Origin of the sequence: Paraburkholderia rhynchosiae (genome assembly GCF_002879865.1) — a bacterium.
Lineage (GTDB): Bacteria > Pseudomonadota > Gammaproteobacteria > Burkholderiales > Burkholderiaceae > Paraburkholderia > Paraburkholderia rhynchosiae.
Genome location: NZ_PNXY01000026.1, coordinates 50,079 through 101,626, shown reverse-complemented (window position 1 = coordinate 101,626; position 51,548 = coordinate 50,079). Strand labels below are relative to the sequence as shown.

Here is a 51,548-nt window from a genome sequence, read left to right as displayed (position 1 = left end):
TCTCGGCGAACTGCACGCGAGCGCCCGCAACAAGCTCAAGAGCGCTCAAAAGCGGCCTTCGATCATTGCCGCTTGCTGGATGCAGGCTACGCTGTGGTGACGTCATGAATTATGGAAGTCTCAATAGAAGAGCACTCGCGGCGGGACAGGATCAGTTCTCCTGCAAATCCGCAACGCCCATTCTGGTCGACATCCGGTAGTTTTCGCGACTGACACTAAGGGCACGCGAACATACCCGCCCATGCGGCATCATCTGGTTCGATGCGGAACGTCGTTGGGGAACGGATAGGGTGCGTGGGGGCCCGGCCATTCCGGTGCGGGCGGTCCGGTGAACGCGTCGCACCCCGCAAAGCCGGCCACGAACATGCAGGTCAGCAAACCGACCCCAAGCCGCCACAACCTCGCTCGAGCGTCCATCTGGCACCTCCTCGCACACCACCCGCTCCACTCATTGGACCGGCAACCAGGCCTCGGGTTGCACTGCGACGGCCCTGTTGCTATCGAATCCAAAGTGTTCGGCGAGCTTTGCTCACGTGGTCGAGACTTCTGACGCCAACCGAACCTGCCTGCGGAGTTCCTCGTCGTGCCGCTGGCGGGGTTCATGCAGCAGGAACACGGCAACCGCATCGTCAAGATGCGTGCGCCTGATTTTTTGCAGCCATCCGACGCCCGATTTCGTTGACGCCGACGCTGGAGATCTGCCCGGTGAGACCGCCAGCGGCGATACGCTCGGAATGCTGGATCGCCGCGCCGCGATCGGCCGCACGTTGGACGCTGTCACCATAAAGCGCGCGAACAGCCGAAGCGCGAGCGCGGCAAATCCGATCGCCCCAAACACCCAGCACAGCAGATGAAAACGCTCCTGCGCCAGATCGAAGCGTGCCTTCTGCTGCATCTGGACATTCTCCAGGGTGAGCTGGGCGCTTTTATAATCGCTGAACACCCCATCAGGCGCCTGACGCTCCGACGTCCGAAACGAATCAACCTGCGGAACTGGCTTCCAGAATCAGAAGCGGGTGCGCACGCCTGTCGTCAGTTCAAGCTGATTGGTCGCGCCAAACGTACTGCCGACCGTATAGCCGCCATGAAGCCTCATGTAGTCGCCGGCCAGATACAGTTCCGTGCGCTTTGAAAGGTGATAGAAGACCGAACCGTACAGCGTTTCCTTGAAGCCGTTGTGAAGGCCGGATGCCGGATCGAAAGCGCCAATGTTCGCGTTCGGAATATCGCCATCAGAGTTGTACGCGGCGTTCTTCACCCGCATCTGCTGATAGCCGAGTTCGTAGTCGAGCGGACCCTTCGGCGACAGCTTGAGCGACACGGTCCACGCGTTGTCCTGACGCTGACCGAGCGAGCCCTGATTGCCGAGGTACCGGAAGTAGCCCGCATTGGCGCGCAGAATACCGAACGTATAGTTGCCGCCCACCGAGAACGACTGATTCGTGATGCCGGCGCGGTTCACGTGGTTGTAGAAGCCCGATACATTGAACGGCCCGCCGTTATAACCCAGCGCTGCCTGATAATTGGAATTGGAGCCAAAGCTCGTCGAGTTGCCAAACGCGTAACCGGCGCTCGCGAAGATACCGTTGCTGAAGAGCTTCTTCCACGCGACACCGTTGTTGTAGCGCGTGCCCGTCGCGCTGCCCGCGTAGAAAATCATCTGCTTGAAGTTGTTCGAGTTCGTCCACCCGCCCTCTTCCGTGGTCAGCCGCGCGCTGCCATACGGGTCGCCGTAGATCGCCGCTGCATCGCGTGCGATGGTGTTCTGGAAGCCCGCCGTGATCTTGCCGAACGTGTCGTTTTCGATGCCGACCCATGCGTCGCGGTCGAATATCTGACCAGGGTCTTCCATCTGACCGTTCGCGACGACGAATTCACTTTCCAGCCGGAAGATGATTTTCGTGCCGCCACCGATGTCTTCCGCCCCCTTCAGGCCCCAACGACTGCCGCTGAACCACGGTTCACCGTCGTTGCCCATGCCGATGACGTGATTGCCGTTCGCATCCGCATGCGTCCGGTAGGTCGGAAAGCTCAGGTCCATCAGTCCGTAAAGCTGGACACTCGACTGCGCGTGCGCGGCCGTCGCTCCAAGCGCACTGGCCGCAATAGCCAGCGTAAGATACTTTTTCTTCAAGATCGTCTCCTCTGATTGCTGCGTTGAATCCGGTTGTTGTGCTCGCGGCTGCTGCAGCCGTCCGTCCGGCTATGTGAAGCTGGTTTGCGATGGACGCCATACTAGTTACCCCAATCCTTCGCGCTCCTTTCACGTGTCATTTGTACAACTAAGTGAATACACTGATATGCATAATGACGCGCCGACTCCGCGGCGCAGCCATTCGTTCGCCTCGTCGTGCGCAGCCGACCGTGAGCGGCGCCACGATACAGCCACGCACGTCGCCTGTGGTCGGCCTCAGCAGCCCGGTGATCATGCTGAGCGTGGTCGATTTACCACAACCGGTCGGCCCCACCACTGCAACGAACTCGCCTTTTGCTACCGACATGCTGAAGTTGCGCAACGCAACTGTCGCCTTGCCATCGGGGCTAATAAAGCGATATCACACCGAGCGAAACTCGATGACCGGCGCGTTCTGGGAAACACCGTGATTCATTCTCCGTTATTGTCGGCCGCGAAGTGCTGCCTGGCTGCATCAATGGCGCGATTATGGGCGGATGAATCCTTCCCAACGCTTTCACCGCAACGTCTTTCATTTAGGGGATTTCCATGAGACGGCCGTTTACGGATGTGAAAGCATGGCCACGTTACCGTCTGCTTCGATCTTTCGCTGCCTGATTCAGGAGAGACTGAGTCGAGGCATGAAAAACCCCGATCAGAACTCATCGCCGGTGAAAGCGTTGACAAATGCTCGCGCGCGGCAAGCGCGTCAGCGAGATTGCCGAAACGTTCGTGGTCAGTGCGAAGAGTATCAGCACGCACAAGTTGCGGCTGATGCCAAAGATCAGTATAGCCAATCATTATGAGTTGATCCGCTATTCGGTCCGGCACGGCGTGAGAGCTGCCTGACCACGCGTGGTGGGATCAGACAGAAGACGCACCGGCCGACACGGCGCCGGGTCGCTGTCGCCAGGGCGGAAACGCCGGCATTATCCAATGAGGTGATTCTGACGTGCGTGCGCTGGTACGTCGCGCATTCATCGTGTCTGCGTCATCTGAAGGAGATGGTCGAAAGCGAAAACGAGGTCGACCATTCAACGATGCGTCGCGGGGCTTCAGGATATTGTCGGTGCTGAAGAAGGCGTCTCGTTGTCACCAGCGCCTGTCGACGGGAGCGGCGGGGGCGACGAAACCGGCATGAAAACCTGGCCGTCGACAGTTATGCGTTGCTCTGGCCTGCCGGGTGGCTCTTCACATGATCGATAAAGGCACGCAGCTTCGGCATGACCTGTCGGCGGCCTGGATAGTAGAGAAACACGCCCGGTATCACCGGCGCGAACGGCTGCAGCACGTCTACCAGCTTTCCAGTTCGCAGTCCTTCAGCGACCATCGGCTCGGGTAGCTGGGCAAGGCCTATACCTTCGACTGCCGCACCCAGCATGGTGGGAAAGTCATGGGCGATGAAAGGGCCGCTTACGGCGACCTCGATCGCGTTGCCGTCATCGTTGAATGACCATAGCGCGAGCGCGCCGCTGGATCTGCGCCATCGCAAGCACGCGTGTTGGCGCAGATCGTCAGTGTGCTCCGGGCGGCCGCGCCCTGCGAAGTAGGCCGGGCTGCCGACGACGATCAAACGAAACGGGGGCGTCAACGGCACCGCGACCATATCGGCGTCGACGAACTGACCGAGTCGGATACCTGCGTCGAACCCTTCAGTTGCAAGATCGACCAGCTCGTTGCTTGCGGCGATCTCCACTTCGACCTCGGGATAAGCCTCGCAGAACGATGCGATCAGGGGTTCCAGCAGGATTGGCACCACCGCGCGCGGCACCGAAAGACGCAACAACCCGGTGGGCCGTTGGCCGAGGCCACGCGCAACCTCGCTGGCGGCGACAAGCTCCTCGAAGGCGGGCTTTGCGCGCAAAAGAAATTGTTCGCCAGCTTCGGTCAGGCCGACGCTACGCGTGGTGCGCATGAAGAGTGCTGCGCCAATGCGCTCTTCCAGTACACGCACCGCCTGGCTGATGGCCGACGGCGTCACGCCGAGTTCCGCGGCTGCCCGACGAAAACTGCGATGCCGGGCAACGCTCAGGAATGCCTCCACGCCATCGAGCGCGCCCTGCCTGACTGTGAAGATCTGCTTCATAGCCCGTCAACATTGTGATGAATAGTCGCTCGCGAGACACGATGGTACACCTATACCTGTGGACCAGGAGTCGCGCCGACGTCGCCTCGCAAACCCTGGACAATCCGCTAGGACCGTGGAGGAACCTTGCAATGAACGATGCATTTGATGGCGTGCGCGATCACTATCGCGCGACCGGCCTGACCGAGCGGCTGAAGATCGCGCTCGCGGTCCTTGGACCGGAGGATCAGCCGCTCACACCCGAGCAATTGGGCGCTCTTGATCAGTTCCACACCCGTGGGCTTGCTGCCACCGCCGAGCTTGCCGGCATGGCCCGGATCACCGCCGACATGTCGGTGCTGGACGTCGGTTCGGGCGTTGGCGGCCCGGCCCGTTTCCTGGCCGCAACCTATGGCTGCCGGGTGACGGGTATCGACCTCAGCGAGCCGTTCGTGGATGCCGCACGCTATCTCACGCGGCGCACAGGGCAGAGCGAACAGGTGTCGTTCCATACCGCCAGCGCGCTGGAACTTCCCTTCGACGACGGCGATTTCGACGCCGTATTCCTGCAGCACGTAGCAATGAACATCGCCGACCGCGCACGGCTTTACCGGGAGATCCAACGCGTGCTGAAGTCAGGCGGCAGGTTCGCGACGTTCGACGTCGTCGCAAACGGCGGCGAACCGCACTACCCCCTTCCCTGGGCGCGAACGCCGGCAACAAGCTTCCTCCTGACGGCCGATGCAACGCGCGAGGCGATCGAACAGGCAGGTTTCCGCACGCTGACATGGCAAGACGACACCGAGACCGCAAAGGCCTGGTTTGCCCAGCTGCGTGCGTCAGGGCCGCCGCCCTCCCCGAATCTCGGCGTCGTAATGGGGCTGGACTTCGCCCAGCTTGCCGGCAACCTGGGGCGAAATCTCATGGAAGGCCGACTCGGCATACTGACAGCGGTGTTCGAGGCCGCATCCGCGAAGACTGAAAATCACCTGGAGAACCGCTGATGACCGCCTTCCCCGTCCCCGTTGATATTGCCCCGCCGGGTCGCGCGTGGCGCAGCCTGCTTTGGCTCATCCCGTTAGTGGCGCTGTGGATCGTGTTGATCTATTGGCAGCCAATTATCCCGACCAGCGGCGTTCCGACCACAGCTCATCAGTTGACGGCCCATGCGCTGATCGCGGTTGGTTTGTGGCTCAGCCTCGAACACACGGACCTGACGCCGGGCCAACGCCGTACGGCCTGGCTGGCGGTCATGATCCCTGACACGCTTTGGTTCGCTGTCGCCTGGAGCGCGGCGATCAATGGCGCCTTTCGCACGGGCGCCTCACCCTTGCCGTTGTTGCCGTTGGCGATCTTCCTGCCGGTGATGATCGGCGCGCCGCTGCTGCTGTTGTCGATGCGGGTGGGACGGGTGCTCGACGCGATGCCGGCGAGTTGGCTTGTCGCTCTTCAGCTTTACCGGGTATTCGGCAGCTGGGCGCTCGCTGCCTGGATGCATGGGTTGCTGCCAGGCGTGTTCGCGTTGCCGGCGGGAATTGGCGATGTGTTGACCGGCCTGTTCGCCGTGCCGGTGGCAATCGCCGTGGCGAGCGGTGCAACGCAAGCGCGGAAGGCGGCGATCGCCTGGAACATCTTCGGCCTCGCCGACTTCGCCGTCGCGATTACGTTGGGGATGATCACCTCACCCGGCCCGTTCCAGCTGATCGTCCCGAGCATGCCGAGTATCGGCGCCGGCGCCTATCCAGATGCGCTGACCCCTGCGTTCGTGGTGCCTGGCTCGATCCTGCTGCACGCACTGTCGCTGCGCCAGTTGATGCGGCGACGCGCCGGCTGATCTCGATCATGGCTTTAATGCGCCAGACAACATCTGTCAGGAGGCAAAATGTCACCGGAACTTCTCTTCCAGTTGCAGCTCGTTCTGGGGTACGTCGCGTGGCTGCTTTTCTTCCGTGTATATGTCTGGCCCAGGCTCAGGTCGATGGACCCATTCGAAGCGCAACGCGCCATCGCCACGTTGCACAGCTTCCGCTTCTTCGGGCTGGTCTTTATTCTGCCGGGCGTCGTTAGTCCGGATCTGCTCACCGGCTTCGCTGTATTCGCCGCATACGGTGACCTGGCAACGGGCGTTCTGGCGATGCTGGCGCTACTCGCAGCACGGGTACGCTCACTCTTCTGGTCGTTCGTCGTAGCCTTCAATCTTGTGGGAGCGACCGACCTCATCCTCGACTACTTCCACGCTATCCAGTCCGATCTTCCTGCGCGCGCGGGAGAACTGGGCGCCATGTACGCGATTCCGATCATCTACGTGCCAGCGCTGATGATTACGCATGTTTCCGCCTTCTTTTTGCTGCTGCGCCCCAGCCCAAGGCGGCTCGGAGCTACTTGTCTTTCCGTAAGTCATGACATCACCAAGGTATAGCCTCCTTCCAGCAGGCGGCGATGACCGAGGGAAGTTTGTGCGCGCTCCTGAGCGCCGCCGCAGCTTTGTAACCGCTTCGCAGCTAGTGGACGACGAGGCTATCATCGGTGCGATCGCCGAACCCGGCGATGAGGTCTACGATTTACGCAGTGCATCATTCGTATATTTTGAGCAACGCCGCCAGCGCTCCTTCGATTATTTTGTTCGACAAGCTTGGGTCATTCACTGCGCGAGCGAGTGCTATTGAACCAACGCAAGTGCTGAAGATCATGACCGCTTTAGCCTGAGCGTCTTCTGTCTCCGGCAAAGACTGTGCGAGCAAAGCGATGATCTCACTGACACTTTCGGTGAACGCCTCGCGAGTTGCGTCGGGCGCGCGCGCCACGTCGTTGACTAACGCTGAAATTGGGCAACCTCTGCCGACGTTGTTCCGATGGCTCCCCGACACATATGTGCTTATCGCGCGCTGAGGCTCCGTCTGGAGCGCGTTCTGAAAATGCTCGATGTCATGCAGCGCCGTGATGAAAGCCTCGGTCACGAGCGTATCGCGTGACTCGAAATGCTTGTAGAAGCCGCCGACGGTTAAGCCTGCTTCTTTCATGATGTCGCCGACACTGATCCCGTCAACGCCGCGCTCGCGGAAACGACATGCGGCGATCTGCACGATCCGCTGATGCGTGGCCAGTTTGTCTGCTTGTGAGTGCCCCATTTTTCAGTCTCAAAGTGCATGGTGCTACCAGTCAATCGGCAAGGCCGTTCGCCCGGTCGTTGCGCCGCAGCGCTTAGCGCGCGTCCCGCGACGACCTCACGATTGCCGTCAGTTGCAAAGTCCTCGCAATCCGAAAGCCGAGCTCCCGATACAGACGAACGGCGGAAAAATTATTGGTGAACACATGAAGGAACGGTACCTTGTTGCGTTCCTGGATCGTTGCCGACAGATGCTCCATCAACAGTCGGCCCAACCCTCGGCCACGCCATTCCGGGTGCGTGCACACAGCGCTGATTTCGACGTACTTTCCGGCAGTCATTCGTTCGCCCGCCATCGCCACCAGCTGGCCGCCCTCTCTGATACCAAAGAAGTGACCTAGTTCGTTGGTCCGGGCGTTGAATGGTCCCGGTTCCGTCAGCTCGGCGAGTCGGAGCATATCAGGTGCGTCGTCGATGCCAAGTCGCACGATCCGCTCGTCGGACGATACGGTGAAGCTGTTGGCAGCAACCATCTGATTCACCACAGCCTCGCGCACGACGTCGAAGCCAGGCGGCAAGTCCAGCTTGCCCGCCGTGAAGAATGATAGGCGCTGTCCCGGCCGGAGCATCGCTGCAACTTGCGAGACGCTTTGCGCGCTGTAATTCTGTGCGGCCCCGAACGGCGCAAATTCCGGACGATACCGGGCACCGCCTTCGCCGCGCTCGACGACGGCTGGAGGCGTTTCATTCAGAGCGATCCAGACGGGATTGGCCAGGTATTCCTCGGTCGCGATCTCACTGGCTGTATCGATGTGGGAGGACTGCATGACAAGCTCCTGTTCTGTTCGTCTTCTCTGCTGTGGAATCGCGCTCAGGCGAACCGTGCCGCGTGCTTCCTGATAAAAGCCTGGACTGTCATCGGCGGAGTGCCGGTCAAATCCTCAATGAAGGAATTGGTGCCGGCGAAAACGCCTTCCTGGTAATCGACGGCAACCGACAGCAGATGCTGCGTGAGCGTATCGCTGAATTTTTCATCCGTGTCCAGGCGCTTTTTGAACAGGTCCAGATCGACCGGTTGATACTTCACCGTTCTACCCAGCGCCTGGCTCATCTCGGCCGCAATCTCGTAGTGATTCATCTCGACCGGCCCGTAGAGCGGATAAACTTTGCCCGCGTGCGGCGCCGGATCGCGAAGGATCGCGGCGATTACGCGCCCCTGATCCTCGGCTGCAATCGGCGCGTGGCGCCCTTCGCCAAAGGGCAGACGCAGCACTCCGTCCTTTTTGATGTTCGCGACTTGACCCGGGTAGGTCAGCCATTGAGCGAAGAACGTGGGGCGCAGATGCGTGACCGGCGTGCCAGCCCAGTCGAACACCTGTTCCGAGATCCAGTGGTCTCGCGCGGCATGGCTTTTCGCTTCCCGGCGGGCCGAAATCTGCGACATGTTCACAATCGATTCGATTCCGGCCTCACGGGCAGCCTGCGCAAACGATGCGCTGGCCGCAATCCCTCCAGCCTCGATCGGATAGACGAAATAGGCCGATGAGATGCCTTGAAGAGCGCGTGCCACATCGTCGATATTTGAGAGGTCGCCAACCACTACGTCGACGCCCTGCGCACGCAACCGCTCCGAGCGGGTGTCCTCGCGCCGCACCAGAGTGCGTACCTGTTCGCCCGCAGCCAGAAGGGCCGTTGTCGCTGCTCCGCCCGTGTCGCCAGTTGCGCCCGCGATAAAGAATGTACGAAAAGCCATTTGAAACCTCCGCTGAATTCATTGGTTGAGAAGGTGACGAATCGTTCGGTCACCGGATCTGAACTGGAGTATAGTCATAATCCTGATCGGCGATAGATGAGAATTCCGCACTAGTCTGTTGCGAAATGCCTTTCTGGACGCAGCCGGCAAGCGCGCTCGGCTGCCTTAGCGAACGCCCGCTGCATTGAAAACCGCGTCCTTCCTTCCCGAACGAACCGCACATCGGCGAATGTTCCTGCCATGCAGTTCCACCGCTTGTCGCAAGTTCGAGTCTGCGACAGGCATTGCATCTGGCACGGTCGGTTTCGTTTTACCAAGTATTCCTACTTATCTCCGGCAACCATCGACCTGTCGTGTTCTCTGACAATCAGTGACCGGCATAGTGACGTGCCATCTCTGAACTTGTCGTGCGCTGCCTTGGAGAAATGAGTTGGTGCAGCTTGCACGGCCTAGCGCTCTATTAGCCGGCCAACGTCATCAATTCCAACGCAGCAACGATGCGTTCAAGCATCCAGCGAGGCGTGAATTTGGTATGGCTGAGCATGACACCGATGCGACCTGGCGCTTCATGGCATGGCTCACGAGGTGTTGACCTTGGTGACGGTGGGGTTGTGGTCCCTCAACCCCTTTGTAGCGCAATTGACGAGCTCCCGTCCGCCGCTTGTCCCTCAATCGACGGCGATGGGCCGGCACTCGTCATTTTTCGTATAGGAAAAATACCAATACGTAACGAAAACGTTTTGAGGTACATTCTCGCTCACGTTCCAACCCAGCTCTTTCGCGGACCGATGTGATGCAAGACCAGAAGACCGTAGTGGTAATCGGAAGCGGCATCGTTGGCCTCAGTTGCGCTTTCTTCGCGCGCCGCGCGGGGTATCGGGTGCGCGTGATCGATCCGAACATCAATGACCGGCGCGCCAGCTTTGGCAACGCCGGCATTTTGGCCGTATGCGAAACGCTCCCGCTCGCTAATCCCGCGCTGCTGCGCCAGTTGCCCTCCCTGCTCCTGTCGCGCGACAGTCCCCTGCATGTCCGCTGGCGTTATCTTCCTGCGCTTGCTCCCTGGCTCGTTCAGTTCGCGCGATCCAGTGCACGCGGTCCGTCGCTTCGCTCTGCGCTCGCCCTTAATTCGATCCTGCAAACCGCGCTCGACGCACATGCCGAACTCGCCACGGCCTGCTCGGCCGTGGAATTTCTGGCGCCGACGGGCTGGATCAAGGCCTATCAGTCCGAAGAGGCCTTTGGAAGCCAGTCGGCGGAACGGGCTGCGCTCGCTGACTGGGGTGTCGCCATGCAGTCTCTGTCACGCGCGGACGTCAACGAGCTCGCCCCGGGTTTCGAAGGCGTGTTCGCAAAGGCCACACTGTTCCCCGACTGTCAGCAGGTCAAGAATCCTGGACGATACATCGCCCGCATCCAGGGTGCATGCGTGGAACACGGCGTCGAGTTCATAGAGGACACGGTTCGGCACTTTCATTTCGCGGACGACCGGGTCACAAGGGTGCAGGCGACGGAGCGCGTGATCGAGGGTGACATCTTCGTGATCGCCTGCGGCGCCTGGTCCAAACGACTCGCCGCCGACATTGGCGAAAGAGTTCCCCTCGACACCGAGCGCGGTTATCACGTCATGCTCGATACGCGAAATCGTATGTTGCTCCGGTCCCCGCTTTTCTGGCATGAGAAATCCGTGGTCTTCTCCCAGCTCGATTACGGACTTCGGATGACGAGCAGTGTGGAATTCGCAGGACTGAATGCCCCGCCCCGGTACCAGAATATCGATCGTACCCTGAGCGTCATCAAAGGTATCGCGCCGGCGCTCGCTGAACTGCCGGTTGAATCCCGATGGCTCGGATTCCGGCCGTCGATGCCCGACTCCGTCCCGGTGATCGGGCGCTCTGCCCACCAACCGAACTGTTTCCTTGCGTTTGGGCACGGCCATCTTGGCCTGACGCTCGGTCCGCAGACCGGACGCCTCATCGCCCAGGCCATTCGAGGCGCCAGGACCGACATCGATCTCGCACCGTTTTCATCCTCAAGATTTGCGTCACGGTCGTCGAGCGACGCCACCGTAGTCTGAGGCCCAAGTTTTCGCCGGAGCTTTCTCCATGCTCATTCTCGACTCATCTGAGACCGCACAGCGGCTGCCGTTTGACCGCCTTATCGACGCAATCGGCGCGATGTTTGTCAACGGCTGCTCAGTGCCTCTTCGTCACAGTCATTCGATTGAGGGCGCTGGTGACGACCTGCCGGGAACACTGCTGCTTATGCCGGCGTGGGAAAAAGGCGGACGCATCGGTATCAAGACCGTCTCGGTGTTTCCGTCGAACCGCCGCCGGTCGCTTCCGGGCCTGCATTCCACCTTTATCCTCCTTGACGCGACGACCGGCGTCCCTCTGTCGATGCTCGATGGTGATGTAATCACCTCCAGACGCACCGCTGCTGCATCCGCCCTCGCTGCGCGCATGCTCAGTCGGCCTGACTCAGCGAGCCTCCTCCTGGCCGGCTCCGGCCGTGTCGGCTCACTGATCCCCGACGCTTATGCTGCGGTGCGCCCGATCCGGAAGGTCGCCGTCTGGGACATCAATGCGAACAGTGCCGAGGAGCTCGTCAGCAGCCTGAATGCGCGCGGCTTCTCCGCAGCAGTTGCTGTTGATCTCGAGCGCGCGGTCGCAGACGCTGACATCGTCTCGTGTGCGACCTTGTCCACGAAGCCGCTCGTGAAAGGCGCGTGGTTGCGGCCTGGCACTCACCTGGACCTGATCGGTGGCTTCACACCGACGATGCGCGAATCGGACGACGACTGCTTTGTTGGCACGTCGGTATTTGTCGATACCGACGAGGCGCTGATGAAAGCAGGCGATCTGCTTTCGCCGATGCAATCGGGCGCCTTCGACAAAGCGATGGTACGAGCGACCCTTGAGCAGCTTTGCCGCCGCGAACATCCGGGACGGAAGGTGCGCGACGAGATCACGGTCTTCAAGGCGGTCGGGACAGCGCTCGAGGACCTGGCAGCCGCATCCCTCGCTTACGACGCACCCACAGGTGCGTGAGTCACCCCATTCACTACTTGCACGATCGGGCGAAGTCTGTCGGGTCGGCCAGGCTGCAGTTTCGAAACCACCCAACTCAAAACGGGAGATGCACATGTGTGTTCTTAAGAAAATCCGGATTAGCGCAGTCGTGGCCGCTACGGGCCTTCTGCTGAGCGGAGTCGCGAGCGCCGATGACGTCACGCGCATCGGCGTCGCCGTACCGCTGACCGGAAACAATGCAGCATACGGCAAAGACATCGAGAACGCCGTGAAGCTGGCGGTCTCGGAGGCGAACGCGTCGAACCTTACGATTGGGGGCAAGCCGCTCAAGTTGGTAGTCGAATCGGGAGACGACCAGGCCGATCCCAGAACCGGCGTGCAGATTGCGCAGCAACTGGTGGACAAGGGTGTGACCGTCGTGATCGGACACTTCAACTCGGGGACGACAATCCCCGCTTCAAAAATTTACTCGAACGCTCATGTTCCGATGATCACGCCTGCTGCCACGAATCCAACGATCACCGAGCAAGGCAGCGCCTACGTCTTCAGCATCATCGCGACCGACGCGCAGAACGCTGGCGCGGCAGGCCGTTACGCGGTCGAAGTCGCGAAGGCGAAGCGCATCGCCGTGATCGACGATCGCACTGCGTTCGGCCAGGGCGAGGCCGACGAGTTTGTCAAAGCAGTGACCGCTGCGCAGGGCGGCATCGTGGATCGGCAATATACGAATGACAAGGCCGTCGACTTCAGCGCGCAACTGACGCATATCAAAGGCCAGAACGCTGATCTGGTGTTTTTTGCCGGACTGAATCCTCAGGCGGGCATGGTAAAGAAAAAGATGAAGCAGCTCGGCATCCGTGCGCAGTTTGTGGGCGGTGGCGGTGTGGTCGAGCCGACCTTCCTGGGTGTTGCCGGCGCGGATGCGGAGGGCGCGATGGCGTGGGAGTACGGTTCGCCGATCGCTTCGCTTCCCCGCGGCAAGGAATTCGAGGCCAAGTATCAGCAGAAGTTCGGTTCTGCCATGCTCTCGTATGCGCCGTTCGCCTATGATGCAACGTGGTCTGCCATCAAGGCGATGCAAGCGGCCAATTCCACGAAGCCGGCTGATTTTCTGGCGAAGCTCCGTGCGCAGGAATATGCGGGGATCACTGGCGATATTCAGTTCACGGCATCCGGCGCGTTGACGCGCCCGTCGACTACGCTGTACCAGGTCGCGAACGGGAAATGGGTGCCAGTTAAGACCGTCAGATAAGCTGAACCGGCAATTTACACGGTGCCATTGCGATGTCGCCGGGGCCGTCGCGCTCCGGCGGCTGCGCATCGGCTAAGCCAGCGTGATGTGTGAGCACACCCACAGGACTTTCGCGTCCGCGTCGCCGCCGGAAACGCAAGCGTGCCCCATCGCGCTATCGAAATACATCGCATCTCCTTTATCGAGTACACACGGCGCATAGAACTCGGTATTGACGATAATCGTCCCTTCGAGGACATAAATGAACTCTTCGCCATCGTGCCGGAGCAGGCTTCGGAATTCCCCGATGCTGTGCGCCTTGACCGTCGTGAAGAGCGGAACGAATCGCTTGTCCGCCAGATCGCCGTTCAGCACCTCATACACGTATTGAGCCGTCTCGTGCACGATTCCGTCGCCAGCCTTCGTAATGCTGCGGCGTCCCAACGGAACTGGCTTGGGCGCCTGGCTGAACAACTCGCTTACATCGACACCCAGACCGATAGCAAGCGCAGCGATCTTCTCGTACGTGGGCGAGAGCTGCCCGTTCTCGATCTTGGAAAGCGTCGAGATAGCGATCGACGACCGTTTGCTCAACTGCTGCAACGTCAGCCGAGCACTCGTTCGCAATCGCCGTAGCGTTTCGCCGAGCGTTCCCGGTTGTCCGTCGCTGCTTGTGCGCTTTGGTACCACTGTATCGCTTTGACTGTTCACTTATGTCGCCGCTCGCAGGCGGGCCGATGCGTTTACCTCTTGGCATTGTATCAAAGCGAAAGTAATTTTCTGATACGAGAATCGGGCCTCCTCTACCATTTCGTGGCAGGGGCGGGTCCTTGCCGCGGAAGTCTAATGACGCGGCCTTACTGCTGAAAGCCGGGCTCGATGTGATCGGTCCAAGGGCTGGCGCGTGGTCACGCCACTACGTGTCGGTACAGTCGTGAGGGGGCGAGGGACTCCACGCGTGCGGTAGCGAGACTATCCTCTGGCGGTATTCCGGCAATACCAAGTGACAACCGGCCCAACGGACGACGGCGCGACCGCATGCGCGACAAAACGGCCACCGGAGTGGCCCGGTGAGTGAGCGTATAGCTGACCGTTTGTGGCCGCTGAGAGTCCCACGCCGACGGTCGGCCGATTGTTTCGGGATCGGTCTGCCACGCGAAAGGCGCGGGTCGACGGCAGATGCAACCGGTCGATGCAGTGGACCGTCCCCGCACAGAAGCGATGGGCCGAGGACATTTATTACTCAGCGACTCGGCGCACAAATTCCAGCGCGAATCTCACGTTATAGGCGAGGAAGCGTCCTTCCGGTGTTATGGCGAGGCCAGCAATATTCTCACGCTGGAAGTCGTCAAGACGGGCCGACTCAATCGACCTTGATGACTTCAAGACCCATCTGTGCTCCGGCGAGCGATTCCGCGTCTGCATCGGGTATCGTCGCAAGCCTGGTATAACAAACGGTGAGGAGGAACGGGGGCGTCTGAAAACAGCGATTGAAGCGTCGCTGAACATGAAGGTAGAGGCATGAGCGAGGCGGAAGTGCAACCCGAAGTGCAAACTGTTTTCCCCCACGCCTCAGGCCAGCACAAGCTGCCCCGCCGCATACCGCGTCAGCACCGAAGCAAGGATCATGTCGAGCGCATTCGACGGCGGTGCGGTGCCGCGGTGGAACGGCCGAAACACCACATCGCCCCGCTTGACCGACATGCCGCTGAGCGCGCAAACACCGCTGACGCGCGCATAGCCGGCGCGCCAGGTCTGGTCGAGATAGCTGCCGCGCGTGGCGTCGCTCCACGAAACGAGCACCGTCGTGTCGGTTTGCCATTCGATGCTGCGAATCGTCGGGACGCGGCCGTTGAACACCGCGCGTGCAGCCACCGGGCGGCTGCGTCGGTTGCGGCGCCCCGAAGCTTGGCAAACCGCCGATGCAGTTTCATGCCAATGCGCGCTCAGCCGTCCGATAATCTGCGACCATGGGTCGGGTCCACACATCTCCGGTTCTCCTGCGACTTCCAGCGGCGATCGGCTGCACAATGCATCGCCTCTGGCTTTAGGGTCTCATGGCTGCGGGCTCACGCTGCCGGCTTACCGCTTTGGCACGCTGTCCGGCCGCGCGAGTGCGACGACGCTCACGATCCCCTCGCGCGCCATCTTCGCGTACGGACAGAAACGTTCGGTGTCACGCACGAGTCCTTCCGCAATGGCCGGCTCAACGCCTGGCAAATGAATGCGGACCTGCGCAATGAGCTTGAACAGGCCATCGACGGGGTCCCGCCCAAAATCGACCGTCACTTCCACCTTCGAGTCGACGATCGCTATCTCCGCCTTGGCGGCGAGCAGGTTCAAGGCGCCGTGAAAGCACGCGGCATAGGCGGCGGCAAACAACTGCTCGGGATTCGTTCCGCCGCCCGGACCGCCGAGCGCCGCGGGCAGGCGCAGATCGAGGTGGAGTTGGCCGTCGTCCGATCGGACCACGCCGGATGCCCGGCCATGACTCGCCTCGCCGCCCGTGGCGGTCACGGTCGTCGAATACAGTGTCTGAAAATCTGGCCCGAAGTACTTATCGAGCAGCGTGAGGGGCGGCGGATGCAAAGGGCTCATCATGTATGTCCGACAGCCGTTGGCTCACGCCGCGGCTCGCAACCAGTCGAACCATGCGCGTGAGTTCGCGACTCTGTGGGTAGTGCGCCGGACCGGCGCGGATGCGCCGTCAGCGTATGAGTGCATCGTAGGTGCGTGGCGGCCCGTCGGGAAGGCTTGCGCCGCGACGCACCGTGTTGCCTTCAAAGCACCAATCAGAGTGCCGGCACCGCCATCATGGTGCTCAGGCATTGCAGGTCGAGCGCGCGCGTCTGTTCCGCCATGTAGTCGATGAACACGCGGATTCTGGCGGGCAGATGCTTGCGGCTGAGATAACAGACATAGTGACCGCGGTCGTCTGGCGCATATTGGGGCAGACAGGAAATCAGGCGCTCTCGCCGCAACAGATCACAGACCTGATAGGCCGGCAATTGAGCGATGCCCTCGCCGTCGAGCACCGCCTGCACGATGAGGTCCATGTCGTTGAAGGTGTGCTGCGCTCGAGGCGACTGCTTTTGTATGAGTCCGTCGACCTTAAACTCCCAATCGCTTACGCGCCCCGACGCACTGCGGAAATTGATGCACCGATGCTGGGCGAGATCGTCGACATGACGCGGCACACCGTGTTTTTTCGCGTACAGCGGCGACGCGCAGACGATCATTTGCATGGGTATCAGTTGCTTTGCCACGACCTCGCTGTCTTCCATGCGCCCGTCGCGAAACCCGACATCGACGCGATCCGCGATGAAGTCGGCAGGACGATCGTTCAGCAACAGTTCGAGCGCTATGTCCGGATACCGCGAGCGAAAACCGCGCAGCAGCGGCGCGACGATCTTGCGCCCGAATCCGGGCGTCGAGCAGATACGCAGCTGTCCGCGCGGCGGTCCGTTACGCAATTCGCGCATGTCCTCGAGTGCCTGCACGATGCGCTCGACGCCCGGATGGCAGTTCTGATAAAACAATTCGCCTTCGCGGGTCAGCGACGTATTGCGCGTGGTGCGCAGAAAAAGCCGCGCATCGAGCTGCGCTTCGAGCTTTTGCACGTTTCGGCTGACGGCGGAGCGGCCAATGCCGAGACGGTCACCCGCCTTGGCAAAGCTGCCTTCATTGGCCACGGCGAGAAACGAGATGACACCGGCGTAGCTCGTGGCAAAGCTGCTCGCGAGCGAATTGTCGGTGAAGGGGCGGGCGGAATGATCGTCGGACATGGGCGCACGATTTAAAGTTTTCGTACTCGACAAGACGTTTTAGCCCGGCCGTCTGTGACAAACCCGGCTCACGAATCCACTGGGGCCGACAATCTGCCCATTCGTCCGAAAGGTTCAGCCGCGCGATGGCGGCCGCCCTTGCTGTTCAGCAATGCGGCAACATTGATTTCGCTGCTATTTCAATTGATCGTACAAACGTTGACCGAACATAGACGGGTCGCGGATCATCGGCCATCCAATCTGGCCGCGATGCGCGCCAGCTTGTCGGGATTTCGCTGCACCTGGATGCGCACAATGCGCTCGCCATCCGTCTCGTACGTCTGCGCCGATTCGAGTGCGCCGTCGATAAAGCGCAACAGTGCCGCCTGGCTGTTGAGGACAGTGAGTTCGACGCGCAGTCCGCTTTTGTAGCGAAGTGCAGCCGCACAAAAAGCTGCGCGATGCGCCGCCCGCCCACCATTGGTTTTGGAAAGCTCTGCACCCGGCCGCCGCCATCGCCCATGAGCACGGCGTCTTCGGCCAGCATTGAATTGATCGCCGCAAAGTCGCCGCGCTGCAAAGCGTGCGCAAAAGTCTGCAGCAACCGATGATGCGTCTCCCGCGACACGACGTAGCGCGGACGATCGTCACGCAGCTGCGCCTTCGCGCGGCTCACCAGTTGCCGGCACGCCGCTTCGCTCTTGCCGATCGCTTTTGCTATTTCATCGTAGTCGGCATCGAATACTTCGCGCAGCAGGAAGGCCGCGCGCGCTTCCGGACTCAGCCGTTCGAGCAGCATGAGAAAGGCGACGGATACGTCGTCAGCGCGCTCCTTCGCCTGCTCCGGCGTTGCGGGATAGTCGGTAACGTGCGGCTCAGGAAGCCAGATGCCGGTGTAATGCTCGCGCTGGATTTTCGCCGCGCGCAGACGGTCGATGGAAATCCGCGTCGTCACGGCGACAAGCCACGCTTCCGCGTTCTCGATGGTCTCGCGCGCGGTCAAACGCCAGCGCAACCAGGCGTCCTGCACCACGTCTTCCGCTTCTGCGACCGAACTCAGCATCCGATATGCAATGCCCTGCAAGCGCGGGCGAAGCTTGTCAAAAATGCTGGCGTCGTCCATGGAGCGGTCCTTGTGCACAGTACATTGGATGTGTTGCGTTTCCGTGGCAGAAACGCATGACCAAACCGCGCACATACGCCCGCGCGATTATTCGCGCCGATCAGTATACCGTCATGAAATCCGACACCCCGGCCAATCTTTACTGCGCACGGCGCTCGCCGCCGGCTGCTGTCACCGGCGCAACATTGAAACCGGCATCGCGCTATGCGTCGATGCCTCCGGTCAGCGGCAACGCCAGTCTGATTCCGGCCCGCCGCAAACGGCCAGCCATCGATGCGGCGGACACTGCTTAGGTCCAGGAATTATTCGACCGGGAGATCGGGGAATTGGCTTGCTTACCGGTCGAGCATTCAGAGTAACCACGACGCGTTTATTGGCCCAGTTAAGCGCTGCAAAACTCCGTTTATCTCTCTACGTACACCAAACTAAAAATTGCCGTTTTCTTTAACGACGCTTAACAATCAGAACTTCAACGCATGCAACCGATGGATCTTATCCAGAAGCCAGTGGAAGCTGGCGTGCCCATCGTCTGCATGAGCGGCGTTCTTCATCGCCATCTTGTGCAACATGTCTTGACGTTGGGAAAGCAGCCGGCACATTCGATGAGTCACTTCCTGGCTATCCCTCAATAGAGGCGTCACAGCATCCTTGCTCAATCTGTAAATGACACTCCGGGTGAGCGTCACGATCTTCACCTGAACTGGCAAACCCGCGAGTAGTCCGGTCTCCCCCATCGTATCGCCGGGCCCGAGACGCACCAGCTCGACGGCCCCGGTAGATTGCTCCGTTGAAACACTAAGCACGCCTGAGTCGACGATTGCCAGACTGTCGGGCACCACTTCTGGCGTGAAGATCACCTGCCCCGCGTCGTATTCATGCCGCACCATGCAACTGGAAAGCATCTTCAACTCGTCGTCGCCGATGGCGGCGAATAGTTCGATGCGTCTAAGCAGGCGCTCCTCTGCTTTTGCCACGATGGCCGTGACAGATGGAACACCTGGTGGTCGGAGAGCGACTCCCGCGGCGGTAAGGTGTCGATAGCAGAGGTCGTACAATTCGTTCGTTAATGGCGTCTTTTTCGCTGTGTCGTCCACGAAAGCCGTCGCTTCGTACTGAATGGAATGTAGGGTGGATTTTCTCGCCTGCACGAAGGGAGCCGGTGCCGGCAGAATGGAACGCGCCGCAGCCAGTGCGCATTCAAGCGCGGCAATCACCGTTGCCGGCCGCTCGTCCGGTGAGATTTCCAGAGACACCGTCACGCCATGCAAAGCGTGCGGCCGATTGGTATTGGTGATATTCGCCTTTGCCGCCGCGGCATTGGGAACGATGGTCACATTGCCGTGCGAATTGAGAAGATGCGTTGCTCTCCAATTCATCTCGATCACCTTGCCTTCGGCGTCATCAATCGAGATCCAGTCACCGACCCGGTACGGTTCTGTGGAATTCAGCACGATGCCTGCAAAGACATCGTGCAAAGTACTTTGAATAGCCAAACCGAGAATAACGGCCAATGTGCCCGACGTCGCAATCAGGCCGCGAACGGGTATTTCCAGAACGAATCCCGTCGCGGCTACCGCCGCGGCAAGAAACACCACCGCACCGAACACGTCCTGAAAGAGTCTCTGCTTGCGCCAGGTCCGCGGCAGGACAAGTGCGTCCAGAGCAAGCGTGAACAGGCGGGCACCTGTCAGCCACCAGAATATCTTCAGGGCCTGCGCCGCTTCGTGAAGCAGCGACGCTTCAAGATGCGTAGCCTGTCTGAAGGGGCTCAGGCCCGCGGTGAAAATGCTCGCCGTGAACACGGCAAAGATCGCGAGCCGAAGCAATAGACGCGAAACGTCTTTCTTCGGCACTTTGAAACGCCACAGTGCCACGTCGATCAGAACGACGGCATAACTGAACACCAGCGAATCGCTCACGGACGCTCCGACGGGAAAAACGTGCCTGACGAGTACTCATGCCGCCCCCCGCCCGGAGCCATTGTGAACGACTAACCGCGATGCCCGAGGCTGCCGAACGCACTAACGCACTAGCCAAATGAGGCCAGCGGGTCGCCTGCCGCGAGTGCGTCGGCGCGATTCGGCGCCGGTGGATAGATCCACTGCGTATTGATCATCTGCTTGCGTGCTTTTCCTTCTGCGTGCGTCAGCTTGATCTGGCGGTCCCAGCCTTCTGAATAGACCGCCCCCCACTCGCCGAGATCGAGACAAGTGGCATAAAACGGCTGGCTATACGCAAGCGTCGATTCGCCGATCAGATCGGCCGCCACGTTGTGGCCGCCGAATTTGCCCATCACCATTGCGTGCTGACAAGACATCAACGCGTAGTGCCCTTGATCGTCGCTACGCACTCGCGCCACATCGCCTGCCACGAACACGCCGGGCGCCTCTTGCACACGCAGATCAGGCGCGACTTCGACACGGCCGAGCGGGTCGAGGCGCGACGAAAGCTGCGCTGCGAGCGTACTCGCTCGCATCCCGCCCGCCCATACCACCGTGTGCGCTTCGATATGTGCACCCGAAGCGGTTCGGACGCCACTCGCGTCGACCGATACGACGCTGGAGCCCAATACCGCTTCGATGCCCAGCGAATCGAATGCCTCGGCGACGAAAGGCCGCGGGTTAGGTCCGAGGTCGGGACCAACGTCGGCCTGCGAACCTACGACGACCACTTTGATCGCCGCATCGAGGCCAAACAGCGCGCGCATCCGCTTAGGCAATTCGGTGGCGATCTCAATGCCGGTGAAGCCGCATCCCACCACCGCAACGGTATTTCGAGCGCTTGAATCGGGAAGCTTCGCGAGTTCCTTCAGATGCGCTTCAAGCGCCGATGCGTCCTCCATGCAATCGACCGAGAATGCATACTCGGCGAGCCCCGGAATCGGCGGCCGACTTAGCTTACTGCCGCTTGTGAGCAGCAACCGGTCGTAACCGAGCGTGCGGGTTGCGCCGCTGGCGGCCGCCACACGCACGGTCTTCTCGCGAACAGCGATTTCGTCGACACTGCCCTCGACGTAGTTCACACCGACGGCGTCAAGCAGAGGCAAAAGCGGCGCGGACATCAGATGCGGCTCGCCTTCGTACATCCGTGGCCGGATCTCCAACTCGGGTTTCGGCGAGATAAGTGTAATGTCGATGTCGCCAGCCGTTGCGCCCGCACGGTCGCGCACGCGAGCCGCCCCAAGGGCGCCCCACACTCCGGCAAAGCCGGCACCCACAATCAAGATCTTCTGCGACATGATTCTTGCCCTAAGTTTTTAAATTGCCAAGTTGACGACGTGCACCGGAACTCACGACAAACCGAGCCCTGCTGCGCTGCGCGACGATCGCTGACGATCGCGGCGGCCGACTCATCTGCCGCCCGCCGTCACGACAAATCGTAGACTTGGTGCTCGAATGGCAGTAGGCACGCAAAGGAGATCACCGTGTTGTCTCGGCGACAACAATCGACGGCTTAAACGTCGTCAACTCATTCTGGCGAGCTCGGCTTCGAGCGTCGCATGGGAATGTTCGTCACCTTCCATCGCAAGATTCACGATAGTGCGAATGCTCCACGGTGCTTCTGATCTGGAAGCGGCTTGTTCAGCCGCAGCCGCGTGTTCCTGCATTGCCTGCTTTACGCCATTGGGAAAGGCGTCCCTCGCGTCTCGCATCGCCGTCTGCAGTACATGCAACACGGCCTGGCCAAACGTCACGCATTCTTCGCGGCTCGGCATTTTTCCTTTTTGCATGACCGAATCTTTCCAGTCGTTCTGTTGGGGGCTGAGAAGAACGGGAGGCCGCGCGCAGAAGTTCCGGTAGTTCAGCAAGTAGGCTTCCTGGCGATTTTGTGGACTAATGCCCAGCAGCTTCCACGCGGCATCGAAACGCTCTTTCTTTATTCCGTTCTCGTACGCCATCGCGCGCAGAAAGAATTCGTGAAAGGCTTCCAGACTCGCGGTGCAGGACGATACCGATTGTCGATAGTGTCCATCGCGTATCGCGTAAGCCGCGAGTTCAAAAAGAATCTCGAACTTCTGCTGCCGCAATGCCACGATCTGCTGATGACCGCGCGAGCATTCCGATCTATACCTTCCCTCGCCATCGGGTCGAAGATCCAGCAAAACAGAAGAAAGAGCGGAATTCCCTACGGAGCTTCCGTCCGGGTTGCATTCGAGGCAAATAATGGGAACCGATATCTTTGTCATGGCATGTCTCACAGTTGGATGTTGTTTCTCGCTTTTCGCCGCATAAACTCTTCTCTTCTCTTCTCTTCTCTTCTCTTCTCTTCTCGCCTCACCAACAGATCACGCGCGGAGGCGCAAACCTCATTCGAGACCAGGTCTCGCTGGCACTCTATGCCCAATCGACCGCTTCTGCAGATGAGGTACGGTGAATGGGGCTAGTACGCTAATCACTCGATGGTCCGATGTTGTCCTGGCGGCAACACCGTGATATCTCGCTCGCGTCTTCTACGTTCTGGGTGGCACAACTAGGATTGCTTGTGACGTAAAGTTTCGCCGTGGAGAGGCCGGGGTAATGGGTCTATTCCAATGCATCCGAATCGCGCAATCCGGAGCCTGACGAGAAGATGAATGCTAAAGAAGATTTTTTGCGTTCCGGCGTGATGGCAAATACCGACCGGCACGAGTACGACGAAGCTGTATCGTTCGGTTCGTTCACACTTTTTCCGACGGAGAGGCGTCTCGAACGGTCAGGCTCATTCGTGCAACTAGGCAGCCGCGCGCTGGATATTCTTATTGCGCTTATCCAGAACGCCGGACAGGTCGTGGACCGGCGCATGTTGATGTCGCGCGCGTGGAGGAATATCGTCGTGGACGAAAGCAACCTGCGCGTGAACATTGCTGGACTGCGCAAAGCACTAGGCGACGGCGAGGACGGAGTGCGCTACATTAAAAACGTCCAGGGTATCGGCTACTGTTTTGTTGGGCAGCTTACGCGTGAACGCATCGTTGCGGAATCCAGTTCCCGGTTTGCCGAACCGTCTCCCCGAGTACATTCCGGCGACTTTGCACCAGAGGCGGCCTGTCCACAAGGTCGCGACGAGGTCTTGCGAACGCTTGCGTCCGACTTCAGCAGACATCGGCTCATCTCTATTGTGGGACCCGGAGGCATCGGCAAAACAACAGTCGCCATTGCTCTCGCGAAGAGACTGTCCGGTGTATTTCCTTCCGAGATTCACGTCGCCGACTTGAGCGAACTTGCTCGCGGCGATACGGTAGCACTCACGCTGGCTCGTCTGCTTGGGCTGGGCGATCTTCACCACATACCCGTCGCATGCATCGCCAATTATCTTTCCACCCGGCGCGCGCTGGTCGTTCTGGATAACTGCGAGCATGTCATCGACGAGGTGACGTCGATGACAACGCAAATCCTCGCGGTCTCATCCGCGACCTGTTTCGTGCTGACAAGCCGCGAGGCATTACGTGTCAGATACGAACACGTCTGCCGCCTGTCTGCACTCGAAGTCCCTCCGGGACCCGAGCTGATTTCGATCGAACTTGCGCATACTTATCCCGCCATGCAGGTATTCACTCGACGCGCTCTGGAAGCGGGCGCCAGATTCCCGCAGACCACCAAGAGCTATGCAGTCATCTCGGAGATGTGCCGGGAACTGGAAGGAGTCGTGCTTGCAATCGAACTTGCTGCGGCGCGCGTAGCGACGTTTGGACTGACCGGCACGATGACGCTGCTCGGAACCCGCTCACGTCTTCAATGGCAGGGATGCCGCAATGCCCCGGCGAGGCATCGGAGTCTCGCCGCATCCATTGGATGGAGTTACGCGCTGCTGTCGGAGCAAGAGAAGTCCGCTTTCCGCCGGTTGTCGTCGTTTGAACAGCCCGCAACGCTCGACGCCGTCCTCGCGGCGGTCGCAAACGGAACGGGCGATCTTTCGAATGCGATAGACGTAGTTGAAGGTCTGGTTGCAAAGCATAGGTTGCACATCCAGCCCGGACCGGACGACTTGCCTCGCTATCGGCTCGCGGCTTCGGAAAGGATCTATGCACGAGAACAACTCAATCAGGCTGCGCCCGATAAGCGGAGCGTCGTCCAACTGAACGGCGTGCAAAGGATTTGCATCTGAATACGGCTGCGCCGTATCTTCAGTGGCGCTTTCGGCTACAACCGCGGCTCAGATCTGGTCAACGTGAATCTGGGAACCGTTCGACCGGCAGCCGAGCTGCCAGGAACGGTTGCCGATATCCTGGTCCTGCACCCGTCAATCGTTAGTCGACGCGCGATGATATCTGGCGACATACCTCGCCTGACCAATGACTTTCCCATGCATCTGATAGGCGACGACTGCGGGACTCGCCGCTGGGGCGACATCGATTTGTGCCACGTCGAGGGCAGACGCCGTCACGACATATCGATGCGATTCCCCTTTAGGCGGACACGGTCCGCCGTATCTGGATTCGCCGAAGTCCGTCAACGTCTCAACAGCGCCTGCCGGCAAGAGCTTCGGATTGCCGGAAGCTCCTTTTTCGAGCGACGACTCGGAAGGTGGAATATTGGCAATCTCCCAATGTGTCCAGCCGAGTCCGCCAGTCGGCGCATCAGGGTCGAAGATGGTCACGACAATGCTCTTCGTGCCGCGCGGAACGTGGGTCCATGAAATGCGCGGCGAAACGTTGTTACCGTGACAGCCAAAGCCTCCGTACACCTGCTCGTTAGAGAAGTGTCCGTCACGCAGGTCATCGACCCTGATCGTGAACGGCTCCGCGCCGGCTATCGCCGGGATGACCGCCAGCGCCATCGACGTGCATGAAATTGCGGGCAACAAGCTCTTCATTCTCATGATGCGCTCCGTTGAAGGATGAAAGATGCGTGCAACCGGTATCGACGGCACCGCGTTGATTTGCCGCGGTCACACCACGGGCAGGTGAGCGTTTGCAAAAACCGCCGTGAGTCTTGTGCACTCCTGGCGGTTTGCCGGCAAACGTCAGTGCAATCTATACGGCGATGGTTGATCGTCGGGCACCGATCAGTAGTCCCACACCACCGGCACGAAATGAAAGCCGTTGTTCGTCTTTGCAACGTGACCGATTGATGGGAACGCGACGTGCGCTGCGGCCAGCAAAGCGCCGGTTTCAGCGGCTTCGTTGAGTAGCGCGATACGCACGTCCGCGGCGCCTTCGGGATCGTGCTCGAAGCCGTTTTGCCAGTCGGGATGGTCGAAGTTGACCTCGAAAATCGCGTCGCCCACGAACGTCAGTTTTTCGCCGTTCGATGCGACGTCCACGACACAATGCCCCGGCGTGTGTCCACCCGTCACGCGCGCCGACACGCCCTTGGCAACTTCCACGGTCTGATCGAACTGCACGATGTTTTCGCGGTAGAGTTCCGTGAACGTCGCAGCAGCCTTGCGGAGCGCGGGAGGAACCGTTTCCGGCATCACCGTCCTACTGAAGTCCGGATTTTTCCAGAACTCTACTTCCTTGGCCGACACGTGAATGCGCACGTCCGGGCGCAGTTTGGCCCTGACGCCGGCAACGTTCAGGCCGCCGACGTGGTCCATGTGCATGTGCGTGATCACGATATCGGTGATCGCAGCCAGGTCGATACCCGCCGATTCCAGGCGCATCACCGACCGGCCGGCGCGCGTGAAGTATTCGAAACCGTCGCCCACGCCCGAGTCGATCAGGATCAGGCGGTCGCCGCTGCGCACGAGCGCAATATTCAGCGCCCAGTCGAACATGTCACGCTGCAGGAAGCGACCATCGAACCATTCGTTGCGGTCGGCTTCGCTCACGTTAGTCGACATGGTGGAGGTGGGCAGCGGCAGAACGCCATCGCTAATCAGCACGACGTCAACGTCGCCCACGCGCACGCCGTAGCGGGAAGACACGAGTTCGCCTGACCCTTCTTTGCCGACGTTGGCGATAACGGGCCGCACATTGCGAGTTGTTTCGCTCATCTTCAATAGTCCAGTTGATTAAGTGGGGTGAGCCGCACTGCACTGCACCGCGCGACGCGGTTCACGAGCACGACTACGAGTGTCACGCGCTTCGTATTGCCTGCATTTCGAAGGAGCGTGTGACAGATAGTAGTCAGGGGGCACGAGCGCCAGTAGCATCGCGAATGCGTACACGATGTTGCCTGGAGGGCAACAATCTCAGATGGGCATGCAATGAGGGGTAGTGCGACGTTTGATGCGACAGGAAGGTCTGGCCGCTGCCACGACCAGGCGACGCCGCCACGGCTCCTACCGTGGAGAAATAAGCCCCGCGCCGGAGAACATTATCAATCGTGATTTCCGTGCCGCCGCTCCGAATCAGAAATGGCTAACCGACATTACCGAATTCCAGATCCCGGACGGCAAGGTATATCTGTCGCCGGTGATCGACTGCTTCGACGGTCTCGTTGTGAGTGGACAATCGGCACGCGCCCGGATGCGGATCTCGTCAATACCATGCTGGATTCGGCGATTGAGTCGGTGGCTGGCTGCGAGCAGCGGCCCGTGGTTCACTCCGATCGCGGTGCGCACTATCGCTGGCCAGGATGGCTCTCACGGATGCAGGATGCCAGACTGATTCGCTCGATGTCGCGCAAAGGATGTTCGCCAGATAATGCAGGCTGAGAAGGTTTCTTCGGGCGCCTCAAGACGGAGTTATTCTATCCGCGTGACTGGAGGGCCACGACCGTTGATCAATTCATCGAAGTCGTTGACTCGTACATCCGCTGGTACAACGCAAAGCGGATCAAGGTCTCGCTCGGCTTCCTGAGCCCAGTCGAGTATCGGCAGAGTCTTGGAAATGCGGAATAAGTCAGTCCAGGAATTTGGCCGCACCCCGACAGGGTCAGTTTTACATCGGCGCTAACAGCTTTCCGCCGTCTTGACGGTCCCGGCCTCTGCGGTAATGCGGATCGCGGTAGTACCACCTAGCATCTGAAAATCACCGCGCCGTCGCTGAGCTCCCAATGCGTGCGCCGGTCCATGACGTACCGGTAGTAATACTCCTGATCTTCCTCGTAGGCGCGCTCCGCGTCCTCGTAGGCACGTTTCCGGACGCTGGCCTGCGCCGCCGTTGAGGCGTTATCAATGACGTCCTTGGTTTCAGCAGCAGCACGAAGCGCCGACCACCCGACATCAAGTCGAATGCTTTCTAGACGACACTGGACGCACGCTGTCGCTCGGTCGCTGGTGCCGAGTGCTTTCGTGATTTCCTTGGAGCCGACTACAGAGACGAGATCGGAGGGGACGCGGCGACGGAAGTAGTAGCGGGAACTGCGCTTGATGAGGTGGGTACACATGGCCGGATTTTACTCGCTGTGTAGAATCCACACGGACACGGAGCCGCGCCACAAATGACTAGCGGGCCCGAAGGCCCGCCAGATAAGCAGATACTTGGTCGGGGCGAGAGGATTTGAACCTCCGACCACCTGCACCCCATGCAGCTTGGAAACCGCCGATAGACGCCTGATACAAGGGGGTTAGGTGGTTTGTATTCCAATATTTTATGGCAATAGTAGCCGCTAATCTCGCGGCTTTCCGGGCGGTCGTGACCTTCTTATTGGAAGAATTTACGGAGCTTCAACACGATGATCCGGATCATGGAACCATGTTGCCGGCACTCTGATTGCATCCGGCGCTACCTGAGCCGGGAAAGAGTCATTGGTGACCCATATATTCGAATATCGGTTGAAGATCGTATTGAAAGTCTGTGCATCAACCTTGTCGCGAAACTGATTCCAGAAGTGCCACTGCGGGATGGCGGTCGTGTAGGAGATGGACTTGAAGCCGAGGCCGTTCTGCACCGACTCGGGCAGGAACTGCTGCACGAGATAGCCCGTCTTCGGGTCAACTGCGGCGCGTATCTTCGCTATCACTGGGGTGTCCTCGCGATTGAAGATCGGCCACGCCTGCTGCAGTGGGTTGAAGCGGCCGATCACGAGCGCCGCGGTGATTACCGATGCGACAAGCATGGGGACGGCCGGGTCGATCTTCGTGTAGCGCGCGACCAGATAGGCCGCAATCGCAAAAGGGATGATGAGCAGGTCAATGGAGTTAGGCCAGAACGGTACCTCGGCGCGCGCCTTCAGCATCATCCAGCCGAACACGACGATTGCCACGAACGTCACGATCCGCGGCGGGGAAATGCTGAGACCGAGGCGGCTCACCACGTGCACGACGAAGAACAGCAGCAACACGCCTTGCGCGTACTGCATGCGGCTCGGCTGAACGTTGTTCCACAGCAGCAGCTTGCCGACGCTCTCTGGTACTGGCAGCAGCTCCCACGCCAGCATCATGGCGAGCGCTGCGCCGAGAATCAGTGCGCGGCGCACGAAGATGCGGTCCTTCACCAACGTCGTCAGGTTCCGGTAATTCGCAAAGCACAGTGCCAGCAGGACGAAGAAAACGCCGAACGTGGCGGATTCACAAATGTTCGAGTTGGGCAGCAGTTCGTGCAATCGCCCGTCGAAGGTGGCGAACGGGAAAAGCTGCGACGCCGCTTGACGAAGTCCGACGCCGCCGCCCATGACGCTGCGGCCACCCGGATACAGCGTCTTCATCGTGGCGAGCAGGTAGTCTTTCAGGTAAAGACCCGTCGTCGCGGCCGCGGCGCCAGCGGCGACCGCCAGTCCTATCAGCGGGACCGGGCGCAGCCACTCGCGGCCGTACGCAAGAACGAACGCGACGCTGACGAACGCGAGCGAGACGATGTATGGCGGATAGAACATCTCGATCATCATTCCCGTAAGCAGCCAGTAAAAAAGCAGCAAACGTATCCACTTCGGCATGCGCAGGAACAGAACCGCCATCGCCGCGCCGTACAGCGAGAACAGGACACCCTTGTCGGTCCACCAGAACTGGGAATAGGCGGTGAGATATGCGCAGAATGCTAGCAGAACGGCTTGCGTGCGCGTGGCGCCGGTCACGAGAAAAAGTACCGTGTAACCCGCTATGAATAACGCAAAGACGGAAAAATAATGGAACGAGAATGCGTAGGCCGGGTTGACGAATTTATACAGCATCATCGTGGGCTTGAAAAACCAGCCCCAGTCGTCAATCGGAATGCCGAACGCGATCCGCAGATCGTCATTGTAAGGAGAGGTTTTGTTGTAACGCTCGAAGTGGTTATTGACCGAGGCCGCGGTAAGAGACGTGATAACGGCCCACTCATCCGCGCGAATCGGCTTCGGGTCACCTATGACCAGCCCAGTATTTTTTGCTTCTAGATTCCGGAGCACCAGTCCGTATGACGACGGCGACCACGTTTGAGAGACGTAGATAGCTCCAAGGAGCACGACAGCTCCGAGGAACCACCATCGAAAATTTAACTGCTTTATCGTTGACATGGCGGTTGATTTCCGGCTGAAGAAGCGGAATCATACCGCACACAACGAAGTTCAAAACAAGAGAGGGCACGCTATGGACATTCACCACTTGACCAAAATTCGCCGGCCGTTAGTGGCATGCGCGTTGGTCGTTATTTCGATTGGCTATTGCGCATTGCTTTTCTGGATTTCACGGGGCGCTGGTGGATTGTAATTTTCGGATTTTCCAGCGCCCTATCCTGAAGTAAATCAGCGTACGCGACGCGCCCGGATGAGACCGCTAACCGTCAGAGTGCTCGTCGTATAGCTGACGTTGCCGACCAGATACACCGTCGTCGTCGATGGGATGCTGATGCGCACTACAGGCGTTGGAACGATATCGGCCTGGCCGGTCGCTTTCGTTGCGCCAATGAATGTGGTTGAGCCAAGTCCGCCGAGCGTCGCAGAGGTCGTACTGATGCTTACGGATTCGCCGCCAACGATCGTTCCGCCGGCCGGAGACACCTGCATCACGCCAGACACGTCCCAGTCGCCAGCAGTGAGACTGATGCTCGTAATGTTCGTCGAGACCGCTGTAGTGATTGCGACAGACGTTGCACTCGCCGGCACGTACTCCCCAATGGCGCCTGCATTAGCGTTGTTGTTGGTCGTGGTGCCGACAATGCCGTTCGTCTGCGAGACGGTTAGCGCGCCAGTGATCGACGTGGCGCCGGCAGTGAGGCTGTTGAAGTTGGCGGCACCCGACGAGACGACGGTCGTGAAGCTGCCGCTTCCCGGCGTGCCCGACCCGATGGCACCCGGCGAGGCGAAAGTTGAACCGCCGAGCGTCGCCGCGTTGATGCTCGTGTTGCAGGTGAAGCCGGTGCCGCTTGTCCAGTCGAGCGCGCTAGCCGATGTGCTGCAGCTCGGCATCGCGAAGGCGGTTGGCGACGCGCTCGACGCGGTGGCGTTTGCGACCACAGTGTTTGCAGCCTGCGCCGCAAGCGACGTTGCCCCGACATTCCCCCACCCCGGCGCCGTGACCGGACCGTTGGAAAGAACGACCTGACCGGATGTCGAGCCGGCGGGGTTGAGCAACTGGACCGGACTTAGCGTTGTCCCAAAAGAGACGAGCGCATAGAGCGAGAGAAACAGCGAAAGGACTGTTTTTTTCATTTCGTTCCTCACTGTGAACCGCCACCGAGCGTGTTATTCGTTCCGGCGTTGGAATTGGGATTTGTGTTATTCCAGTACGCATTCGACTGGACATTGATGAACTGGGAAGACGCTCCTAGCACGACAGGCGTCGTGATCTGCTGGAAGACGTTATTGCTGACCACTCCCGCTTCGGCAGTCCATGCACCGAAATTTATGGCGGTCTGATTGACAGCAGGAAGGACTGCCGGACTGAAGTAATTCCCCGAAACGATCGGCCCGGAGTAGTTCTGGAACACCAGCGCGGTCGCGTTGTTGTTGATGAGGAAGAAATTCCCCTGGATCATCACCCCTTCGATTGCCGACTGGATGAGCATTGCGTTGCTCGTGTTATTGAACTGGCTGCCAAAGACAGCTAGTTGATCCAGACCGGGCTCGCTCGGCGGAATAAGAATCCCGTAGGCGGTGTTGAACTGGGAACTCAGGATCGTGACGCCCTGGATGTACGATCCATAGAAAAGGCCCGTATAAACGGCCTCGAAGTTGCACCCGATGAAGTTGTAGACGACGCCGAGATTTGTCGATGTACCTTGAAGCTCAACACCGGTCGAGACGTACGGGCCAAGGAACGCGTCGTTGATGAAGTTGATGTTCGAAACCGATTGCACATAAACATCGTATTGCCATCCATACGTCTGCACGTAACCGTCCGCGCCGCGCACGTTGACGTTGGTGATGTCGCTCTGCGCGGTGTTCGCTGGGTTCGTGTTGGTGACCTGGCTGTTCGACAGAAGAATGCCCTGCGAACCTTGGGTTACCTTCGCCGCGACCGTGAGGTCCCGGATATGAAACGAGTTGAACGAGCTCGTCACACCGATGGTGATGCCGGGATTGTTTGCGAGCGTGAACTCGAGCATGGTCACGTCGGGGCCCGCACCGAGAATGGTGATCGACGCGGGATTGGTCGTCGCAAAGCGATACAGCATCGACTGCGAGAACACGTAGTTCCCAGGCGGGAAATACACACAAACCTGATTCGGATAGCCTGCGGTAATGGTCTCGCTTGTCACCGTTTGAGAGGTGCTGACTGTGTAAGTACCGGTACCCCCAGTTCCGCTCACGAATGCAGAGATAGTCGTGCCCGACGTCACCCCGGTACCTACAATGGTCTGGCCGACATGTAGCGCGCCGGGCCCATTCATGGCCGTGACGGTCAGCGTTGTACTGGTGATGGAACCGACAAATGAGACATCGGCGCCGTTGGCTGCTACGGCCGCATTCCATGCGCTGATGTTATCCGCGGTTCCGTTTGGGATGCCGCCATACGACAGGATATTTTTGCACGACGAAGGAATTGTCGGCGGCGTCGAGAGCGCCGTTGTACCGAATACCTGAAGGTTCTGAACCGGGAAGGTCTGCGCTTGCGCTACCGAAAAGCAGAGCGCCAGAAAGAGAAGGAATAGCTTTTTCATACCGTGACTCCGGCTGCATTGACCCAAATGGCGGGTGAGATTTGCTTGGCGTTGATCAGGTAGCCCAGCGTCGTGTCGAGATACGGCTGGCCGACGAACCCGGGGACGGGACGAGCGGACGTTGGGCCTGAGGTGGGATAAGCGAGCTGCGCACCGCCGACGGTGCCGTTACCGGGAACGCCGACCGTGAGCGCTGTGCCGCCTTTGACGTAGACCTTGTTCACGCCGACCGGAATCGGCGCATTGAAGGAGAGCGTGGTGCCGTTCAGAACGAACTGGTCACTACCCTGATATTCAGCATCGAAGAAGACCCACAGATTCGATGCCGAACCGTAGCTGTTCGAGAGGGTCAGGCTGGTCGTCGTACCCGGCGTGAAGTCGACGTTGGCTGCGAACCCGATCGTTCCGCCGCTCCCCCTTTCGTCCGTCATGTTGCCGACGGCGGCGCCCGAGTTAGTCTGGACGTTGTCTTCAGTCCATATCGGAGAGGTCGGTGGATCCGAGTCGGTGGACGGCGCCAGAACGAACTTGTACGACTGAGTAGGCACCAGCCAGATTGAGGCTTCACCGCGCTGGTTGAGAACAATCGGATTCGTGTTCTGCGTCGCACCCGTCGCATCCGTGTACGTTGGGTATTTCGTGGACGTGCCAGCCTGATAGGTGAAAAGAAGCCCACCCGCTAGCGCATTCCCATTCGAGTCGACGAACCTCTGAACGGGTGTCGGGCTTATGCTGACCAAGGTCATAAGGCAGCTCCAAAATAAAAAACCGCCCGAAGGCGGCTGGTCTCACTTGCGTGTATGGTTTATTGCGTGGCGGTTTCGGAGAGTGCGACCAGGCGTTGCGCGGCAAGATCAATCGAGTGGTCCGCGAGGTTAAGTCCGCCTGGCCAGTCCTGCGTATCGATCACGCTGTACCCTGACGACTTGATCCAGAGCATCGGTCCCGGTCGATGGATCCATTCGCCGAGGCGCGGATATCCGAACCAGATGTCACGCCCTTGACCGACGATCACCAGACCGGCAAGCTCCGTCTGGAAGCGGGCGTAGTAGGCAGCATTCGCGCCTTTCGGAGGCTCGAACGCGTGGAGCATCCCGATACGCCTGACAGGAATGAAGAGCGGCGTGTAGGTCGCGCGCCAACCCCCAAGCGAGTGCCCCTCGACGTTGAACACCGACTCCGCGGGAGCGGTGTCGAGTGCCCATTGCCACATATCCGACAGCCCCTCATAGGCGCCGCGCGTAACCTGCGCGCCCATGCCGACATCGACCGGAGCGAGATCCATGTCATCGAACAGATCGCCGATCTTTCCCTGACTGAACCGCGTGCCGGAGATGCTCAGGAATAGCTTGCCGTCGGCGCTCTGTGACAGCGCAGCCTGATGGCTGGCGTTCTGGTACAGGTCGATGAAACAAAGCCCGAGCGCTTCAAATGCTGCCCGGGCTTTTTCTGGAGCATCGATATACGCGGCCTGCGCGCGTTGCGACGCCGCGGCGATCGTCGCAAGGTTCATTGAGATGCCGCCACCGGTGCCGAAGCTGACGTCGCGGCAGCAGCGTTCGATGCGATCGCGGTGACCGTATCGACTGCAATTGTCGCGAGTGCCAACGCCCCTTCGATCTTCGCCTTCCTGTCGTCTGGCAGTACGCTCGCCGGCGCAGCCCGCACAGCGGCGCTAGCTGCGGGGAACACGGTGGTCGCAAACTTGGCGACGGTATCGGTCGACACTGTCGCGCCGGCGGCACACGCGGCGTTGACGATTGGCGTCGCCTCGGCGATCTGCGCCTGCGCGCTGGGCGGGATGGTTGCGGTCAGCGTCGGCGCGAGTGCGAGGGCCTGCTGAACCGGAGGGCACGCGATCGCAACGAACTGGGCGGGCGTGAGCTTGACGGTTGGTTGAGTGCCGCAAGCGGCGAGAGCGGACGCGACAAGGCCTGCCGCGAGCAGCATGGAAAGGCGTTTCATGGGGAAGAGTCCTTACTTGGGAGAGAGCTTGATCGCGGCGGCCGCCGCATTGCTTACTGCAGTGGCGACGTCGGAGACAACGGCGCCTTGTGCGGTGACAGGAGCGGTTGCCCCCACACCAGACTCCTGGAAGTGGATCGTGTAGTCGTCACCGGTCTTGGCGACGTCAACGACCACCGAAGCGATGTCCTTACCGTTCGTGACGACCGCCTCACAGCAAACCATCTTTTGCTGAGTGGGCTCGTAGAACGGCCGGACGTTGTATGTGGCAACGCCCGCGCAGCCCGATAGCGCGAGCAGTGCCGCGCCCGCCAGCGCGCGAATCATTGCAGTGGGCCCGACGCCGGCGGCAACGCCGAGCGCGGCGGGTTCTTGCTGCCGACGTTGAACGGGAGTTGCAGCACGCCGTGCCAACCGGTGATGACGCCGATCATCGCGAAGGCTGCGTCGCGCAGCTGCGGGTCATTGATCTTCAGGAAGTCACATGCGGCGATGAACACGAACAGCAGCCCGACTGAAACGGGCTTGATCAGGTCTTTCATGAAGAGTCCTTCAGGTGGAGACAGCGGGCTGCACGGGTGCGTCGAGCGACGCAAGGTTGTGCGCATTGAGGATTGCGATGATCTTCTGCGCGTACTGCGGGTCGGTGGCGTAGCCAGCGGCCGCTACCGCCTTAGCGAAACTCGCGCTGTCGGTCGTGAGGAACGCCGGCGCATAACGCGGGTTGTTGATGAGGAATGCGGCATGGTCCTGAATGCTGCCGAGCCAGTCCGAGTACTTCCGGAACAGCGCGTTGACCATCGTCCACTGGCCGTTCAGAAACTCGCGGGTCGGAACCGCGTACGTAGAGCCAGTCCAACTCTTATCCGCCTTTACGCCGAACAGATTCATCGCGTTGCGCGTGAGCCCCGAGCTTCCCCACCCGCTCTCGAGCGCGGCGTCTGCGACGACGAATCCTGCCGGGATGTTCGTGAGTGCCGCGGACGCCTGCGCGGCGGACGCGATTGCGTTGATGAAATCCTGTGGAGCCATGGTTACCGTCCACTGAAGATGAAGTGCCGGGCCACTTCCGTGACCACCGCGCCGACGACCGCACCGATACTCGTCAGGGTGAACAGGCCGCCCTTCCCTTGATTGGCCATCGCGAGGAGGCGCTTAATGTCGTCGCGCATTTCCCTGTTTTCGGTCCTGATCTCCGCGATCTGTCGATCCTGATCCTCCAGGCGTGCGAGTACCTTTCCGAACTCAATCGGATCAATGTCATTGCCCATGTGGATTCCCCGCGGTTAGAAAACGAATTCGGTGGCGTAGCCGTGCTTTTGCAGCAGCGGCAGTTGTTTTTCGAGCCGATCGCCGATATCGGTGCGGTACATCGGAGAGTTCGGGAAGCTGATCTTGTCGACGATCTTGTACGCGGCCTCCTTGGCTTTGCTGACCGTCGCGCCGGTACCGGTGCACACGATCACGTAGTCACCGCACGTGACTGGCATCTCGACCTGCGTGATGCGGCCATTCTTCATCGACGCGACCTTGCCCATCATCATGTCGGCGGGCGAGATCGAATTACGCGGCACGTCATCCATGCCGAAGACAGGAATACCGGTGACTTCCTTGCCGGTTGCGTTCGAGTATGGGAAGTCGGGCTGAGCCATCACCACGCCGATCGCGACATCGCTATTCACCTTCAGCGTGTTCTCGCCATTGATGAGGTCCACCATCCACTGCACCGGATCACCTTTGTGACAGGCCTGCATGATGCGGAACGCCGGCCACCCCGGGCGGCACGTGAATTCGAGCGGCCACGCGGTGCCTTTGGAATCGACCATGCAATTCATGTCGATGTCGCCCACGTAGTCGATCGAGTGCAGGTAGTCGGTCACCGGTTCGAGCGCATCCTTGAACAGCTTCGAATCCTTGACATACTTCATCACCGTGCCCATCTCGCCCGTGTTGACGCCCTTGTCGCCGTTCATGAGCTTTTTGTGCTCGAAGTTTTCGTTCTTGTATTCGGACCATCCACCCGGCCCGAACCACCCAGAGACGCCGATTTCGACGCCCGGCACGAACTCCTGCAGCATGAAGCGGCCAATGTTTTTGCCGAGGCGCTTCCATCGGTCGAGCATGAAGATCATGTCTTCGGGGCTCTTCGAGACGTAGGAAAGCGACTTGTCCTCCTCGTCGCCGAGCGTCTTCGAGACGTACCGCTTTCCCGACTTTGCGACGAACTTCATTGCATCGTCGTACTCGTTGAATTCGGTATAGGGGATGCACGGCACGCCGGCCATTTTCAGCAGCTTCTGGCCAAAGGCACGGTCAATTTCCAGCCGCGCGCCCTGAACGCCAGGCGAGAAGATCGGGAAGCCCTTCTTCCTGAATGGCTCGAGTTCCGACATATACCGGTCGTTGCCCGTCAGGAAGATCAGATCCGCCCACGGCATCGAGCCGCGCCAGTTGTCGATGCGGTGGATCCACCCTTCGCCAACGCAGCGCGCCTCGCCGCCTTTCTTCGTGCAAACAAAAAGCCGGACATCGTGTCCGGCTTCTTTGGCGCGCAGGCAGAAATCGAGGCTCGACCCATCAGAGTCGATTACAAGTACTTTCAAGGAATTCCCCTATAATTTGCGGATCAACCAGCCAGCGAGGCAGGCATGGGCCAGCCCAGAAAACCCGAAAAGCCGTACACATGGTGGGACGACGTCAAGTACGGCTTGGGTGCACCCGTGCTCCTTCTGAGCGTGCCGCTACTGATCGTCGTCGCACTCATTTCGGCACTGTAGAAGCCGGTTCGCCAGCGACCGCCTGCGCATAAGCCTGCGCATCCTGCTGGACGTCGTCCGGCTCTCCCTGCATCGTTTTCCCCAAAGACAGCACGGCCTGACGGGCTACGTCCGGTCCAGCAGACTTCGACGCGCGCGCGAGCCATCCCACAAAGCGTGGGTTAGTGAGCAGCTTGGCGGTGAGATTCGCCGCCGGCACCGTGCCGAGCAGCGTCGCCGCGGCGCCGAGCCGGCCGGTCGTGGCCGCGCCCGCAATGCCGCTGGCGAGACTGGATGCCGCGACAATCTGGCCGGAGCCCGACGGGTTGGCGAACACTTTCCCGCCCTCCTTGATGTTCTCAGCCGTCTTCGCGATAGCGTCGAGCGCACTGCGCAGATTCCCATCCTTGCTGGAGAACATCACGTCCTTGGCCTGAGAGGACATCTTGTTCCAGTTCGTGAGAAACGATTGCGACGAGAAAACCTCCCCTTCAGCGCCTTGCGCGCCCGGCGCCGCGGTCCCCATCCTCCGGATGAATGCGGACTTGACCACATCTCGTTCGGCGGGCGTCAGGCTCTTCATGACCCCCTGAATCTTCGTCGCGCCGGCCTGCATATCGCCAGGGTTCACCGCCGACTTGAAAATCTTTTCGGGGATGTCCTGCTTTGCTACTTTGTCGAGCACATCATCGATTCGCGCGTGACCAGCTCGGGTAAATGCATTTGCTCGATCCATCGCCTTGACGGCCTCAGGATTGCCAGTGGCCTTTGCTGCACCCTCCAAGTCTGTCGAGAGTGCCCCGTATAGGCTTCTCCACTGACTGCGCGGCACGCTGTCCGAGAGCGATGCGTTCTCAATCTGCTGACCAACCAGCGTGCGGAGTTTCTTGACAGCCTCATACGGGATCGCGCCACCTTGGCCTCGGGCGTCCGCCTTCAGCGCATTCTGAATTTCCATCACGCGCTGATTTTTGAACTGGCTCGAAAGGTTCTTCGCACCCTTGATGTCCTGATTCATGCTGGACAGTGCTTTTTCCGTGTTTTCCAGCTTTACGGCGGTTTCCGGCTTAATGTACTGATCCAGCTTGTCGTAAAGCGCCTTCTGGCCTTGCTTGAAGCGATCCACGAATCCGCCGGGGCCAGACAGCCCTTTCTCGATGGCTCTTCCGGCGACTGACGGCGTAGCGTTCGGGGACAAGTTATCGGCCAACTTCTCGACCTGATTGCCGATATCAGATCCCTGCGACGTAGCTTTCTTTGCGATCACTCCCGCGCTTCCCGGATATTTCCCGGCAAAGCTCTCCGCAGCTTGCACTGCGCGGTTGCCAGTCGCCTGCCCGACGCTGAGCGATGTACCGGCCTTCTCCGCGGCGTCGATGTTGGCGGCGACTTTCGGGATGTTCGCTTCGCCGCCGCGCAGCAGGTACTTGATCCCCGACCCGGCCGCGCTCGCCAGGTTCTTCAGCGCGTTAGGTGCGACGGGCATGACATCCGGAAATGGCGAGTCGGCGTTTGCCACCTTTTCGAATTCCGGATTCTTGCCGACTTCCGGCGCGCCGAGCGTACGGCGGATCGTGTTTTCAACCGAGTTCGGATCGTTCTCCGGCAGCTGCAGGCGTTGCCACCATCCCGGCGACGCACCCGCGCCCGGCTCAGTCGGCTGCTGCGCAGGCGCGGTGACCGGCACAGCGGAGCCAAGGTCAAAACCGCCTTGCGCGGGCTGCGGCGCGGCGGCACCCGGCGCTACAGCAGGGGCGGAACCGGCGTCGGCAGGAGCCGCGTCAGGCTGCGCAACGAATGGATTTGGCACGGTCTGCTGACCGCCGAGCGGCACGGCACTGGAAAGGTCGAAAGGCATCACTGCACCTGCTGGAATTGTTTGCCGTCAGGGCTGACGTAGGCCATGTTGCCGTTCCGGTCCTTATGCAGCGTCCACCCCTGGGCGTTCTGCGCCGGTGGCAGGTTCGCTGCGGCGGCCGGCAGCGGCGGCCGGGCAGCGCCGGCGGGAGCCGGTCCTTGACCCGGAAGCGGCACGCCGGCAGCGGGATCTGGGCCGATCTGCCGTTTTCCGTATCCACGGAATTCCTCGCGCACCATACCGGGCGACTTCATGGCGGCGCTCATTTCCTGTTTCATTGCCGCCACCACCGCGGCGTACTGCCCCTTGCTGTACGCGGTGGACAGCATCTCGCGCGCATGGTCCTTGTCGCTCACCGTCGGTGTACCGCTCGGGCTGATTGCACGCGCGTATGCGTTGATCAACGAGTTGTTGTAAGCGCCGAACTGGACGATGGCAGGATCGCCGGTACCCTTCTCGGCAGCCTGAAGCACCTTGTTGAGCGACGGATATTTCGACCGATCCACCTTCTGTGACGACTGCAGAGCGAGGTCGGCGAACTGCGATGCCTCGTTGACCGCCATCCCAGCCTGCGCCGTGCGGGTACCGAGCGACCGCTCACCTGCTTTCAGACCTTCGAACTCCGCGATCGTCGACGCGACTTCGTCGGGCTTCATCCCTCTCGCTTCCGCCTCTTCGCGAATCGCGCGGCGCACCGCCACGATGTCGCGTGCGCCCTGTGCGCCGCGGCCGAGGTTCTGCAGAACTGACTTGTCGCCGGCGAGATACTGGCGCGCCATGAACTTGCGGTCGTCGTCACTCAGGCCCGCGCTGGGATCCTTGACGAACTTGCCGGGGTTCTGCGGGTCTGGCATCAGGCCGCTTTTCGCGCCTTCCATGCCGAGCCGCTCGCGCTCCATGCCGAGTCGCTGCCCTTCCAACCCGACCCGATTGCTTTCCAGCCCAACGCGCTGGCCGCTCAAGCCCTCATCTGCGCGGTTATGGCGCGCCGTCTCAGTCGCTTTGCTCTTGTCGAGCTCCTCCTGATGCTGCTGGTGCATGACCGAGAACTGGTCTTTCGCGGTGAGGGCGGTAAAGACGCCGTTGGCAACCTTATCTGGGTCGAATTCAGGAGGAATTTGCGCAAGATGCTCTTTGTCGATCTGGCCGCTCTCTGCTACACGTTGCATAGCTTCCTGATACAGCGGCTGCATCTGAGCCTTGGCTTGATCCGGCGGCAATCCCTGCTTCAGCAAATTGCTGTACTGGGTCATGAGACCGCCGCCTGTCTGCGCGATCAGGTCCATCTGTTTGATGCCATTCTCGAAGTCGTACTTCTTCGTCTGCGCCTTGTTTTTGTCGACCGAGGACTGTTTCACCGCTAGATCGGCCGCGCTCTTCTGCAATGCCATGCCAGCGCTAGGGTTCTGACGTGTGATATTCGCCAGCGTGTTCTGGCTGATCTGCCCCGTTGTGGGGTCGATGGCGTTCGGATCGGCAAGTGCCTGACGCAGATCCTGATCCGCCTTGTGCTTGTTGATCAGGTCAGCGAGCGTGTAGGCCTGCGCGATGGACTGCGTCGGATCGATCTTCGGCGCCTGGGCCATCAGCGGAATGCTTGCATCGATAGGCATGGTGGTTATCCCGTGTAGCTGGAAATCAGATCCGTCGGCGTGCTCGTCGACGCGGCGCTGCTGTAACTGCTTGTGCCTTGGTTGGTGAGTTGATTCAGGAGCGCGTAGTTGCCTACACCACCGGCCGCGCTACTGATCCCGCTCGAAATTGCATTTGCCGAACCGACTGTCCCGGCTGCCGCCGCGTTCCCGGCGCCGATGGTGTTGGCAGAGATGTTGTTGCCGGCGTTCTCGGCGACACCAGCGATCGCGCCACCCGCGCTAAGGCCTGTATTCACGCCCTGCTGAAGATCGCCCAGATAGTTCTGATAGTCGCCGATGCCAGTCTGCTTGTTGTTCAGGAACGTCTGATAGGTTGTGCCGGCCAGACCTTGTCCGTATGCAGTCAGATCCTTGAGGGTTGCGCCCGATAACAAACCGCCTTTTGCCGCGGCGCTGTTATTGATGGCTTTCTCGCCTTGACCGAGTTGGAACTGATATCCGGGTGTCGCTTCAAGTGACTTTTGCAAAGCTGCTGTATCAGGCGCGGTGCCGCCATTTCCCACAAGGCCGTTGTAGCCATTGATTAACTGCTGCAACGTGCCGTATCCCGCCTGCAGCGTCGGCAACTGGCTTGTTCCATAATCCAGATATGGCTTCAGGTTCTCATTGTTCTGGTTGTAGATCGCCAACTGCGTCGCGTTTGCGCTCGCCGCCGCGTCGGACTGCTTGTTCGCCGCGGACCTGGACGCGTCTGAACTCATCGCAGAAGCGCCAACCGTGGCCACCGCTGCCGCACCAATCGCTGCTGCAACCATGATTTACTCCCCGATCCACTTAGCGTAGGTGACTTCGAACGGCTCGAAACCGAGATATTCGAAAAGCTGCGTTACGTCGTGCGCATGTTTACTGCCAACCATCCAGACCTTCACACCGCGCCGGCGAATTTCCTTTTCGACAAACTGGAACATCGCGGCCGCAGTGCCGTCGCGGCGGCGATCCCATTTGACGTAGAAGATGTCAGGCGAGCAGGTAAGGCACGAACCGTAGTGCAGCGCCGGCGCGATAACCGCGATGAAATAACCCACGATCGTGCCGCCCTCGCGAGCGATCACCATCAGCAACGTTCCAGCTGCTTCTCGAGCCGCATACACGTCGCTCAGAGGTTCTAGCGGCACGCCGTGTTCCTTGTGCTGTGAAATCTCGTCGTAATGCTCCACAAGCAGCGGATACATCTCTCGGTAGACGTCCGAAAAGCGTTCGATGCTGAAGGTGATCATCGCGAGGTCCTGATATCTACGATCATGTGGATACGGTCGTCCGCACTGTTGTTGATGACCTCATGCTCGAGCTTGTTGTTGAACCACCAGACCTCGCCGGTGGCCATGTACACCTGCTCGTCATCGCAACGGAATATGACCCCGGGTTGGCTCTGCAGCACGACGTGGAACCGGCTGTAGTACTCGGCGTGCACCGGCGTGTCCGCGTGCGGGAAAATTCGTCCTCCCGGGACGATTTTGTTGATCATCACGCGACCGAGCCGCTCGCCCTGGACGCTGCCCATCAGCGCGAAGACGATCGGCCGAGCCTCGGTTAGAACCTTAAATGCGGGCTTGTCCTCGCTCTCATGCTGGTCATATCCGGGCAGCAGGTTCTGCTTGTACTTTTCCATCTTCCGACCGGTCTTGTCGCGGCTGAAATCGGCGATTTTCGGAAAGCGCAGCATGATGGATTCCGTCTCGCCAAATGGACCCTGCGGGTAATGGCGAAGGAAAGTGTCTTCCTGCCAGAGCTCCGGGCGCCGACGAATCGCCAGCATCAGCGGCGTGACGTCTACCTGCGCGAGCTTCATAAAGTTTTTCATACGATCTGTATTCCGCTAGCCATGAAGTTGACAACCGAATTAGCGCTCGCCACCGCGTGAATCGCGTCACCGGCCGACAGCGTCAGGCCCGCCAGTTCCGGGGAAACGTAGGTCGATTGCGGTGCGATCGGCTGAGAGGTGATGATCTGATTCGACGCGGCAACACTGCCGCCGCTGCGCACCACGTTGGCCGTGATCGTCACCGCGCTCGCGCTTGTGTTGGTGAATACCGCGCGCTTGACAACCGCCGTGGTGTTCACCGGGCAGGTGTAGTAGTTCGCGTCCGCATTTGTCAGCGTGGCATCCGGGACAAGCGGGAGTGCTGTGATAGTCATCCGTGATCCTTTTCAGTGGGATTAGAGAATCCCTTTGACGAACACTTTCGAGACACCGACTGGAATCGCAGACGAGAAGGTCAGCGTGCGGCCGCTTAGCGTGAACTGATCGGCACCCTGCACGTCCGCATCGAACGTCACCCACAGGTGGGCCGCCGACTGGTAGCTTTGCGACAGCGTCAGCGATGTCGTCGTGCCCGGTGTGAAGTCCGCGGTCGCAGCAAATCCCGGCGTGCCGCCGCTGCCTTTCTCGTCGAAGATGGTCCCCCGCGTCGACGATGAGTCGGGGTATTCAGGCATGAACGCCAGCAGCGTCTCGATCCGCTTAAGGCGGGTGAGAACAGCTTCCAGCGCATCCTGCGGCACGACCAGCTGCACCATTTCATTGATGTCGGTCAGCAGCTTGCTGATGCTCGAATCGATTCCCTCGGCGGCGTCCACCGCTTCCAGCAGCTGCACGTCCTCGACCGATACTCCACCGTTGCCACCGTTGATCTGGCTGACGATGCCAAGCAATGCGAGATACCACTCCTTATTAACGAACACCTTCCCTGCATCATCAAAGGGATGTTTCTGCTTGGGAAGATTGGCGGTCACGATGTGCCCTGAACCGCATCTAGCTCGGCGCCGACGAAGACCGGCACGATCGGGGCAGTGCCCGACAGTTCAAAAACGCGGTTGCGCGACTTCCCGAGGTTCTGGAAGAGCAGACGGTGCGTCGTCTGGCCCGCTAGCCCCATGCTGCGGAACTGCTCGATCGGGAACGTGTGGCCGCCATCGTTCGAAATGCGCAGCGACACGGTCGGCTTGGCCGCCTGTCCAGTCTGGGGCGCCTGCCCCGTCTCGGCGAATATCTCGAGGTTCGAATAGAACACTTCCTTGCCTCGGTTGAGACCTTCAGGAAGCGCCTGCCACGATCTCACCCACTTGCGCGTCACTCCGTTATCGGTCGGCGTGTCGTCGTTGAAGACGTAGATATTTCCGTTCTGGTAGTCGCCGACCACGTTCATGCCATTGAAGAAGTCGGCGCAATTGCTGCGGTGGCGATGGAACTGGCCGAGGACCGGATCGTAGCTTGCGCGTTCGTGCCAAAGGTTGGTCGAGACGTCGAAGACGAACGTCATGTCCGCGGAGGGCAAGAGCAGCACATAGAACGAGTGCCCATTCGCCTGATACGAGTACGCGATCGCGTCGGATATAACCTCGGCACTCAGAACGCGCTCGATCGCGAACGTGGAAATGCGCTGCGGCTGATAGCCGTTGGACCGGTAGACGATGCCCTGACCGCGCTGGTCGGCGCCGAGCCAGAACACGGAGTTGTCGAGCAGCACCATGCAGTATGGTGACGCGAGTCCGGTCTCGACAAAAACGCCATCGACGCGCGCGAACGGGAAGTTCGAGCCGCCAGCGTCGTACCAGACCTCGGTGGTGTTGTCGCCGAACAGCCAGAGTTGGCGGTCCACCTGAATCAGGCCGACGAGCAGATCCGGTCCACCCTCCTTCGACGCGAAGTCGGTGCCGTCCCACACGCTTCCGTCATTCGACCCAGACACCCAGAACTGCTGCGTGTTTCCCTGGTTGACGATGAAGAAACTGTCGAAGAATGTCACGGTCACCGGGTTCGACGGGAATGCAGCGTCCGTGATCTGAGTGATGGTGGCAGTTGAGATCGTGATGAGGTAACCAGCCTGGCCGTCGACGATGATCACCTGAGACCCGTTGTCGGACATCGAGACGGGGCTCGTCGATGTGCCGATGCTACCGATCGTCGTCACCTTCAGAGCGGCATCTACCGAAAAAACCAGAAAACCGCTCACCACGTACAGCAGGTTTCTGACCGTGCGAACCCCGCGTATCGGCCCTGTTCCGCACGTACAGAGGAAGTCCAGTCCAGGGCATCCGCGCAGTGCCGCGATATCTCGCCCCTGCTTGCTCTCGTCGTTTTCGAGATACAGATTGACGCACCGCTGCGCATCCAGATTCTTCGAGAACGCCTGATAGGCGCCACCGAAAAATGGCGTCTTCATTCGTCACTCCCGAAGAACGGCGGGTCGCCGTCAGGCTGGAAGTAGAGCTGTGACGTCTCAGGGTCCTGATTGCGCGCCGTGGCGAGTGCAACCGTCGCTATGTCCTTCAGGTCCTGAGACACGGGGCGGCTGAACGCCGGTCCGCAGATAACGGAGAGTCCCGACGAGAGCGCGAGAAACCAGTTCTGCGGATAGTCAGGGTTGTCGGTCGGCTCGTTGAAGTCCTGAATCGGCGACAGAAACACGAAATGAAGGTACTTGGAGAGGTCCGCCGGATACGTATTGAGGTAGAGCATCCCATTGCCGAGTTGCCGCTCGTAGTAGAACGCGAGCGGATCAGACGCGGTGTTCGCGTCCATGTTGGTCGGCAATGCCTCCAGCGTGTCCAACGTCAGCCGCGTGAGCGGAATCTTCGTGTTCGATCTGTCGACCAGACTCCCGGTGAGGATTTGCAGCGGTTGAATCTGCAACGACGTGTAGTCGTAGACGAAGCCATTCGCGATCGCGGGGCTCGGCAGTCCGGGGCTCGGGATGGTCGCTGTCGAGCCGCTAAACGTCGCCGTGGTCCAGTAGATGCTGCCGTTCTGCAACAACACGCCGAAATGGTCGCCGTTCGTCATGCCGGTCGTCGACGCGATCGGGATCGCCGTCGCGCCGGCCGCGCAGTTCGCGGTGATCGTCGTGCGCGTGAGGTTCGACGCCCACCGGTCGGTGCTGGTGGGCCCGAGCGAATAGACCGATTTCGTCGGATCGAGAACGAGATCTGCGCGCTTGCGGCTCCAGACTTTCAGGCCCGGCGCAAAGTCGGCGGCGCCCTGCCACTGCTTGACCAGCATATTCAGCTTGCGCGCGGCGATCGCAAGTTGATAGGCGTTCGGCGTTTCACCTTCCGCGATCACGCCGAGGTTCTGCAGCGCATCGATGATGATGTCGTCTCGCGTGACGGTAAAAGAGACAGTGCCGCTCGTCGTCATGCTGCCGCCTGAGCGTAGTTGGAAGCGAAGTGAGCCTCCAGATTGCGACGCTCAAGCACCGGCACCATCACTTCCCACATCTGGTCGGCGGAGATGTCCGCCTGGCACGACGCGCAACCTGTTCGGTCATCACGCGGGCAGAACTCGAATCCGCCGGTGTGAAGCTGGTGACACGGATAGCACGCCGTATTCTTCGGCGTCAGCGAGAACGTGTTGATCCAGTGCTTCGTCAGGTTCTCGACGCTCGAATGGGAAAGCGTGACGATCTTCTTCACCGGCAGGTTCGCCGCGGCGTTCATCACGCCCGTCTCCGGCCCGATCAGCAGATCGGCCATAGCCGTGAACGTCAACGACTGACGGATGTTCCATTCGCCCGAGCGGCAGTGCACACGTCGCTCACTCTCCCAGCCCTGCTCGAGCATCTTGCAGATCTGGTCGCCGACGAGCACAAACTCGGCGTGTGGGTATTCAAGCAGCGTGCGCGCGATGATCTCGTCGAGGTACGGCCATGTCTTGTGCACTGACGAGCCGGCCAGCGACCACATGATCACGAACTTTCCCATGCGATCGCGCTGCGCGCGCGCCCACGCCTTCTCTTCGAGCGTCGGATAGAACTCCTGCCTCAACTCACCCGAGACGCCAGCCAACTCGTGCGTGAACTCGAGATAGTTGCGGTTCATGTACTTGTGGCGCAGCTCGTGTGGCCAACGATGGTTGGAGCGACCCGGCAGCGCGAGCCAGACACCTTCGATTGACTCCGACAGGTTGATGAACTTGTCGTAACGCTTCGACAGATGCGCCCAGAATTCGACCAGCTGATTGTTCGGCACCTGATCCTTGTCCTGTATGACGATCTCGTCGATGTTCGGATCGTGACGCACCACCTCTTCGCCGATCGGCATCGTGAACAGCGTCACGCGGTAGCCTTGCTCCTTGAGCAGCGGGAAGATCGAGCTCGCCATCATCAGGTCGCCGAACGCACCATAGCGCACGACCGCGCACGTCTTGCCTTCATACTTCGGCTCGATCGTGTGCAGCTTGCCCGCCTCTTTGCGGTACACCTGCAGGAACGAGTACTCGTCGCCGGCGTTGCGCTCCTCGTTCAGGAGCAGAGTCCATCCACCGTTGCGCTCCATGTAAGACACGATGTCGGTCGGCTCGAAGTCGTGGCGATGGTCCGGATTCGATCCAGGCTGGCCGATGTTCGGGTATAGCCGCTTGTGCGGCAGATACAGCACCAGATAGCCCCCGACCTTGATCAGGCGCCACCATTCGCGCAACGCGGCTTCGGCATCGTCGATGTGTTCGAGCAGGTGCGACGAGAACACGAAGTCCATGGAGCGCGACGCGAACATCGACAGGTCATCCGCCTCGGCCTGCACGTCCGGACGGATGTCGTACCCGAACACCTTGTGGTGACCGTTGTCGACGCCGATGAAGTGCGCGAACGGCTTCTGCGCGCCACAGCCGATATCGAGACCGCGGCCGCGCGTGTAAGGCACGATGTCCCATCGCACTTTGACCGCCTCGTTGCCTTCGGGAATGTCTTTTGACCAGACCATCCGCCGCTCCTTATTGACCCTTGGCGGTCTGCTTGTTGGTGGACTGGCGCTGCGCCTGCGTGCCGAGAGGCAACTCTTCCTGCTTCTCCTCGACGAACGGTTCACCGGTCGGGGTATAGAGTTGGCCGTTCTGTTCGTAGGCAGCGCCAGTCACGCCGTACACGAGACCGTGCGGCTTCTTCGGGTCAAATTTCATCGGGTCGATCCAATAAAAAAGCCGCCAGTCGGCGGCTGCAGTTGAGAAAAGAAAGGCTGCGTTACAGGCGATCGAGCACGTTGTTGCGCTCGACGAAGCCACCGGAATACTCCGGCTCGCCGGTGTAGTTCTGATAGCCGCCGTAAGCCGGTTCGTTCGTGTACATCGGTTCCCACGGCTCCATCGGCACGGTTTGGAACTGTTGATCGAGCGCGGCCTGCGACACGCCACTGCCGGGGTTGTTGCCGAAAGCGTTCTTCGCGTGCGCCATTTCGCCGGGCGGCATCTGGTTGAACTTCGATTCGCGATGCGTGACTCGCGCCGACTCATCTGACGCCCACGGCCCCGGATCCTTCTCGCGCGGCGGGTCCTGCTGATACGTCGGCATGTTGCCGGGGTTCATCTGATTCGGCTTCGGGCGATGCTGCTTCTGCACCGTGTAGCCGGTCTTCTGGGTGTAGCCGTTCGACATGGTCGACTCCAAAAAAGAGGGGGCGCCGAAGCGCCCCCAAACCACCGCACTGCCTCTTTACCAAGCCGCGCGCCTTACTCCTCGGCGCCGCTGCCCGGATAACCCAACGGGGTGATCTTCTTCATCGGCATCGGCCGGATATCTGCGTCCGGCTGGTTGTCGATGTCGTCGCCCGGCGGCATCACGTTGAACTTGGCATCGCCAGTCGGCGCGCCCTTCTTAGTGATGAAACCGCCAGTAACGAAGCCCGTGGTGTTCTCGTCGTTACGTCCTTTCATGATCTCTGCTCCTTACGCAGTGACGTTGGCGCCCGGCGCCGGCGAAGCCTCGTAAGCCAAGGCCGCCTTGCCCGTCGCGTCAGCGCCGGTTACCGCCACCAGCAGATCGCCCTGTGCAAGAGCGACACCGCCGGCGCTGGTCGAGAGCGGAACGTTCAACGTGGTGCCCGCCGCGCCGGTACCCAGTGTTGCGGTAGCCAGCGCCGTCGTCGACGTGCCGCTGATCTTGCTGAACGCCACCGTATTGTTCGCTGCCGATGTGCCGGCCGTGGTGACGGTCAACTGCGCCGAGAAAGCGAGTGATGCGGTGAAGGCAACGAACTTCGCGTACTGCGTCGTCGCCGCACCGCCGATCTCGCCCATCGACTCCGAATTCCGACTGGTGTAAGTCGGATTGTCGTAAGCCATGCTCTTCGTGGTCATGATGGCTCCTTAAGCCTGCGAGTCCCACTTCACGATCCGCACATTCTGCGAAAGCGTGGGGGCGTTGTGAACGATGCCGTAGCCGCCGAGGTAGTACCAGGCGACGCCCTTGGACCGGCCGTAGTCGGTTGGGATCTTGCCGCGCATTTCTTCCGGCACGGCGATTGCCTCGGCGACGGTGTCGTTACCGAAGAAGTAGATCCAGTTCGACGCGCCGACCGACCACGTCACACCGTTGATCGCCTTCGCGATGTTCGTCTGTTCGACGTAACGGGTGTTTTCGTAGCGGCCGATTTCGCCGTTCATGATCAACTTGAAGCCGGTCTCCGTGTACTGATGGATGCCTTCAAGGTTGTTCTTGAACGTGCGCAGCGTGGTCGGCCATGCGATCGCGTAGTAATCGTCGGCGATGTAGGCCGGGATGTTCCGCTCCTTCATGATGTCGACGATCGCTTTCGCGTGGGCGTTGGTGTACGCCGTCGAGTTCGTGCCGGTGACCGTGCCGTTGGTGAACAGCGTGACTGCCGACGTCGAGGTGCCGCCCGTCGGGATGACGCGCAACAGCGTCTGGTCGAACTGCGTCCAGGCGAGGTTGTCGAGCGTCTTCGTGCAGTCGTTCTTCAGCACGCGGTTGATGATGTCCGTGACAGGGAACTTCGACAGATCGTCGAGCTTGCCCGAGTACGGTACCGAGTTGCCGGCTTCCGTGATCGTCAGGGTGCCCTGCGTGATCTGGAAGTTGGTTTCCGGCATCGTGTTCGTTTCCGTCAGCGTGCCACCAGCCTGCGCCACATCGGAGAACACGTCGTACGTGAAGATGTCGCCCTTCTTCTTGCCTTGTTGCGACGCATCCTTCACGTCGCAGAACTGGCGAAACTTCACGAGCGGCTGCACCGACATGCGGAGCACCCGCGAGAGTTGGCGGCTATACATGTAGCCGCCGAGGCTATTAACAGCCCAGACCTGACCAGCCATGATTGAAAGCTCCTTTAGCCTTGTCCCCGGCGACGGCGCTGTTCGGCGATGTACGCGGCAGTCTCCTGCGCTTCAGTCGCCTCTTCGTTGCCTTCGTCGGGATTCACCGGCGCCACCGCACGCGCCGTCGGAATGACGGTCACGCTGGCTTTCCGGTCCACTTTGTCCTGTATTGCGTCCTGCTTGGGTGCAAGTCCATTCCGCCATTTCCGCAGGCCGTCACCGATCTCCTTGTAGAGGTCACGGTGCGGCCGAGAATCGCCTTGTGCGCGCGCGTCTGCTTCCTTCTGCATGAACACGCCACTCAGCAACGGATCGGCAAAGATGTCCTTGTATTCGTCCTTCACCCACGCTGCAGTCTCGCGGAACTCGATACGCGCATCGATCATCGAGGTAATCGAATGATCGTCGGTCCGGCCGCCTTTCCGCAGTTTTGCGATTGCCGCTCGGGCTTCTTCATCGCTTCCCAGCTGGATTGCGCGTGCGAGCGCGGCATCGTCGTCCTCAGCCTGTAGGGCATCGGATGGACGTTCGGCAGGCTGGGGCTTGCCGGTATTCAGTTCTTTCGCTTCCTTCAGGATCCGCGTCGCTTCCGCGATGCGCTCATCCGCAGTCATGTCCTTTTGCAGGTAGCGCTTGCCCGCGTCGACAACCTCCGACAGGGGCCGCTGCACTTCCTTGCCGTCGACGATCAGCGTCACCATCTGGTCGTCTTCATTCGCTGCAGCAGCCGCAGCGGCGGCAGCAGCCGCGCGCTCTTCGTCAGTCTGATGTTCGCCACCAGCGGCAGCGGCGGCCTCTGCCTCGGCCTGCTCGCGCGCCGCGCGCTCTTCGTCGGTCTCGTCTTCACCGCCAGCACTGGCCGCGCTCGCGTCGTCGTCATGCGTGCCGGTCCCGAACTGCTGATCGTGCTCGGTCGTGCCGGCGATCTGCTCGAGCCACGCGGCCCGATCATGGAACGCAAAGCGCACGCCGTCTTCAGCGGACGGGCCGCCACCAGCGTCATCGGGGTTTTCTTCGCGATACAGACGGCCAAGCATGCGGGCGAGCAGACGGTTCATTAATCTTCTCCTTCAAGAAGTTCGAGGGAATGACGACCCTCAGTGATGATTTCAGCGAGCCACTGCTGGAAGCTCTCGGCCCGCCAGATCTGGGACTGCAACTGCGAGATGCGGCGCTTGCGCCACGGTGAGATTCGCGAGAGCTCGTTGTACGCGGCGTTCGCCTGACCCTCGGCGATCGCGAGCACCGCTTCGCCGAGCTTGCTGCGGACGAACTTCTCGGCGTCTTCGCCGAGCTCAATTCGTGCTTTGAGAAGTTGATCTTCCACTGTTCACCTTGCTGATGCGGTCGAGGAGGCTTCCAATGACGAACTGGGCACTCTGGTGCTGGAGCCGCTCGCGCTCGATGGCGAGCCGTCCCTGCTGCACCTCGCGATGGGAGTCCGCGTTGATAGCCGCAGTCTTGACCTTCGCATCGTGATCCAGCGCCTTGGACTTGATCTGCTGCTGCAGCCCTTGTATTACCTGCTGCGCCTGCTGGAGCTGCTGCTGCAACTGGGCAATCTGCGGATCCTGCTGTCCGTCACCAAGGAACCGCTTTGCGTCCGGGTAGCCGAGCAAGCCGAAGATCTCCTTCACCGCCTCGCTCTTCATCGTGGGCGGAATGGCCTGATTGGCCATGATCTGGCCGATCTCGTTCAGGCCAGAGATCAACTTCTGCAGCTTGGCGTTCGGATCGGTCGCGCCCATGCCGACGTTCACCGTGATCGTCAGTTCATGATTGAGCAGTTCGTCTGTGACCTTGTCGATGCCGTAGCGCTGCACCAACTGAGCCTTCTCGGCCGCGATCGCCATCACCACCTGGTCGGTCTCATACTCCTGCTCGAGCTTCACCAGTTGATAGAGCACGCGCTCCACCCACGTCACGGTGACCGTGCGCAGCAGGTATTCGGTCATCTGGTTCGCGCCGGCACTCATCATCTGCATGCCGCGCGCGGTATCGGCGCCTTTCTTACCGTGCGGAATCTGCGCTGGGTTGAAGTCGCCGCCGATGCCGTCGAAGTCCAGATTCAGGAGGTTTTGCTCCTGATACGAAGATGACGTCACGTCCTGGAACGACATCTCCTTGATGTCGGCA

Annotated in this window: 55 protein-coding genes and 4 pseudogenes (1 of these 59 only partly in view); 12 read left to right on the top strand and 47 right to left on the bottom strand. The window is 60.2% G+C overall.

Annotation, left to right across the window (positions count from 1 at the left end):
- Nucleotides 1-529: 529 nt before the first annotated feature.
- The 3 genes and pseudogenes from C0Z16_RS28385 to C0Z16_RS28375 all read right to left on the bottom strand — a co-directional run.
- Nucleotides 530-895: a hypothetical protein gene (locus C0Z16_RS28385; protein ID WP_102635375.1), complete on the bottom strand. Its 366-nt coding sequence runs from the start codon at nt 893-895 to the stop codon at nt 530-532.
- 111 nt (nt 896-1,006) lie between these two features.
- Nucleotides 1,007-2,134 (bottom strand): porin, encoded by a 1,128-nt coding sequence (locus C0Z16_RS28380; RefSeq protein ID WP_102635374.1) that lies wholly within the window; start codon nt 2,132-2,134, stop codon nt 1,007-1,009.
- Between the two features lie 189 nt (nt 2,135-2,323).
- A pseudogene (locus C0Z16_RS28375) lies at nt 2,324-2,546 on the bottom strand (ATP-binding cassette domain-containing protein); the annotation flags it as partial.
- A 314-nt stretch (nt 2,547-2,860) separates the two neighbouring features.
- Between C0Z16_RS28375 and C0Z16_RS28370 the strand changes: the two are divergent.
- Entirely contained in the window at nt 2,861-3,022 is a 162-nt protein-coding gene (locus C0Z16_RS28370) for a LuxR C-terminal-related transcriptional regulator (RefSeq protein ID WP_102635373.1), read from the top strand.
- Between the two features lie 54 nt (nt 3,023-3,076).
- Nucleotides 3,077-3,228 (top strand): annotated as a pseudogene (locus C0Z16_RS39635) (IS6 family transposase); the annotation flags it as partial.
- 104 nt (nt 3,229-3,332) lie between these two features.
- Here the strand turns inward: C0Z16_RS39635 and C0Z16_RS28365 are convergent.
- Nucleotides 3,333-4,259: a LysR family transcriptional regulator gene (locus tag C0Z16_RS28365; protein WP_102635372.1), complete on the bottom strand. Its 927-nt coding sequence runs from the start codon at nt 4,257-4,259 to the stop codon at nt 3,333-3,335.
- 131 nt (nt 4,260-4,390) lie between these two features.
- Between C0Z16_RS28365 and C0Z16_RS28360 the strand changes: the two genes are divergently transcribed.
- From C0Z16_RS28360 to C0Z16_RS28350, 3 genes are read left to right on the top strand one after another with little or no spacing between them, the layout of a single operon-like run.
- Entirely contained in the window at nt 4,391-5,242 is an 852-nt protein-coding gene (locus C0Z16_RS28360; RefSeq protein ID WP_102635371.1) for a class I SAM-dependent methyltransferase, read from the top strand.
- Nucleotides 5,242-6,072, top strand: a complete 831-nt coding sequence (locus tag C0Z16_RS28355) for an MFS transporter (protein WP_102635370.1) — start codon at nt 5,242-5,244, stop codon at nt 6,070-6,072. Before C0Z16_RS28360 ends, C0Z16_RS28355 begins: the two co-directional genes overlap by 1 nt.
- 48 nt (nt 6,073-6,120) lie before the next feature.
- Nucleotides 6,121-6,657 (top strand): hypothetical protein, encoded by a 537-nt coding sequence (locus C0Z16_RS28350; RefSeq protein ID WP_102635369.1) that lies wholly within the window; start codon nt 6,121-6,123, stop codon nt 6,655-6,657.
- Between the two features lie 154 nt (nt 6,658-6,811).
- Here the strand turns inward: C0Z16_RS28350 and C0Z16_RS28345 are convergent, their stop codons facing one another.
- The 3 genes from C0Z16_RS28345 to C0Z16_RS28335 all read right to left on the bottom strand — a co-directional run bounded on the left by C0Z16_RS28345 (nt 6,812) and on the right by C0Z16_RS28335 (nt 9,097).
- Nucleotides 6,812-7,366 (bottom strand): TetR/AcrR family transcriptional regulator, encoded by a 555-nt coding sequence (locus C0Z16_RS28345; RefSeq protein WP_102635368.1) that lies wholly within the window; start codon nt 7,364-7,366, stop codon nt 6,812-6,814.
- A gap of 73 nt (nt 7,367-7,439) precedes the next feature.
- Complete coding sequence (locus C0Z16_RS28340) at nt 7,440-8,171, bottom strand: GNAT family N-acetyltransferase (RefSeq protein ID WP_102635367.1); 732 nt, start codon at nt 8,169-8,171, stop codon at nt 7,440-7,442.
- 44 nt (nt 8,172-8,215) lie between these two features.
- Nucleotides 8,216-9,097, bottom strand: coding sequence for an NmrA family NAD(P)-binding protein (locus C0Z16_RS28335; RefSeq protein ID WP_102635366.1), 882 nt, complete (start codon nt 9,095-9,097; stop codon nt 8,216-8,218).
- A 793-nt stretch (nt 9,098-9,890) separates the two neighbouring features.
- Between C0Z16_RS28335 and C0Z16_RS28330 the strand changes: the two genes are divergently transcribed.
- The 3 genes from C0Z16_RS28330 to C0Z16_RS28320 all read left to right on the top strand — a co-directional run bounded on the left by C0Z16_RS28330 (nt 9,891) and on the right by C0Z16_RS28320 (nt 13,381).
- Nucleotides 9,891-11,174, top strand: a complete 1,284-nt coding sequence (locus C0Z16_RS28330) for an NAD(P)/FAD-dependent oxidoreductase (protein ID WP_102635365.1) — start codon at nt 9,891-9,893, stop codon at nt 11,172-11,174.
- A gap of 28 nt (nt 11,175-11,202) precedes the next feature.
- The gene (gene lhpI, locus C0Z16_RS28325) at nt 11,203-12,147 is read left to right on the top strand and encodes a bifunctional Delta(1)-pyrroline-2-carboxylate/Delta(1)-piperideine-2-carboxylate reductase (protein ID WP_102635364.1); all 945 of its coding nucleotides are present in this window, start codon (nt 11,203-11,205) and stop codon (nt 12,145-12,147) included.
- A gap of 94 nt (nt 12,148-12,241) precedes the next feature.
- Complete coding sequence (locus tag C0Z16_RS28320; protein WP_102635363.1) at nt 12,242-13,381, top strand: branched-chain amino acid ABC transporter substrate-binding protein; 1,140 nt, start codon at nt 12,242-12,244, stop codon at nt 13,379-13,381.
- Between the two features lie 72 nt (nt 13,382-13,453).
- Here C0Z16_RS28320 and C0Z16_RS28315 read toward each other — a convergent pair whose 3' ends face one another.
- From C0Z16_RS28315 to C0Z16_RS28290, 5 genes and pseudogenes are all read right to left on the bottom strand, one after another.
- Nucleotides 13,454-14,050, bottom strand: coding sequence for a helix-turn-helix domain-containing protein (locus C0Z16_RS28315; protein WP_102635381.1), 597 nt, complete (start codon nt 14,048-14,050; stop codon nt 13,454-13,456).
- Nucleotides 14,051-14,932: 882 nt separating this feature from the next.
- Nucleotides 14,933-15,235, bottom strand: coding sequence for a DUF3331 domain-containing protein (locus C0Z16_RS28305; RefSeq protein ID WP_244201384.1), 303 nt, complete (start codon nt 15,233-15,235; stop codon nt 14,933-14,935).
- 207 nt (nt 15,236-15,442) lie between these two features.
- Nucleotides 15,443-15,958, bottom strand: a complete 516-nt coding sequence (locus C0Z16_RS28300; protein WP_102635360.1) for an Ohr family peroxiredoxin — start codon at nt 15,956-15,958, stop codon at nt 15,443-15,445.
- Nucleotides 15,959-16,152: 194 nt separating this feature from the next.
- The gene (locus C0Z16_RS28295) at nt 16,153-17,145 is read right to left on the bottom strand and encodes a LysR family transcriptional regulator (protein ID WP_102635359.1); all 993 of its coding nucleotides are present in this window, start codon (nt 17,143-17,145) and stop codon (nt 16,153-16,155) included.
- A 224-nt stretch (nt 17,146-17,369) separates the two neighbouring features.
- Nucleotides 17,370-18,247: pseudogene (locus C0Z16_RS28290) on the bottom strand (RNA polymerase sigma-70 factor).
- Between the two features lie 56 nt (nt 18,248-18,303).
- Between C0Z16_RS28290 and C0Z16_RS37870 the strand changes: the two are divergent.
- Nucleotides 18,304-18,540: a hypothetical protein gene (locus C0Z16_RS37870; protein ID WP_158244531.1), complete on the top strand. Its 237-nt coding sequence runs from the start codon at nt 18,304-18,306 to the stop codon at nt 18,538-18,540.
- 168 nt (nt 18,541-18,708) lie between these two features.
- Here the strand turns inward: C0Z16_RS37870 and C0Z16_RS28285 are convergent, their stop codons facing one another.
- From C0Z16_RS28285 to C0Z16_RS28275, 3 genes are all read right to left on the bottom strand, one after another.
- A complete protein-coding gene (locus C0Z16_RS28285; protein WP_102635358.1) occupies nt 18,709-20,166 on the bottom strand; it encodes a mechanosensitive ion channel domain-containing protein in 1,458 nt (485 codons plus the stop codon).
- A gap of 110 nt (nt 20,167-20,276) precedes the next feature.
- On the bottom strand, nt 20,277-21,485 hold the full coding sequence (locus tag C0Z16_RS28280) for an NAD(P)/FAD-dependent oxidoreductase (protein WP_102635357.1): 1,209 nt from the start codon (nt 21,483-21,485) through the stop codon (nt 20,277-20,279).
- A 225-nt stretch (nt 21,486-21,710) separates the two neighbouring features.
- Entirely contained in the window at nt 21,711-22,433 is a 723-nt protein-coding gene (locus tag C0Z16_RS28275; protein ID WP_102635356.1) for a hypothetical protein, read from the bottom strand.
- A 383-nt stretch (nt 22,434-22,816) separates the two neighbouring features.
- Here C0Z16_RS28275 and C0Z16_RS28270 point away from each other — a divergent pair, with 383 nt between their 5' ends.
- The gene (locus C0Z16_RS28270) at nt 22,817-24,331 is read left to right on the top strand and encodes an ATP-binding protein (protein ID WP_102635355.1); all 1,515 of its coding nucleotides are present in this window, start codon (nt 22,817-22,819) and stop codon (nt 24,329-24,331) included.
- Nucleotides 24,332-24,466: 135 nt separating this feature from the next.
- On the opposite strand, the gene C0Z16_RS28265 is transcribed toward C0Z16_RS28270, so the two are convergent.
- Together C0Z16_RS28265 and C0Z16_RS28260 are read right to left on the bottom strand one after the other, a co-directional pair.
- Nucleotides 24,467-25,045 carry a YbhB/YbcL family Raf kinase inhibitor-like protein gene (locus C0Z16_RS28265; RefSeq protein WP_102635354.1) on the bottom strand — a complete coding sequence of 193 codons (579 nt, stop codon included), beginning with the start codon at nt 25,043-25,045 and terminating at the stop codon, nt 24,467-24,469.
- A gap of 186 nt (nt 25,046-25,231) precedes the next feature.
- On the bottom strand, nt 25,232-26,164 hold the full coding sequence (locus C0Z16_RS28260) for an MBL fold metallo-hydrolase (protein ID WP_102635353.1): 933 nt from the start codon (nt 26,162-26,164) through the stop codon (nt 25,232-25,234).
- 220 nt (nt 26,165-26,384) lie between these two features.
- Here C0Z16_RS28260 and C0Z16_RS28255 point away from each other — a divergent pair.
- A pseudogene (locus C0Z16_RS28255) lies at nt 26,385-27,013 on the top strand (IS3 family transposase); the annotation flags it as partial.
- Nucleotides 27,014-27,129: 116 nt separating this feature from the next.
- Here the strand turns inward: C0Z16_RS28255 and C0Z16_RS28250 are convergent.
- The 12 genes from C0Z16_RS28250 to C0Z16_RS28190 form a co-directional block, all read right to left on the bottom strand.
- On the bottom strand, nt 27,130-27,501 hold the full coding sequence (locus tag C0Z16_RS28250; RefSeq protein WP_102635352.1) for a DUF6538 domain-containing protein: 372 nt from the start codon (nt 27,499-27,501) through the stop codon (nt 27,130-27,132).
- A gap of 270 nt (nt 27,502-27,771) precedes the next feature.
- A complete protein-coding gene (locus C0Z16_RS28240) occupies nt 27,772-29,547 on the bottom strand; it encodes a DUF7657 domain-containing protein (RefSeq protein WP_455430269.1) in 1,776 nt (591 codons plus the stop codon).
- A gap of 228 nt (nt 29,548-29,775) precedes the next feature.
- Nucleotides 29,776-30,681 (bottom strand): hypothetical protein, encoded by a 906-nt coding sequence (locus C0Z16_RS28235; protein ID WP_102635350.1) that lies wholly within the window; start codon nt 30,679-30,681, stop codon nt 29,776-29,778.
- Between the two features lie 8 nt (nt 30,682-30,689).
- Entirely contained in the window at nt 30,690-32,132 is a 1,443-nt protein-coding gene (locus C0Z16_RS28230) for a hypothetical protein (RefSeq protein ID WP_102635349.1), read from the bottom strand.
- Nucleotides 32,129-32,878, bottom strand: coding sequence for a hypothetical protein (locus C0Z16_RS28225; protein WP_102635348.1), 750 nt, complete (start codon nt 32,876-32,878; stop codon nt 32,129-32,131). The genes C0Z16_RS28230 and C0Z16_RS28225 overlap by 4 nt, the downstream gene beginning before the upstream one ends.
- 59 nt (nt 32,879-32,937) lie before the next feature.
- Entirely contained in the window at nt 32,938-33,645 is a 708-nt protein-coding gene (locus tag C0Z16_RS28220) for a hypothetical protein (protein WP_102635347.1), read from the bottom strand.
- Complete coding sequence (locus C0Z16_RS28215) at nt 33,642-34,097, bottom strand: hypothetical protein (protein ID WP_102635346.1); 456 nt, start codon at nt 34,095-34,097, stop codon at nt 33,642-33,644. The genes C0Z16_RS28220 and C0Z16_RS28215 overlap by 4 nt, the downstream gene beginning before the upstream one ends.
- A 12-nt stretch (nt 34,098-34,109) precedes the next feature.
- Nucleotides 34,110-34,424, bottom strand: a complete 315-nt coding sequence (locus tag C0Z16_RS28210; RefSeq protein WP_102635345.1) for a hypothetical protein — start codon at nt 34,422-34,424, stop codon at nt 34,110-34,112.
- The gene (locus tag C0Z16_RS28205; RefSeq protein WP_102635344.1) at nt 34,421-34,639 is read right to left on the bottom strand and encodes a hypothetical protein; all 219 of its coding nucleotides are present in this window, start codon (nt 34,637-34,639) and stop codon (nt 34,421-34,423) included. The genes C0Z16_RS28210 and C0Z16_RS28205 overlap by 4 nt, the downstream gene beginning before the upstream one ends.
- A 10-nt stretch (nt 34,640-34,649) precedes the next feature.
- A complete protein-coding gene (locus C0Z16_RS28200) occupies nt 34,650-35,129 on the bottom strand; it encodes a glycoside hydrolase family 73 protein (protein WP_102635343.1) in 480 nt (159 codons plus the stop codon).
- A 2-nt stretch (nt 35,130-35,131) separates the two neighbouring features.
- Complete coding sequence (locus C0Z16_RS28195) at nt 35,132-35,368, bottom strand: hypothetical protein (RefSeq protein WP_102635342.1); 237 nt, start codon at nt 35,366-35,368, stop codon at nt 35,132-35,134.
- A gap of 15 nt (nt 35,369-35,383) precedes the next feature.
- Nucleotides 35,384-36,700: a phosphoribosylglycinamide synthetase C domain-containing protein gene (locus tag C0Z16_RS28190; RefSeq protein WP_102635341.1), complete on the bottom strand. Its 1,317-nt coding sequence runs from the start codon at nt 36,698-36,700 to the stop codon at nt 35,384-35,386.
- 45 nt (nt 36,701-36,745) lie between these two features.
- Here C0Z16_RS28190 and C0Z16_RS39395 point away from each other — a divergent pair, with 45 nt between their 5' ends.
- A complete protein-coding gene (locus tag C0Z16_RS39395; protein WP_279635085.1) occupies nt 36,746-36,874 on the top strand; it encodes a hypothetical protein in 129 nt (42 codons plus the stop codon).
- Here the strand turns inward: C0Z16_RS39395 and C0Z16_RS28185 are convergent.
- From C0Z16_RS28185 to C0Z16_RS28100, 18 genes are all read right to left on the bottom strand, one after another.
- Nucleotides 36,858-38,711 (bottom strand): hypothetical protein, encoded by a 1,854-nt coding sequence (locus C0Z16_RS28185; RefSeq protein ID WP_102635340.1) that lies wholly within the window; start codon nt 38,709-38,711, stop codon nt 36,858-36,860. The genes C0Z16_RS39395 and C0Z16_RS28185 overlap by 17 nt on opposite strands.
- Nucleotides 38,711-40,297: a hypothetical protein gene (locus tag C0Z16_RS28180; protein ID WP_146014364.1), complete on the bottom strand. Its 1,587-nt coding sequence runs from the start codon at nt 40,295-40,297 to the stop codon at nt 38,711-38,713. The genes C0Z16_RS28185 and C0Z16_RS28180 overlap by 1 nt, the downstream gene beginning before the upstream one ends.
- Before the next feature lie 32 nt (nt 40,298-40,329).
- Nucleotides 40,330-40,995 carry a hypothetical protein gene (locus C0Z16_RS28175; protein ID WP_146014363.1) on the bottom strand — a complete coding sequence of 222 codons (666 nt, stop codon included), beginning with the start codon at nt 40,993-40,995 and terminating at the stop codon, nt 40,330-40,332.
- Between the two features lie 129 nt (nt 40,996-41,124).
- On the bottom strand, nt 41,125-41,583 hold the full coding sequence (locus tag C0Z16_RS28170) for a GNAT family N-acetyltransferase (RefSeq protein WP_102635337.1): 459 nt from the start codon (nt 41,581-41,583) through the stop codon (nt 41,125-41,127).
- Nucleotides 41,580-42,155 (bottom strand): aspartyl/asparaginyl beta-hydroxylase domain-containing protein, encoded by a 576-nt coding sequence (locus tag C0Z16_RS28165; RefSeq protein WP_244201383.1) that lies wholly within the window; start codon nt 42,153-42,155, stop codon nt 41,580-41,582. Before C0Z16_RS28165 ends, C0Z16_RS28170 begins: the two co-directional genes overlap by 4 nt.
- 8 nt (nt 42,156-42,163) lie before the next feature.
- The gene (locus tag C0Z16_RS28160) at nt 42,164-42,502 is read right to left on the bottom strand and encodes a hypothetical protein (RefSeq protein WP_102635335.1); all 339 of its coding nucleotides are present in this window, start codon (nt 42,500-42,502) and stop codon (nt 42,164-42,166) included.
- A gap of 21 nt (nt 42,503-42,523) precedes the next feature.
- A complete protein-coding gene (locus C0Z16_RS28155) occupies nt 42,524-43,099 on the bottom strand; it encodes a hypothetical protein (RefSeq protein ID WP_102635334.1) in 576 nt (191 codons plus the stop codon).
- On the bottom strand, nt 43,096-44,529 hold the full coding sequence (locus tag C0Z16_RS28150) for a packaged DNA stabilization protein (RefSeq protein ID WP_102635333.1): 1,434 nt from the start codon (nt 44,527-44,529) through the stop codon (nt 43,096-43,098). The genes C0Z16_RS28155 and C0Z16_RS28150 overlap by 4 nt, the downstream gene beginning before the upstream one ends.
- Complete coding sequence (locus tag C0Z16_RS28145; protein WP_102635332.1) at nt 44,526-45,503, bottom strand: hypothetical protein; 978 nt, start codon at nt 45,501-45,503, stop codon at nt 44,526-44,528. Before C0Z16_RS28145 ends, C0Z16_RS28150 begins: the two co-directional genes overlap by 4 nt.
- Nucleotides 45,500-47,065: a methyltransferase domain-containing protein gene (locus C0Z16_RS28140; protein WP_102635331.1), complete on the bottom strand. Its 1,566-nt coding sequence runs from the start codon at nt 47,063-47,065 to the stop codon at nt 45,500-45,502. The genes C0Z16_RS28145 and C0Z16_RS28140 overlap by 4 nt, the downstream gene beginning before the upstream one ends.
- A gap of 10 nt (nt 47,066-47,075) precedes the next feature.
- Nucleotides 47,076-47,261, bottom strand: a complete 186-nt coding sequence (locus C0Z16_RS28135; RefSeq protein WP_102635330.1) for a hypothetical protein — start codon at nt 47,259-47,261, stop codon at nt 47,076-47,078.
- A 61-nt stretch (nt 47,262-47,322) separates the two neighbouring features.
- Entirely contained in the window at nt 47,323-47,733 is a 411-nt protein-coding gene (locus C0Z16_RS28130) for a hypothetical protein (protein WP_102635329.1), read from the bottom strand.
- Nucleotides 47,734-47,807: 74 nt separating this feature from the next.
- Nucleotides 47,808-48,011: a hypothetical protein gene (locus C0Z16_RS28125; protein ID WP_102635328.1), complete on the bottom strand. Its 204-nt coding sequence runs from the start codon at nt 48,009-48,011 to the stop codon at nt 47,808-47,810.
- Nucleotides 48,012-48,023: 12 nt separating this feature from the next.
- Complete coding sequence (locus C0Z16_RS28120) at nt 48,024-48,434, bottom strand: hypothetical protein (protein ID WP_102635327.1); 411 nt, start codon at nt 48,432-48,434, stop codon at nt 48,024-48,026.
- 9 nt (nt 48,435-48,443) lie between these two features.
- The gene (locus C0Z16_RS28115; RefSeq protein WP_102635326.1) at nt 48,444-49,409 is read right to left on the bottom strand and encodes a hypothetical protein; all 966 of its coding nucleotides are present in this window, start codon (nt 49,407-49,409) and stop codon (nt 48,444-48,446) included.
- A 14-nt stretch (nt 49,410-49,423) separates the two neighbouring features.
- On the bottom strand, nt 49,424-50,470 hold the full coding sequence (locus C0Z16_RS28110; protein ID WP_102635325.1) for a hypothetical protein: 1,047 nt from the start codon (nt 50,468-50,470) through the stop codon (nt 49,424-49,426).
- On the bottom strand, nt 50,470-50,739 hold the full coding sequence (locus C0Z16_RS28105) for a hypothetical protein (RefSeq protein ID WP_102635324.1): 270 nt from the start codon (nt 50,737-50,739) through the stop codon (nt 50,470-50,472). The genes C0Z16_RS28110 and C0Z16_RS28105 overlap by 1 nt, the downstream gene beginning before the upstream one ends.
- Nucleotides 50,708-51,548, bottom strand: partial view of a portal protein gene (locus tag C0Z16_RS28100; RefSeq protein WP_102635323.1) — the end only. The gene runs 1,259 nt beyond the window's last position; 841 of the gene's 2,100 nt are visible here — the last part of the coding sequence; its start codon lies off the right edge, out of view; it ends in the stop codon at nt 50,708-50,710. The genes C0Z16_RS28105 and C0Z16_RS28100 overlap by 32 nt, the downstream gene beginning before the upstream one ends.

Coding starts and splice junctions, on each gene's coding strand:
- C0Z16_RS28385 (WP_102635375.1), bottom strand. CDS start 895: ATGCAGCAGAAGGCACGCTTCGATCTGGCGCAGGAGCGTTTTCATCTG.
- C0Z16_RS28370 (WP_102635373.1), top strand. CDS start 2,861: ATGCTCGCGCGCGGCAAGCGCGTCAGCGAGATTGCCGAAACGTTCGTG.
- C0Z16_RS28365 (WP_102635372.1), bottom strand. CDS start 4,259: ATGAAGCAGATCTTCACAGTCAGGCAGGGCGCGCTCGATGGCGTGGAG.
- C0Z16_RS28360 (WP_102635371.1), top strand. CDS start 4,391: ATGAACGATGCATTTGATGGCGTGCGCGATCACTATCGCGCGACCGGC.
- C0Z16_RS28355 (WP_102635370.1), top strand. CDS start 5,242: ATGACCGCCTTCCCCGTCCCCGTTGATATTGCCCCGCCGGGTCGCGCG.
- C0Z16_RS28350 (WP_102635369.1), top strand. CDS start 6,121: ATGTCACCGGAACTTCTCTTCCAGTTGCAGCTCGTTCTGGGGTACGTC.
- C0Z16_RS28345 (WP_102635368.1), bottom strand. CDS start 7,366: ATGGGGCACTCACAAGCAGACAAACTGGCCACGCATCAGCGGATCGTG.
- C0Z16_RS28340 (WP_102635367.1), bottom strand. CDS start 8,171: ATGCAGTCCTCCCACATCGATACAGCCAGTGAGATCGCGACCGAGGAA.
- C0Z16_RS28335 (WP_102635366.1), bottom strand. CDS start 9,097: ATGGCTTTTCGTACATTCTTTATCGCGGGCGCAACTGGCGACACGGGC.
- C0Z16_RS28330 (WP_102635365.1), top strand. CDS start 9,891: ATGCAAGACCAGAAGACCGTAGTGGTAATCGGAAGCGGCATCGTTGGC.
- lhpI (WP_102635364.1), top strand. CDS start 11,203: ATGCTCATTCTCGACTCATCTGAGACCGCACAGCGGCTGCCGTTTGAC.
- C0Z16_RS28320 (WP_102635363.1), top strand. CDS start 12,242: ATGTGTGTTCTTAAGAAAATCCGGATTAGCGCAGTCGTGGCCGCTACG.
- C0Z16_RS28300 (WP_102635360.1), bottom strand. CDS start 15,958: ATGAGCCCTTTGCATCCGCCGCCCCTCACGCTGCTCGATAAGTACTTC.
- C0Z16_RS28295 (WP_102635359.1), bottom strand. CDS start 17,145: ATGTCCGACGATCATTCCGCCCGCCCCTTCACCGACAATTCGCTCGCG.
- C0Z16_RS37870 (WP_158244531.1), top strand. CDS start 18,304: ATGACCAAACCGCGCACATACGCCCGCGCGATTATTCGCGCCGATCAG.
- C0Z16_RS28280 (WP_102635357.1), bottom strand. CDS start 21,485: ATGTCGCAGAAGATCTTGATTGTGGGTGCCGGCTTTGCCGGAGTGTGG.
- C0Z16_RS28275 (WP_102635356.1), bottom strand. CDS start 22,433: ATGACAAAGATATCGGTTCCCATTATTTGCCTCGAATGCAACCCGGAC.
- C0Z16_RS28270 (WP_102635355.1), top strand. CDS start 22,817: ATGAATGCTAAAGAAGATTTTTTGCGTTCCGGCGTGATGGCAAATACC.
- C0Z16_RS28265 (WP_102635354.1), bottom strand. CDS start 25,045: ATGAGAATGAAGAGCTTGTTGCCCGCAATTTCATGCACGTCGATGGCG.
- C0Z16_RS28260 (WP_102635353.1), bottom strand. CDS start 26,164: ATGAGCGAAACAACTCGCAATGTGCGGCCCGTTATCGCCAACGTCGGC.
- C0Z16_RS28250 (WP_102635352.1), bottom strand. CDS start 27,501: ATGTGTACCCACCTCATCAAGCGCAGTTCCCGCTACTACTTCCGTCGC.
- C0Z16_RS28240 (WP_455430269.1), bottom strand. CDS start 29,547: ATGTCAACGATAAAGCAGTTAAATTTTCGATGGTGGTTCCTCGGAGCT.
- C0Z16_RS28235 (WP_102635350.1), bottom strand. CDS start 30,681: ATGAAAAAAACAGTCCTTTCGCTGTTTCTCTCGCTCTATGCGCTCGTC.
- C0Z16_RS28230 (WP_102635349.1), bottom strand. CDS start 32,132: ATGAAAAAGCTATTCCTTCTCTTTCTGGCGCTCTGCTTTTCGGTAGCG.
- C0Z16_RS28225 (WP_102635348.1), bottom strand. CDS start 32,878: ATGACCTTGGTCAGCATAAGCCCGACACCCGTTCAGAGGTTCGTCGAC.
- C0Z16_RS28220 (WP_102635347.1), bottom strand. CDS start 33,645: ATGAACCTTGCGACGATCGCCGCGGCGTCGCAACGCGCGCAGGCCGCG.
- C0Z16_RS28215 (WP_102635346.1), bottom strand. CDS start 34,097: ATGAAACGCCTTTCCATGCTGCTCGCGGCAGGCCTTGTCGCGTCCGCT.
- C0Z16_RS28210 (WP_102635345.1), bottom strand. CDS start 34,424: ATGATTCGCGCGCTGGCGGGCGCGGCACTGCTCGCGCTATCGGGCTGC.
- C0Z16_RS28205 (WP_102635344.1), bottom strand. CDS start 34,639: ATGAAAGACCTGATCAAGCCCGTTTCAGTCGGGCTGCTGTTCGTGTTC.
- C0Z16_RS28200 (WP_102635343.1), bottom strand. CDS start 35,129: ATGGCTCCACAGGATTTCATCAACGCAATCGCGTCCGCCGCGCAGGCG.
- C0Z16_RS28195 (WP_102635342.1), bottom strand. CDS start 35,368: ATGGGCAATGACATTGATCCGATTGAGTTCGGAAAGGTACTCGCACGC.
- C0Z16_RS39395 (WP_279635085.1), top strand. CDS start 36,746: ATGGGCCAGCCCAGAAAACCCGAAAAGCCGTACACATGGTGGGACGAC.
- C0Z16_RS28185 (WP_102635340.1), bottom strand. CDS start 38,711: ATGCCTTTCGACCTTTCCAGTGCCGTGCCGCTCGGCGGTCAGCAGACC.
- C0Z16_RS28180 (WP_146014364.1), bottom strand. CDS start 40,297: ATGGCCCAGGCGCCGAAGATCGATCCGACGCAGTCCATCGCGCAGGCC.
- C0Z16_RS28170 (WP_102635337.1), bottom strand. CDS start 41,583: ATGATCACCTTCAGCATCGAACGCTTTTCGGACGTCTACCGAGAGATG.
- C0Z16_RS28165 (WP_244201383.1), bottom strand. CDS start 42,155: ATGAAGCTCGCGCAGGTAGACGTCACGCCGCTGATGCTGGCGATTCGT.
- C0Z16_RS28160 (WP_102635335.1), bottom strand. CDS start 42,502: ATGACTATCACAGCACTCCCGCTTGTCCCGGATGCCACGCTGACAAAT.
- C0Z16_RS28150 (WP_102635333.1), bottom strand. CDS start 44,529: ATGAAGACGCCATTTTTCGGTGGCGCCTATCAGGCGTTCTCGAAGAAT.
- C0Z16_RS28145 (WP_102635332.1), bottom strand. CDS start 45,503: ATGACGACGAGCGGCACTGTCTCTTTTACCGTCACGCGAGACGACATC.
- C0Z16_RS28140 (WP_102635331.1), bottom strand. CDS start 47,065: ATGGTCTGGTCAAAAGACATTCCCGAAGGCAACGAGGCGGTCAAAGTG.
- C0Z16_RS28135 (WP_102635330.1), bottom strand. CDS start 47,261: ATGAAATTTGACCCGAAGAAGCCGCACGGTCTCGTGTACGGCGTGACT.
- C0Z16_RS28130 (WP_102635329.1), bottom strand. CDS start 47,733: ATGTCGAACGGCTACACCCAGAAGACCGGCTACACGGTGCAGAAGCAG.
- C0Z16_RS28125 (WP_102635328.1), bottom strand. CDS start 48,011: ATGAAAGGACGTAACGACGAGAACACCACGGGCTTCGTTACTGGCGGT.
- C0Z16_RS28120 (WP_102635327.1), bottom strand. CDS start 48,434: ATGACCACGAAGAGCATGGCTTACGACAATCCGACTTACACCAGTCGG.
- C0Z16_RS28115 (WP_102635326.1), bottom strand. CDS start 49,409: ATGGCTGGTCAGGTCTGGGCTGTTAATAGCCTCGGCGGCTACATGTAT.
- C0Z16_RS28110 (WP_102635325.1), bottom strand. CDS start 50,470: ATGAACCGTCTGCTCGCCCGCATGCTTGGCCGTCTGTATCGCGAAGAA.